The sequence below is a fragment of the Ornithinibacillus caprae genome (assembly GCF_009728145.1).
Lineage (GTDB): Bacteria > Bacillota > Bacilli > Bacillales > Amphibacillaceae > Ornithinibacillus > Ornithinibacillus caprae.
This window is the reverse complement of sequence record NZ_WOCA01000008.1, coordinates 1-57671: the sequence shown is the minus strand read 5'-3', so window position 1 is coordinate 57671 and position 57671 is coordinate 1. Positions and strand designations below refer to the sequence as shown.

Sequence of the window (57671 nt, the reverse complement as noted above, 5' to 3'; positions counted from 1 at the left end):
TGCTCTTAGTCGAGCAAAGAAATTGGGTAAAGACACGTATCAAATCTACTCCCCTTCCTTAAACATTGATTCATTTAAACAGTACTATCTAGAGCGAGATTTAAGAAAATCAATTGAAAATAATGAGCTACAAATATATTTTCAACCAAGAGTAGAAGCTTCAACAGGCAAAATTGTTTCTGCAGAGGCGTTAATTCGTTGGGAGCATCCTGTCTGGGGCATGGTTTCACCAGGGGAATTTATTCCTTTAGCAGAAGAAACTGGATTTGTAAATGAGATTGGTGATTGGGTACTTAAGGAAGTCTGTAGGTTTTTAAAAGAATGGGAAAAGGATAATCTATCTATTGTTCCAATATCCATTAATATTACAGCACAGCGATTTTTAAAGAGTAATTGGAAAGAGATGTACACTACTATTTTAGAAGACACAGGTACGGATCCTGCACTAATTGAGTTAGAAATAACGGAAACAACTATTATTCAATATGAAAAACCTGTGGAAGATGCACTTATTTATTTGAAGGAATTGGGAATCCGTATTGCACTCGATGATTTTGGAACTGGATACTCATCTCTTTCTTACATTCATAAATTTCCAATCGATACGATCAAGATTGATCAGTCATTTACAAGACAAATAACAAAATCGGATGATGTAGAAGTAATTATTAAATCTATCATCTTTATGGCCAAAGGGTTAAAGTTAAATGTTGTCGCTGAAGGAGTCGAAACTTTTGAACAGCTAGCCTTTTATAGAAACCAAGATTGTAGTGAAATTCAAGGTTATTTATATAGTAAACCTGTTCCAAAAAAGGATTTCCGTTCCTTACTAAAACGACAAATGTTAAAAATATCCTTTGACGAAAGTACTCAACTATCTAAAAATAGAAGGAAACATTTCAGGATTCCATTAACTTTTCCAATTGCTGCGTCTATGACTCTTTCTACGATGAACGGAAAAAATGTAAATATCGGGAAAAATGATGTTCTCATCGAAGATATTGGAGCAAGTGGTTTGAAATTTTTAGCGAATATCCATCTACCTGTACGGTATGATATCCTTTATGAATTTGAAACAACGATCATGAATAAAAAAATAACCTTATACGGAAAAATAGTTAGGAAGGAAGAAATAAAAGGCGTTTTCTCTTATGGGGTAGAATTTATCTTTGATGGACCAGAAAGAGATAATTTTATTAATACGTTAAACCAATTTTCAGTTCAACTACGTAAAAACCCATTCGTTCCAAACTCTAATATTATAAGGGATGATCGATTTACTTACCTAAAAAAAAGAAAAAACCAAACAGTGATTGAACAAATAATTAGCTTATAATTATTTGTTAGGTTGGGAAAGTTGTTTTATCGGAAAATTTAGTCCCTTTTTCCTATAAGATCATGTATAATTGTGTCTAAATAGTGTCTATAGAAAGAAGGGATAACGATGAGTCATCCTGAAAAAATAAATATATTACTGGTAGATGACCGACCGGAAAATTTATTATCTATTGAAGCAATTATTGAAAAAGATGAATATCATCTCGTGAAAGCTTCTTCTGGAGAAGAAGCCCTTAAATATTTATTAAAGTATAATTTTGCACTTATTTTATTAGATGTTCAGATGCCTGACATGGATGGGTTTACGACGGCAAAAATAATTAAAGCCCGGGAAAAAACGAAGGATATCCCAATTCTATTCATCACCGCAAATAATATGGAATCAGAACACATCTTTATGGGGTATTCCGTTGGGGCAATAGATTATATTTTAAAGCCTATTGATCCACTCATTTTAAAGGCAAAGGTTGAAGGTTTCGTTGATATCTATAAATTAAAACAACAGCTGATCCAAAAAACTGACAAGTTACAAGAAAAAACAGCTGAATTAGAAAAAGCAAACAATGAACTATCACAAACTACCGAACAATTACGCTTATCCGAGGGATTAGCAAACGTTATTAGTGAAACCTCGCTTGATGCAATGATTGTACTAGATGAAGATGGAATCATTAAACGTACGAATCCATCTGTAAATAAAATGCTTCAGTATCGTTATGAAGAAATCATTGGCCAACCGATATACACATTATTTAAAGAAAAAGACGCAAAGGAATTTATAGGGGCAATTTTACAAGCCATTCATGATATGGGACATATCAAAGGGTATAAAAATCAAGAAGAAATAACTATCACAAAAAAAGATGGAACAACTTTCCTTGCTGAAATCCAAATCGGATTAAAGACGATTCAATCTACTATTATGATCGCATGCACAATTCGAGACATAACAAAGCAGAAAAAAAATGAGCAAATGATTAAATATATGGCGTATCATGATATGTTAACCGATCTTCCCAATCGAAGAGCATTAAATACAAGTCTTCCCAAGTATATAAATAGAGCAAAAGAGCTTAATCAATCCCTTGGGATACTGCTATTAAACATGGACCGCTTTAAATATGTAAACGACTCTCTTGGACATGCAATCGGCGATCAAATTCTCCAAGAAATTGCTACTCGTCTTACTACAACCGTTCGAAAAGATGATGTTGTCGCAAGAGTAGGAGGAGATGAGTTCGCCATCATATTACCAAATACAGATCGGGAAAAGTCGTTAGAAATTGCCGAACAAGTTATTGCCGAGTTTCAAAAGCCCTTATTTGTAAATAATTATGAATTATATATTACAACTAGTATCGGATTAAGCGTATTCCCATACGATGGTGAAGAATATTTGGAGTTAATTAAAAATTCTCATACTGCTTTGTATCGAGCGAAAGAGCAAGGGAAAAACAATTACAATGTCTTTCATTCAGGGATGAATATGCAATCCTATCGCTCTTTCTCCATGCAAAATGATTTACGAAAAGCCATTGAAAGAGAAGAATTTGAATTATATTACCAGCCCCGAGTGAATATTGAAACCGGGAAAGTGGACAGTGCAGAAGCTTTACTAAGATGGAATCACCCTAGCTGGGGAATAGTTCCACCACTTGAATTTATTCCATTAGCAGAAGAAACCGGACAAATTGTTGAAATAGGAAAATGGGTTTTAAAAACCGTATGTGAACAAATTGCATCGTGGAAAAAAGAAGGAATCCCACCTATCCGAGTTGCGATTAATTGTTCTGCACAACAGTTCTTGCATAAGAATTTAATCTCCAAGTTAGATCAATTTATTAGTCAATCTGAAGTAAATCCTACATTACTTGAAATTGAAATTACAGAATCGGTTCTATTAAAAAATGAAGATATGACCACTAAGATGATCCATCAACTAAAAGAAATGGGAATTACCATTAGTATTGATGATTTTGGTACAGGCTACTCTTCACTACATTACCTAAGCAAGCTACCAATCAACACCTTAAAAATTGATAAATCCTTTACGCTCGGAATAGATGATAAGACAAATCAAAACCGATCTATTATTATGACCATTATCTCGCTAGCAAAGTCGTTAAATATGAATGTGATTGCAGAAGGGGTAGAAACAGAGAAACAGCTAAAATTTTTACGTACGCAACAATGTGAAGAAGTTCAAGGTTTTCTATTTAGCCCACCTATTCAACCAGACCTATTACAAGATATCCTGTTACAAGAGGATTATAAAATAGAGATATTTAAAAACAATAAACCTGCTAAAACAGTGGAAAAAGTTGCAATTCAAAATAATAATCCTATTGAGAATGAGGATATTATTCATGCAGCATTACTTCAAATCAAGGAAAAACACGCTATTTCCTCAAGAGAATTAGAAGTATTTGAACTAATACTAGAAGGCTTAAGTAATAAAGAAATATCGGAAAAATTATTTATTAGTGAACATACAGTAAAAAATCACATTTCACGTATATTCCAAAAACTAAATGTGAATGACCGTGCACAAGCTATGGCAATGGTATATCAAAATTGTATCAATTAGGGTAAGTTAGCATCTTACCCTCTTTTTTAGCAGAAAGAATGTCAAACTTTTCTTACCTGTATTAGTGCAACAAGGGCTATTGCAATCAAGGTTTGGTACGTTTTCAAAGAAGGGATGATCACCTTGAAAATCAGAACAAAATTATTGTTAGCACTCAGTACCTTACCAATTCTAATTTTAATTACAATTGGTATTGGAAGGTTTCAATTAGCTAACTTTTATGAAATTAGTAGTACGCTTCAGGATAATTATGATCTTTCCGTAGTAGCTAACACGATTAATACAGACTTAAAAGACGAAGCTATTAGTCTACGAAACATTCTTATGACAGATGATGAGAATATCATTCAACATGAGATAAGTAGTATTCAAATCGTAAGTGAACGGATTATGGATAATTTAAGCCTATTAGAATCCAAAGCATATACACCAGAACAAGAAGCTTTAGTTAATGATTTAATAGAGACTAATGAAAAGTATAATACATACCAAGACCAAATACTTCAATTAGTCACAGCTGGAGAAAACGATGCAGCAACAGCCTTAATGCAAGAAACATCACAGGATTTTCATAGTCAATTTATGGCATCCATTTCGGAAATATTAACAACCTTTGAAGCTGGTATGAATTCTACCATTGCAACTGTAGAGGAGGATTTTTCTAGAAGCATTATCCTTCAATCCGTAATCATTGCTGTATCGACCTTTTTTATTTTACTTTTACTATTTAGAACGGTTTGGTTATTATCCTCTCGATTAAATAAAGTATCAAAAGCGATGAATGATATAGCTAATGAAAATATAGATTTAGACACTAGAGTAGAAGTCTCTGCAAATGATGAGATAGGAGAAGTTGCCCAATCATTTAATCAATTAGCTGCTGCAGTAGAAGAAAAAAGGAAATCAGAAAAGGAATTAATTTGGACAAAGTCAAATATTGCTGATGTTACCTCAAGTTTAACTGGGGCAAAATCTGTTGAAACCCTTTTAGAAACATTTCTATCTAAAGTGATTCCATTAGTAAATGGTAGTCACGCTGTCTTTTATGTAAAAGAAGAATTAGACCATGAGCAAGAGCCAGTTTTCAAGCTACGTGCATCCTATGCCTTTCAAGAAAGAAAGCATATGACAAATGAAATCCATTTAGGCGAAGGATTAATAGGACAAGCAGCATTAGAAAAAACACCGATTATCTTATCTCATGTTCCATCAGACTATGTTTCTATTAAATCAGGACTTGGAGAAGCGCCTCCACTCAACCTATACGTGGTACCAATACTATTTGAAAATGATGTAAAAGCAGTTCTAGAGATTGCATCCTTTGAATCGTTTAGTGAAAGTGAACGTTCTGTAATTGAAGAACTATCCTCTGACTTAGGTATTATGCTTGAAAGCGTAATTGGTAGATATAAGCTTGCTAAAGCTTTAGAGGAAAGCCAAACATTAATGGAAGAAATTCAAGCACAATCAGAAGAACTACAAACACAACAGGATGAACTAAAAACTACGAATGAAGAATTAGAACAACAAACGATTGCACTTCGAGAATCAGAAGAGAAGCTTCAAATGCAACAGGAAGAATTGGAACAAACGAATGTTGAATTAGAAGAAAAAGCGAACGACTTAGAAGAACAAAACAAGAGATTTGAAGAGAAAAATCAAGAATTAGAACAAGCACGCATGGAGTTAGAAGAAAGAGCAAAACAGCTGGCACTAAGCTCTAAATATAAATCTGAGTTTCTAGCAAATATGTCACATGAATTACGAACACCTTTAAATAGTATGTTAATTTTGTCTAATTTACTATCGGAAAATACAGAAGGTGCACTATCCCCTAAACAAGTGGAATATGCCAACACAATCTATTCTTCCGGTAGAGATTTACTAGCATTAATTAACGATATTCTTGATCTATCTAAAATTGAATCTGGAAAAATGGATGTTCATACGAGTCATGTCCATGTACATGATTTAGCTGAATTTGTAGAAAGTAATTTTAGACCAGTTGCTGATAAAAAGAATGTGCAATTCCATATTAATTATGATAATAAGTTACCAGAAACGATTTACAGTGATGAAATTAAAATCCAACAAGTACTTAAGAATCTTTTATCCAATGCCTTTAAATTTACGAAAAAAGGGGAAGTAACCCTTGAAATTACGAAACAACAATTAATAGGCATGAAACCAACCTATGTATTCTCCGTACATGATACAGGAATTGGAATTTCAAAAGAAAATCAAGAACTTATTTTTGATGCCTTCCAGCAAGCTGATGGAACGACAAGCCGCAAATATGGTGGAACTGGACTTGGACTATCCATTAGTAAGGAAATCGCCTCCTTATTAGGAGGGAGCCTAACCGTTGACAGTGAAGAAGGAAAAGGTAGTACCTTCACGTTCTATGTAACAGATTATGATGATCAAACTGATTCTAACAATCCACTATGGCTGGAGGAATTAGCTGGAACTGTCGAGCCAGAAGCTAAACCACCTCAGCAAGAAATAAAACATGAGATCATTACGCAACCAGAACAAGCTACCAAATTAATTGTAGAAGAAAATAGTCACATTAAACGATTATTAATTGTAGATGATGATCTTGTTCAACGAAATAGCTTATTAGAATTGGTTGGTGAAATGAATGTTATCATCAAGGCTGTGTCCACAGGTAGTGAGGCGATTAAGGAACTGACACGAACCAAATTTGATTGTGTTGTGTTAGACCTAGGGCTAACAGATACAACAGGCTTTGAACTTCTGGAAGAAATGATGGAACTTGAAAAAAATGATGAATTAAAAGTAATTGTTTATACTGGCAGAGATCTCACATCGAAAGAGGAACGCTATTTAAATAAATACACGCATACGATTATTATAAAAGATCAACATTCTCCACAACGATTAAAGGAAGAATTGAAACTATTCTTAGTTGATGATCAACAGGAAACAGACCAAATGAGCCAAGTTGCTTCACAGGAAGAAATAAAATCAACCGTTTTTAGTAATATGAGGGCTTTAATTGTAGATGATGATGTTCGTAATGTCTATGCATTATCTAGCATTCTTGAAGTGCAAGGAATGGATGTTAGCTTTGCCGAAAATGGATTAGAAGGACTAGAAATGCTAAAGAGTACTCCTGGTATTGATATCGTGTTAATGGATATTATGATGCCTGAAATGGATGGATATGAAGCTATTACGAGGATTCGCGAAATACCATCGTTCAAAGAGCTGCCGATCATTGCTTTAACCGCAAAAGCAATGATAGAAGATCGAGAAAAATGCCTTGCAGCTGGTGCATCGGATTATATAGTCAAACCTATTAATCCCGAACAACTCATTTCCTTAATCAAAGTATGGTTATTTAATCAAGATGGGAAAGATAACTAACATGGAAACTACTTTCAATGACAAGGGCCAAGATGGTTCCTCCGAAGAATTAGAACGTCTACAAATCAAATTATTTTTAGACGGAATATATGAGTGGTATGGCTATGATTTTCGCGATTACGCTTATAATTCCATAAAACGAAGAATCTGGCACCGTGTATATAAGGAGAAGCTTTCGAGTATTCTCGAATTATTAGATAAGGTGCTATATGAACCAACATGTTTAGAAAATCTAATTGCAGATTTTTCTATCAACGTAACCGAAATGTTTCGTGACCCATCTTTTTTCTTCCATTTTCGAGAAAAAGTTGTCCCATTATTACGTACCTACCCATCCATCAGGATTTGGCATGCTGGATGTGCTACCGGTGAAGAAGTATATTCGATGGCAATCCTCTTACAAGAAGAAGGACTATATGAGAAAACCAAAATATATGCAACTGATATTAATGATAAAGTATTGAAAATAGCTAAAAATGGACAATTTCCACTAGAAAACATGAAAAAATATACCAATAATTATCTACAAGCTGGTGGGAAAATGGCTTTTTCAGAGTATTACACCGTTACAAATAATAATGCAAAGTTTCACCCTACCTTATCAAGAAATATCATTTTCGCACAGCATAACCTTGTTACGGATCAATCATTCAATGAATTTCATGTAATCCTTTGTAGAAATGTCTTAATATATTTTAATAAGCAACTGCAATATAAAGTACATGATCTTTTTTATAATAGTTTAAGTATGTTCGGTGTATTAGGTCTTGGAGATAAAGAAATGATCGCTAATAAAGATAAAGCGGAATGTTACGACCCATTAAGTCCAAAACAAAAATTGTATCAAAAGGTGAGATAAAGTGCATCTTCATTGGTTTCACATCGTGGAGTTGAGGTGGTGGAACTTCAACTATACGTGATAAAGTATATCAATCAATGGAAAATCCGAACTAATTAGTTTTAGTTCGGATTTTCTTTTGGGATAATTTTTGTAAGCTTTGTTGGTAATTTTACATAGAATCCGCAATAACCGGAAATGATGGTTGGTGCTTTATTACTCGCTCCGAAAATACACTTCCTTTCCGCGGGCGGCTGGTGAGCTTCCTCGTGCTGTCGCACTGCGGGATCTCACGGATGTCTTTGCTCCCGCAGGATTAGGAAAGCTACGTCAGCGTTCCATCGCACACAGAAAAAGTGGTTTGCTTTTTCAAGGAGGCCTCGTGTATTTTCTCCGCTATGATTTTGCTCTTTAATTTATAAAATAACTTGTTTTAGTCTAGTCATTGGAGCGGAGCGCAGCCGTTTCCTCAAAAATTTCAAACGATGTAAAGCTGTCGAAGTATTCTTTTAGCCTGCGATTACTTGGCCCACTGAAGACCTTTGTCCTGCGGGAACAGCACGTACCTAAATACCTCACATTGATTGCCTAAGTCTGATCGTATCACTTTGAAGCATAGTTCCTCTGCGCAAGGGAAAAGTAGTATATTTAAGATGTTTCCTGGCTGAAGCCGTGTCCGCGGCAAAGTAGACACTGTGAAAGTGAATGTAAGGAGCTTGAACAGATGTCGCCCTTGTGCTGGAAGTGAAAGCGACTGCTCGAAGCGTAAATCACGTTGCTGGTACTTGGTCCTCTCTTGCGTGTTTACTAGGCAATAAGTTACTGCGCTTTCTACATCAACTACGACTTAAGATTCAGCAGTAAAAAAATACCATCCTATACTTCTTGCCCTAAATCATTCGTCTTTGGAATGGAGTTGTTACAGTCTCGTTTTTCCTACTCTTGAGCTATATAATTAAGTGCAATAAGGATTGCACCAAATGCTTGTATCCAACTACCTATCAAAATAAAGAAACTTCCATCATCACCTACGACACGTTTGCTTATACTTTGTAGTTTCTGTTTTCCGCCAATGGCTTGCAAGGAATTACCAATTGCTTGCAATAAGTTACCGATTCTATTGAAGGATGGATTACCCAGACCACCCGTACTAACAAAAGATATGCCACCTCCTAATGCTTGGATTAATTCCCCTTTTATTGATAAGATCAGTTTTTGTTCCTCACTATTGGAAATTAATAATCCATATATAACGGTTGTATTTCCAACTGCTTGAGCTTTATTTCCGAGCGAACTTAATGTAGTTTGCCCTGATGCCTGTAATGCACTTCCCGTAGCTTGTAGTGTATTTCCTAGAACATTTAAATCATGTTGATCATTTTTATCAATAAAACCTGTTGGAGTAACGGATATTGCTGATAGAACCGTACCAATTGCTTGCAAGCCTGCACCTAAATAATATTCCCCCATCTTTCATCACCTGTTAATCATCCTATATACTTATGGTATTCATATACAAATACATCGGTTTAGACTATAAACAAGCAAGGTGGAGTATTAGATTTTAATTATGATGAATCAATAAATTTTATTTTTTTCCCTATCTTTGTATAGGAGAGAAACAAAAAAAAGTGATATAATTAGTATTAGAATCAAGTATTAGACACAAGGGAGATATGTAGATGGTTAAAGTAAGAATGAACGTTCAAACAGCATACCATGGGGAACTATTACGGGCAGGTAAAGTCTATGAAATTGATGAGAAAACAGCCAAACGATGGATTACAAGTAAAATAGCTGAAATAGTAGATGAAAAATAATGAAGATATGAATCCCGCTACCATCTGTTGTTCTGATGATAACGGGGTTTTTTAATGATGACGTTATACCATCACCAATTCTTTAAATCTTTCTAACTCGACTGGCTCCTCTACATCATCATCATGATTCCATACCGTATGCAAATATACTTCTGAAATGCTTTTTTTCCTGGAATCATTTTTGGACATTAAATCAACAGCTACTACACTTTCAAAAATAGTAGCCATGTTTTCAGCAATTTGTTTGCAATAATAGGTTTGAAGTTGAGGAGATTTTTCTTTCAATTCCTTTATCTTATGATCTAATTTGTTGGTCGTCTCTACTAGTCGACGAACCCAAACATCAATTTCTTCATCAATCCCATGTGCATTTTCCAAACGATCAAGCATTTCTTCTACAAACAAGCTCCCTACATTGTATTTCCCGATTAATCGTAATACCTCTAGTCCTAAAATATTAGCCGTACCTTCCCAAACGGTTAACACTTGGGCATCTCGTAATAGACGTGGTGTAACAAAATCCTCAATATAACCATTTCCACCGTGCATTTCAATTGCTTCATGAGCAAAATGAATAGCCTGCTCTGCAGTTTCTTTTTTCATAATCGCAACATACAAACGGAATAAGAGCTGATCTTTTTGAGATGCTTTTGTCTTCGTCTCCTTCCCCATCACTTGATCCATTAATTGTATCACTTCAAACATAGCATTCATTTCTACTTCCTGTTTTGCAACGAGCTTACTTAATGTTGCTTGAACCATGGGATAATTCGTTAATTTACTTCCAAATGCCTCTCGCTGAAGCGCATAATTTCTAGCCTCCAAATAAGCTCTTTTCATGATCCCTAATGAAGCAATCGCATTGGAAACACGAGATAAGTTTAAGGCTTCAATCATATAGTAGAATCCTTGATTTTCTTCACCAACTAAATACCCTTTAGCATTCTCAAACTCAACCTCTGCAGAAGGTACAGCACGAACACCTAGCTTATCTTTTAATCTACGAATTCGCAGTAGTCCCTCTGTGCGATTCTCTTCCCATGGTACAAGAAATAAGCTAAGTCCTTTTGTTCCATTTGGAGCCCCTTCTATTCGTGCCAGCACCATAGCTACGCCACATGTTCCTGCATTACTAGCAAAATACTTTTCACCTGAAATTCGGAATGCATCCCCATCTTTTACCGCTTTCACTTCATTCGCACCGACATCCGAACCACCCTGCCGCTCTGTTAAAAAAGTGGCACCTTCATATAACTCCACATCCCCTGTAGAGAGGACATGGGGTAAAAACTGTTCTTTTAATTTCGATGAAGCATAATGGTCAATCAAATAAGCTGTTGCTTTTGACAAGGTTACAGGACAATAGAAGCCAGCTTCAGCGTGGGATAGTAAATAAGCTTGGGCAAATGAATAGACATAGTTTCCTTTTCGACCTAATTCCGGAATTTCCTTATGAACATACCCTACAATTCCTGTATGATAGGTATCTGTAATTGTCTGTTTATACCCTTCGTTTAACCATACTTGCGACACTTCTTCTCCCATTTTGTCATACCGTATTAACCGTGGCTGTCCTTCCCGATCGGTATGAACTGCACGTTCATCAATCGGTCCTGCACATAACGCTCCAAAAGCGTCCAATTCCTCGTCTGCCCACTTAAAGAAATCCTCTGGTAGCATATGTTGAAGTATGCCTTTCAGGTTAGGATCCTGCCGATAATAGTTTGTCATTCTCCTCATCCTTCCCTAGTTTGTTATCCTTTCACGTAGCTGATTTTTTAATAATTTCCCTGTAGCATTCCTAGGAAGCGCTTCCATTTTTTCGTATAATCTCGGAATCTTATAATCAGCTAACTTATCCTGCAAATAATCCTTACAGATATCTGCTAGATTATCTACCTCTCCTTCGGTTACAACAAAAGCTTTAACCGTTTCCCCCCAATCTGGATTCGGAACACCAACTACAGCAACATCAGCAATAACCGGGTGTGTAATTAATAGATTTTCAACTTCCTTCGGGTAAATATTTACGCCCCCAGAAATGATCATGTCTTTCTTCCGGTCAATCACCCAATAGTATCCATCCTCGTCCTGCATCGCCATATCTCCGGTATATAGCCACTCTCCGCGTATAGATTTTGTAGTTTCTTCTGGGGACTTATAGTATTCCTTCATATTCCCTTCCCCACGAAGAATGATTTCACCAATTTCACCTTGCTCCACATCTTCGTCATTTTCATCTACAATTCGAATTTCACAATCTAGTGCTGCTCGTTTACCAATACTTCCTGCTTTGGTATCGTGTTCCTCAAATCCGAGTAATGTACCATTTGGCCCAGCTTCTGTTAATCCATACACACAAATTAGGCGATTGGTTTGAAATTTCTCTTGAACAAACTGAACCTCTTGCATTGATAAAGGTGCTCCCCCATAAACCCAATATTCCATGGATGATAGATCAAATTCATTAATTTTAGGGTGCTTGCTACTAGCTAAATATGCAATCGGTGCTCCGAAGAAATGGGTAGTTTTTTCTTTCGCAACGGTTTCTAGTAGTAGATCTGGTGTAAAGGTAGGAACTAATACATGTGTTGCACCGACATATGTTCCTGCCACCATAAAAAGATGTAAAGGTGCCGAGTGACTTAATGGCATCATATGAAGCACCCTACTTTCAGGTTTCATCGTCATTTCAATGCAAATCATTCTTGCTACTGTTAGGATGCTTCGGTATGTGAATACAACTCCTTTGGGGGTACCGGTTGTTCCTGAAGTATATAAGATAGAAGCCTCATCATCCTCCGTTAATGGACAAGTTATTTCAGTTTTGCTTCCTTCTGCCAGCAGATTTTCAAATGATAACCATTCACCTACTCGAGATCCTGTTTTAATGAAAATCAGATCATGTTCATCTGAGAGGTTTTCCAGTTGTGGAAAAAGCAATTCATGTGTGACAAATACCTTTGCATCACTATGTTCTAAAATATAAGTAATCTCCTGTTGGACAAGTTTTGCGTTTATCGGAACAATTAATGCACCAAGGCGTTGCACAGCAAAATAAGTGAATAAAAATTCCTTTGTATTCGGCATATGAAGTACAACCTTATCTCCTGTCTGTACGCCTAGCTCACTTAAACTATTAGCTAACTTATTGACTGCTTCATTCCATTCTAAATAGGTTAGTCGTTCCTGAGGTGTAACCAATGCTTCCTTATTTGGGTATTTCCTTGCTTGCGCTGCAAGTATATTTGGTATATTCATTACGAATCACTCTCCAACTCATCTAATTTAGTTTGAAAATCTTCCAGTAACCTTTCCATCTCTGTACGAATTCTTACTAAATCCTCTATCCGATTCGACACCTCCTCTATTTTCCCCTTTCCATATTCGATTGTTTTTTGTAGTTGTTGCTTTCCTGTTGGGTCACGATCAAATAACTGGATCATTTCTCTAATTTCCTCTAAGCTAAATCCGTATTTTTTCCCACGAAAAACAAGCTGCAGCCGGATTTGCTCTTTTCTAGTAAACACTCGTTGTCCACCAGCAGATCTCTCCGGATGTATTAATCCTAACTCTTCATAATAGCGAACCGTTCTTGTTGTTATTCCAAATTGTTTTGCTATGTCTGAAATCGAATATGTTCCTTTATCTGTCATACGCCCTCACCTTTATCCCTGATCCAACCTGCATTTATTTAGCTAATTTTCTAACAATACTAGTTTATCATTAACGTTAACGTTAAGTTCAATACTATTATAAAAGATTCATGATTTTTGGTAATGCTGAATTATGGTTCGGATGTGCTGAATTATGGTCTGGAAATACTGAATTACTCTCCGGATGTGCTGAATTATGCTCCCAATCCGCTGAATTACTCTCTCAATCCGCTGAATTACTCCCCCAATCCGCTGATTCCCCTACGATTATGCACACAACAAAAAGACCATTTCCCAACGAAATGGTCTTTTCTATATATTAACTATACTTATCTATTAGCAAAAAATGCTTCTGCCTTCTCTAAAAATACTTCTTGATCAGGCGTTAAATCATATTCCTCTTCTATTGCGCTTACAGGACATGCCGCTTTACAAGCTCCGCAATCAATACAAACATCTGGATCTATGTAAAACTGATCTGGTCCTTCTTCTATACAATCAACGGGGCATACGGTAACACATTCTGCTGCCTTCTCCGGCCCACATGGATCTAAAATAACAAAAGCCATCGATTGTAAACCTCCCTACTTAAGCTTTGAATACATTATTAATGATACATGCTTATACGAAGCAAGTAAACCATTTAATAATAGAAAACTCAGCATTTTTTGGGCATTAATAAGTGAACTTTCAATCAGTGGAGCGACTTACCGCCCGTTCGGATAAATAATTCCTCTGTTTCATACAATGGTTCAATATTTACTACTGGTAATGAAAAGTAAAACTTCGCTCCCTCTCCCTTTTTACTTTCAACCCAAATTTTTCCTTGATGGAGTTGTATAATCTCTTTCGTTATAGCGAGCCCTAATCCATTCCCCTTTTCTTTCCCCCTCCTTCTTTTCGTATAGGAACGCTCAAAGATTAGTGGTTGTTCTGCTTCTGGAATTCCTACTCCTTGGTCTTCCACAACAAAAATTGCTTCCTTTTTACTTTTTAGATCCAAACTAATACGTATATATCCCTGTTCCATATGTTGAATTGCATTAGAAACAAGATTAGCCATTACTTGTTCCATTCGTCCGACATCTACTTCTACTAAAGGGTAAACTTCTCTTTCATCATCCTCTATGTTCCACTCAAATGTCAGCCCAGAATTGTGAATTTCCCATTCTGATTGACTGCAGAGTCGTTGAAACAATCGGTCGATCGGAACTGCTTCCAAGGATAGCGTGATATCCCCTGACTCTAGTTTTGCTAAGTCAAATAAGTCTTGCACCAACCCATCTAAGGATACGATCCGTGATTTTGCTGCCTTTATATAGTGATAATGTTGTTCAGGATTTTCCAATAAACCCTCTAACATAATATCAATATATCCTTTTACAGCTGCAAGTGGAGATCTTAGATCATGGGTAATATTTGAGAGCATTCGACGTCTATTCTCTTCCGATTTTTCTAGAGATTCATTTGCTTGCTGCAAGTTTTTATTGGCTTCATATAGTAATGCCGTTCTTTCGGTTACTTTCTCCTCCAAGTTTGCATATAAGTTAGCATTTTCAATTGCAATAGCTACTTGGGATGCAATGACGGATAAGAGTTCCAAACGCCCCTCCGTAAATACATGGGTAGACTGATTATTTTCTAAATACAAGACCCCTGTTAACGTATTTTGATATAAAAGTGGTAAACAAAGGACCGATTTTACACCGCTTTGTTTAATATATTCATCCTCTATAAAATCACCTTGACTAAAAGCATTATCTAATACAACTGGCTTATGGCTTTGGTACACATAGTTTACAATCGTTTGGGATAAATAAACTTCATCAAGGGTTTTTAATTCCTCAAAAACATGTACTCCACCAATTACATCATTACTTGCAGCTGCTTGAAGCTTATGATCGCGATTTAATAGAAAACATACATATTCTGCTCCTGCGTTTGTGAGCACAATTCTCATTGCTTTTGCCAATAATTGCTCAAATCTCATTTCATCCGAAATAGCAGCAGCAGCCTGTAATGCTGCATCAATATCAAGTAATCCTTCCCCATAACCAATCCCATTTTCTTGTTTAGGAGTGTTGATGAATTCTAGGTTTTCTTGATAGAGTAAAGAAGCTTTTCGCTCTGCACCCCATTTACGATACGCTACATAGGCATTGCTAAAATATGTTGTGGCAATGATAGACATGTTTTGTTTCTTATAATAATTCCCAGCACATTCGTAAGCAATCGCTGTATCTTGTAAAAATCCGTTTTCTATAGCAGATTCGATTGAATCACTATAGATTTTCGAAGGATCATTTTTCGTACACTGTTCCCATTCGGCTTTTACCAAGAGATATTTATGTTTATAATTTACAGGTGATTGGATCGCCCATTTTTTAAGTTTAGCTAAATTCCTTTTCAACTTTTTCCTTCCGGTTGAGATATTAATATCTCCAGTTCGAATTAATCTCGTTAACCATAAAGCATGATAATAGTAATAATCTGGCGTAATGACTAGTACATGTGATTGGTCAACAAGATGGTCTATTTTTTCAATTGCTTCCATTGCTTTTTGTTTTGCATTTAATAAATAAGTCATCTGCAACCGAATTGTGTAATGCATGATGGTTGCTGGTATATCTTCTGCAAACTCTTGGTAATCCCAATTCAACTTTGAATCTTCATTAGAAAATATGTCAATCCAGTATAAGATTTCTGTCAAGAAATTATCGGTCAATGCATATTCATGTTGTTTCGCAAACGTTAATTGTCTTTCAATTCCTCTTGCAACCACTTTCAACTGATCTCCTTTAATATACAGAAGTAAGCCAATAAATGCCCCGTTTGCTCCTGCTAAATGAAGATTTCCAGATTCAATACACATTTGCTGAGAGCGTTCTAGGTGCTCCACGCTATATTTTAAATGATGTTTCCAGTGACCTACAAAGCTACCATAGACGAAATTCACCCGAGCTTTTATACTTGTGTCATGGTATTTTTCACTGTGTTCCATAGCTAACTTTCCAAAGTAGATGCTTCCATTATAATCATTAAACCCTGCACTTAATGTCAATGCATAATTATTATAAACAAGAGCTGAAATGTCCATATCTCCATATTTCAACATAAACCGAATTGCTCGAAGCATTAATACAGTCGCCAGATTTTGATTCACATGATATGCTGGACCATTGCTATTAATCAATGTACGTAAAACCTGCCGATGATCTTTTGCTTTTACAAATGGAAGATCTAACAAATCCCCAGTCTGCTTCTTAGCGAGAGCTAATTTTGTCCGTAAGAATTCAATCCCGACTGATAATTTACTAGGAGTTTTTCGAATGTTCCAGCCGAATAACTTCAAGCCATCCAAGCCAGTATCTACAGCCTTTTCCACTTCATGAATATGTGTATACAATGCAATTTTTAAGTTATAAACAGTTAATTGATCCAATCGAGATTTAGCCTGTTGTACCAATTCATTAAATATTTTCTCTGCATCCTCAAACAGATTATTTAAATAGAGTGTTTCTCCAAGTCCTAGCAAAAGATTAAATGTTAATTCATAGTGATTTTGCCAACGATCCTTCGGAAGAAGTTCATGACCAACCTTAAAGAACTCTAATGCTGCTTCTGATGCTGCACTTTTTTTCGCACGTTCTCCGGCCATCCAATTCCAGCGAATCAAGCCAAATCTCTCGTGATCACTTAACTTATCTCTACTTATATTTAAATGATTTACAATTTCAAAGATATGTTCTTCTAATTTCTCCGCTGAATAACGTTTAAGTAATTCTTTTCCAATATTCAAGTGATTTTCAATCCGTCTTTCCTCTGACATGGTCATATAAAACGCTTGTTGTACCTTATCATGGAGAAAAATATATTGAGGTGGATTGGAATCAATAAATGAGATTCTTTCATTTGGGTAAACCCATTTATAACTAGGGTCTAATGGAATGATTAAGCCTTCTTCTAGCCCTTTCCAAAGTAATTCTGCCATCTTTACATAGCTATTTCGAGTTAGGAAGGAAAGAGATTTTAAATCAAACTGGTTACCAAAACAGGAAGCATACTGAAGTACGGATATGGTCTCATGAGGTAATTTCCCAATACGCCTAATCATAAATTCAAGAATATCGTCCTTGATGGAGAATTCTTTTAACCGTGTTAAATTTGCTTGCCATTCCGCTGTACTCGCATCAAAGTAAAATACAGATTCCTCATGAAGCGTTTGAAAAAGCTGTACCATAAATAAAGGATTCCCCTGTGTTACTCGGTACATAAACGCTGCTAAAAATTCCTCATCACCTTTATCCAATGAAAGCATTTCATTAATCCATTGCTTAATATGTCCATATTTTAGTGCCGTTACGGGAATTTCCGTGATCGGAACCGATTCTTCCTCTAACTTGGCAAGCATTGCTTCAAATGGGTGTCCTACTTGTATTTCATCCTGTCTGTAAGCACCAACAACTAGAAAGTGATGAATGTCAGAACTACATAACAAGTAATCAATTAAGTCTAATGTTGCTGCATCAGCCCACTGTAAATCATCCATAAACAGGACAAGCGGATGATCCTCCCGAGCAAAAATTCCTACAAATTTTCTTATTGCTTGACGGAATCGGTTATGAACGCCCTGTGGTGGTAGCTCGGTTAGATTAGGCTGGGTACCAATAATCCATTCAATTTCTGGAATAAAGTTTGCAATCACATTAGCATTAGACCCCAACTCCTCTTCCAATACTCGTTTCCATTGTTGTATTCGATCAGATCCCTCTGTTAAAATCTGATTAACCAACTCCTGAAAAGCTTGTACAAAAGGTGCATAAGGAATTTGCTTTTTTAGTTTCATAAATTTTCCAGAAATAAAATAACCCTTATCTCGTGCCAATGGTTTGTGCAATTCATTTACTAATGCTGTTTTCCCTATTCCAGAAGGTCCAGGAACAAGTATTAATTCGTTCGATCCACGTTGAACATCGTTAAATTTATCAATCAATGTATTAATAGCTTCTTTTCTTCCATATAATTTAGTTTGCTTTTCCATTATCCCTTGTTTGCTATTTCGGTCTAAAACAAATTCGGAAATATCTCCAAATTGATTAAACTCTTTTAGACATAATTCTAAATCAGTTCGTAAACTATTTGCACTTTGATAACGGTCATCTGGATTTTTAGCAAGTAATTTTAAAATGATACGAGAAATTGTATCAGGTATTTTAGGATTTATTTCTTGTGGAGACTTCGGTTTTTTAGCTAAATGTGCATGAATCATTTCTGCTGGTCCTAATTGTTTAAAAGGTACTTCACCGATCATCATTTCATAATAAATAACCCCCAGTGCATATAGATCTGCTCGATAATCCATGCTCCGATTCATACGTCCCGTTTGCTCGGGAGACATATAGGCAACCTTCTCCTTAAATTGGTAGGGACTAACATGCGGAAAATGTCTTTCCGTAGGTAAAGTAGTTGCTTGATGAAAAGCCGTTAATGTAATGTGATTTGTTTTTGATTCTAATAGAATATTTTTGGGATGTAGTGATTTGTGGATAATATGCTTGTGATGGACTTTCTCAATAGTTCCAGCAAGTTGTATTGCCATTTTAAGAAATGTACCAATATCCATTGCCCCATATTTATTCATCCAATCCATTAAGGTATATCCATCAAAATATTCCGTAATAATAAAGGCCTTTTCACCTACTCTTTCCAACTTATTCGGGTGAAGAATATCTACATCAACTAGCTCCTTTGTTAAGTAATATTCATGAACCGTTTCTGCCGCGGCATATTCTTCAGAGAGGTCATTATTTATCTTTTTCACTCCAACGAAACGTTGATCATCCTCTGATAATGCTTTATATAAACTCCAACTTTCTCCTTCTATTTGTTGGATCATCATTTGATAACCTGGTATTTTTTCCATTTCAATCATCCTATTAAGCAAATTTTAAGTTAAATTTTATATTATTTTAAACAAAACTTTAATTCTAACTATTATGCTTAATTCTGAGAGGTTAAAGGGGGGAAATATCATGTTTAAAAAACACGATACGAAAATGATAGGCTTATCAGGGAAAAGCGAGCAATTAGACGAGGAGTGGTTAATTTTAATCATGGAAGCAAAAAAAATGGGATTAAACCCAAATGAAATTAGAGAATTCTTAAATAATCCCAACACTTATTCGGAAGTTTTATCTATAAATTTGTAACCAATTCCTCGAATGGTTTTTATATAGGTAGGATCATCTGGATTGGCTTCGATTTTTTTACGTAAATTACTAATATGTACCATTACAGTTCGGTAATCACCTAAACTATCTTCACCCCAGATTAATTCAAACAGTTTTTCGACACTATAAACACGCTCAGGATTTTGAGCTAATAGACTTAATATTTGAAATTCCTTCGCAGCTAACTTAACAACTGACCCATTTAATTTAACCGTTGTGCTTTCTAAATTAATGAATAATCCTGGATATTCCAACACAGATTGTTTCTTTGAAGTATCACGATTGTTAGGTTGGATAGGTGGAAAGGTTCGACTCCGACGTAAATGTGCTTTAATTTTAGCTACAATTACTGCAGGACTCGTCGTCTTTGAGATATAATCATCTCCACCGACTCCTAAACCTAGTATTTTATCCATATCCTCTTCCTTAGAGCTAAGGAACAAAATTGGAACCTCTGTTTTTTTTCGAATAAGATGACATACTTCAAATCCATCAAGATTAGGCATAACAACATCTAACATGATGAGATCTGGTTGGTGAATCTCAAGAGTTTCTACTGCTTCGATTCCATCCCCTGCAGTTACGACTTCATATCCGTTTTTCTTCAAGTAGACACCAAGTACCTCTATCATATCCGGATCATCATCAACCAACAAAATGACTTCACTTGCCACAGATTACCCCCCCTTCCAATAAATCAAAATATTACCAATTATCTAGATCTATTATACTATTAAAGGATAAATGTTACGAATTTAAAGGTTTAGAAAATTATGGCTGTTGGAGAATTTTACACATATTTAAAAAACATAGCTTTTGCTAAAGAGATTCATGAAAAGAGTTTTGTATATTTTAGAGCCATTATACTCTTGAGTACAAGTATTTATGACAAATGACATAGTTGTACTTACTTTGCAGAATAAGAAAGCTTACTTAACAAACAAAAGCGCAGGCGCTAGAGGTGGACATGGCTATCACTATAGTTATGCGCATCTTGACTATTTTAAAATTTCCTAGACAATGAAAAAAGAGAATCCTCATAAGATACGAGAATTCTCCAAACTTGTTTATGCCTGTTAGTCTCTAGGTGCTTCTTTTAATTCTTCACCATTTTTCCCTTCATAGCGTAATCCCCAGCCGGTTAATGCTGCAACAAGCATAACAATGACTAAGAACCATCCTTGAAATACAAATGGGAACACTTCTGTTGGTTGAACTACCGGTAACCAAGAATATGTTTTTTCTTGTAATGAACTAATGGTTGACCATCCTAATAAAACCGGAGCTCCCCATGGAAAAATATAACCTAAAGCAGATGTTACAGCATCTAGCATATTTGCTCTACGATAGCGATGAATTTTATACTTTTCGCCTAATTCTCGTACAAATGGTGCAGCTGCAATTTCAGCTGCTGTGTTGATTGTGATTGCACTATTTAACATGGCTACAATTCCCCATATAGCAAATTCGGCACGGCGAATGGAATTTTTAATCCATTTAACTAATCCTGTTGTAATTGCCTCCATCGTTCCACCTAAACGAAGTAAGTGTGCAGCAGCAACGATTAACAGAATTAATATGGCCATGTTAACATAACCGGTAATCCCATCAATTAATGCTCCTTCAACAATGGCATCCGAATCAGGATTAAACCTTATAATTTCTGAGAACGTACCTAATTTTAAAAAGACAATTAATGGAATGGCAGATATAATTCCCCATGTTAAAGACGTAATAAGATGATGGCCTGATAATGCAAGTACAAGTACTATTGCAAATGGAACAAGCATGATTAGTCCAGCAGGATTTGTTGATTCAACCATTGCATTAACTGCAGCTTGCTCAGTTTCCACGGTTTCACCCGCACCACCGAAAATTGCAAATAATAACGTAGCAGGTACCGCTGCGATAATCGAATACTTAAAACGTGATCGTACTACCCCTGGTACATCTGCATCCTGAGTTGTAGCAGATACAATAGTCGTATCCGATACCGGAGCTAAATTATCTCCAAATACAGCACCTGCCAAAATTGCTGCAAACAGCATTACAGGATCTGCCCCAACAGCAATCCCTGCTGGAAACATTAACGTACAAAATGCCACTGTTGTACCATATCCTGTTCCAACCGCAGTAGAAAACGTAGCAGCCAATAAAAAGGTAAGTGCCACAAAAAGTCCACCTTCTACACCAGTTACAGAACCAACCCAAACTAATCCTTCTACTAATCCACCAACTTGAAGAACCTGTGCAAACATCCCAGCATAAAACCAAGCAACCATGGCAATTACACCAACTGGTTGAGCTAGTCCATCAAATAATCCCTGTGCATAATCTGCCCATTTACTCTTACAAAAAAGTAATCCAAGTGTTAAACCTAGTACTGCCCCTAATACTAGTCCAATTTCAGATGACAGTTGAAGTACACTAATGGATATTGCCCACACCACAAAAAATACTAAAGGTACTGCAGCTCCAAAAGCTCCAAGCCTAAATTCTAATGATTTAACCTCTTTCTCTCCTGTAGCACGTTCTAATTCTTCATTGTTTGACATGTTCTCCTCCTCCTTAGAAAACTAGTCATTCCTCAAGTCTTTTCGCGAATGACTTCGTTTAGCATTGCAGATAAGAAAGTATCGTACTTTTTAACTGCAAAAACAAGTTACAATCCTTTTTGGTGTAAATTTGATAAAACTATACAACTATTAACTTATCATACAAAACGAAAATTTTGAATATAATGTTGTTTATAATATTTTCCACTCATTACTTTTTCAGCTTAGCTAATGCTTCTGCAAGCGCGTTATTTGTAAAACCATCATCCTGTTTTTTTAAATACTTATTTACGTCTTTTTTAGATACTTTTTGCTTTTTCTCCTGTTGTTTGCGTTTATTAAACGACGACAGCTTTTCACGATGGCCACATTTACAAATGAACATCTGCCCTTCACCTTCACCACGAAGCTCCAATCGTTTGTGGCAATTCGGACAACGAGCATTGGTTTTCTTGGCAATATTTTTCTTATGCCCACATGAACGATCCTGACAAACTAGCATACGTCCATGTTTGTTATTTACTTCAAGCATTAGTTTCCCACAATCAGGACATTTCGTTCCTGTCATATTATCATGTTTAAATTTCATATCAGTAGACTTAATTTCCTGTACAACTTCTTTTGTGTATTCTTTAATTTCCGTAATAAATTTATTTTTATTTAATTTTCCTTCTGCAATTTGGCTTAGCTTTTGTTCCCACTCAGCTGTTAAAGCTGGTGATCTTAATTCCTCTGGAACAAGCTCTAGTAATTGCTTTCCTTTGGAGGTAATAAAGATATGCTTTCCTCTCATTTCCATATAATTAATGTTGAAAAGCTTCTCAATAATATCTGCTCGTGTAGCAACTGTGCCAATTCCACCTGTTTTGGATAAGGTTCCAGCAAGATGTTTTTCTTCTGGATTCATATAACGGGCTGGATTTTCCATTGCCTGTAAGAGTGCTCCTTCCGTGAATCGCTCAGGAGGCTTCGTTTCACCACTTGTTAATATGGTACGGTTGCCAGTAATTACATCACCTTGTTTTACAATAGGAAGTTTTTGATCGTCAGTGGAATCATCATCTTCAAATCGATTATCATAAACCTCTTTCCAGCCCTGCTTTTTAACTATTTTTCCTTTAGCCGTAAATCGCTCGGAATGTATTCTTGCGTGAACTACTACTTGTTCATACTCATAAGGTTCCGACAGTACAGCCAAGAAACGTTTTACAACTAAATCATATACTTTTCGCTCTTTATCATCTAAATCCTGTAAAACAACTGGTTGTTCAGTAGGAATAATCGCATGGTGATCACTCACCTTACTATTATCAACTACTGATTTAGGTAACTTAAATTCTCTACGCAATACTTTATTAGCTATTGTTGCATATTGATCTACTCCACATGCTTTCACACGATCTTTTAAGGTAGGAACAATATCTGTTGAAATAACTCTGGAATCGGTCCGTGGATACGTTAAGACTTTATGCTGTTCATATAATTTTTGCATGATTGATAAGGTCTGTTTTCCAGAAAATCCAAAAATACGGTTCGCATCACGTTGTAGCTCGGTTAAATCATATAATTGTGGAGCATATTTCTTCTTATAATTCTTATCCACTTTTGCTACTTTCGCAGGCTCCCCTTTTACTTTTTCTAGTAATTTTTCCGCCCTGTCTTTGGAGAAGAGTCGAGAGTTATTTTTGTCATCCTGCCAAGTGAATGTAATTCCTTGATTCGTTTTAGCTTCTATACCAAAATATTTTTTAGGCTTAAATTCTTGAATTTCCTTTTCCCTCTTAGCTATCATAGCAAGGGTTGGTGTTTGCACACGCCCACTTGATAGCTGTGCATTGAATTTTGTTGTCAGTGCACGTGTTGCATTTAACCCAACATACCAATCCGCTTCAGAACGTGCTACAGCGGACGCATATAAATTTTCATACTTACTCCCTGGCTTTAATTGATTGAAACCATCGCGAATGGCTTTATCGGTTACAGATGATATCCAGAGTCGTTTTACCGGTTTCTTCACACGTGCTTTTTCAATAATCCAGCGAGCAACAAGCTCCCCCTCACGACCAGCATCTGTTGCGATTACAATATCTTTTACATCCTGACGATTTAGTTGATGTTTCACTGAACTAAATTGCTTGCCAGTTTTTTTCATCACAATTAGTTTTAAATTCGACGGGAGCATCGGCAAATCCTCTAAGCGCCATGTTTTGTATTTTTCATCATAAGCTTCTGGATCGGCTAATGTAACTAAATGGCCTAATGCCCATGTCACAATATATTTTGAACCTTCCATGAATCCATTGCCTTTTTTATTACAATTTAGAACACGGGCAATATCACGACCTACAGAAGGCTTTTCTGCTAATACTACTGTTTTACTCATTTTAATTATCCTCTCTTTATAAAGTGAATCTTCAATCAGTGGTGGGATTATTCATCCCACCACTGACTGTTAGATGAACGAATCGGTCATTTACTGGCAGTTGATCCTCCACTTAACCTCCTTGGTTTTACCTCGTAGGTTTGAAGTGGGAGGCTTACTGCCAGTTATATGCGGGATAAAACCTATAACGCTACTTTACCATATATACGTTTTTTACGCAGTTTGACTGGCACAAGCACACTTCATCCTTACCATCCATACAATATGTTAGATATAAGCTAAAGGATATGATGTTATGCTCTTCTATACTGGATTATTACTGCTAGTCATTGCTGTAAGCTTAGATGGATTTGGTGTAGGTGTTTCATACGGTATGAGAAAAATTCGTGTACCAATGACTGCATTAAGTATCATCATGCTTTGCTCTGGAATTGTTGTACTAACATCTATGCTACTAGGAAATATGATTAGTTCCTTTATTTCATCAGATATGGCCAATATAATTGGCGGTTCGATTTTAATTACCTTGGGGTTGTTTTCATTAATCAATACCATTCGTTCGCAAATCCAAAAAGAGGATGCGGTCGAGGCTTCGATAGAGGAATCTACGAATAAGTTTCATAGTCTTAAAACTGTCCTTACAACACCTGATCAAGCGGACCTAGATAAATCCGGTATCATTTCAGCAAGTGAGGCATTCCTATTAGGAACCGCTTTAGCGTTAGATGCTTTTGGAGCTGGTATAGGTGCTGCAATTATTGGGTATTCGGCAATTCTAACAGCTATACTCATTGCATTGATGAGCGGTATATTTGTCCATTATGGAATAAAAATTGGTGTGATTTTATCCCATAATAAGCGTATGCGGCGAATGTCATTTATTCCGCCAGCGCTTTTAATTGCGCTAGGGATATTAAATTTAATATAAGTAAAAATCTTCTTTGTTTAAAGCGTTTTTCTCATAGTATGTCACTATTGATGTCGAATGCGAAGTAACCGGAAATGATGGTTGGTGCTTTATTACCCGCTCCGAAAATACACTTCGCTTTCCGCGGGCGGCTGGTGAGCTTCCTCGTACTGTCGCACTGCGGGATCTCACCGATGCCTTTGCTCCCCCAGGAGTCTTCGTGTATTTTCTCCGCTATGATTTTGCTCTTTAATTTATAAAATAACTTGTTTTAGTCTAGTGATTGGAGCGCAGACGGTTCCTCAAAAATTCTTCCAACGATGTAAAGCTGTCGAAGTATTCCTTGGGCCTGCGATTACTTGGCCCACCGAAAACCTTTGTCCTGTGGGAACACCACGTGCTTGAATACCTCGCATTGATGCGCCTAAATCTGATAGTATCACTTTGAAGCATAGTTCCTCTCTGCAAGGGAAAAGAAGTATATTCAAGATGTTCTCTTGCTGAAGCCGTGTCCGCGGCAAAGTAGACACTGTGAAAGTGACTGCCCGAAGCGTAAATCACGTTGCTGTTACTTGGTCCTCTCTTGCTTGTTTACTAGGCAATAAGTTACTGCGCTTTCTACATCCAATACTCCTTAAAGTTCGTTGCATGAAAGAAGTAACAATCCTTTTACTAAACAGCCATGATTAACAAATAGGATTTTTTACAATGCCTTCACCAGGCCACCATCTACCAGAAGAGATTGTCCTGAAATATACGTATTCGCGCCACTTCCTAAAAACACTACTGCACGCGCAAATTCCTCTGGGTTTCCATATCGTTTCATAGGAATTGCCTGCTCTGCACTTCTCTTAACTTCATCCAACGACACACCTAATTTATCCGCTCTTACTTGATTTAATTCTACAATGCGATCCGTTTCAATTGTTCCAGGTCCAACCGCGTTTATTAAAATATGATCCTGCCCAAATTCTTGAGCTAGACTTTTCGTCAACCCAGCAACACCTGGACGGATAGAATTGGACAATAATAACTGATCAAGACTTTGCTTCATGGATGAGGAAGCCAAATTCACAATATGTCCACGCTTTTGTTTCTTCATAAATGGTACAACCTCACGAATTGTTCGAACAAAGCTTAGTAAATTTAATTCAAATGCACGGTACCAATCATCATCTGTCATATCAAAAAAGCTCCCAGCTGGTGGCCCACCAGCATTATTAATTAAAACATCGACAGTCCCATTCCATGATACTGCTTTAGCTACCAATTGCTTAATATCTTCTGGATTTTTCATATTACATACAATATATTCTACATTCTCATTGCCTGTTTCTTGCTTTATGTCATCTAAAGTTGTTTGTAACGACGGTTCATTTCTACTACTAATTAAAACATGTGCTCCTTCACTAGCATATGCAGTTGCCACTGCTTTTCCAAGTCCTTTACTAGCTGCGGTAACGATTACTGATTTTCCTTTTAGCTTCAGATCCATACGTTTCCTCCTTAAAGAAAAAATCTCCCTTCTATTATAGAAGGAAGACAATAATAATTAAACTTACTTATACCGCACATGTATATTATTCTTTTTATAAGTCTTCTTTTGAAATTCTATAACCTCCATCGATAGTGCTAAGTACCGGGAATTAAAAAGATCAGAAAAATGATTCTCGATTGCTTGAAAAAGTGTATCACACGAACGCTTCAGAACCTCTTCAGATCTTCCAGCACCGATTTTTAATGAAACATGGACAAAGGCATCATCTTCTCCTGTCCCATCAGCGATCACATAGTCATGTACTTCTATTGCACGAGAGCGTATTCCTCCAATCGGAAATACATCTCCTTGTTCAATTAATGTTCTGTTTATTGTTTTAAGTAGGTTAGGAATATCGCCATCATCTCTCAAATTAGCAGTATATTCGATTATGATATGTGGCATTGGCTTCAGCTCCTTATCTATTGAATACGTGATCCCCTACAATCGTATTTCTAAGTGCACCAATTCCTTCTATCTCCGTAACAACTTCATCTCCCTCACGAACATTAACTGTTCCCTTAGGAGTTCCTGTCAAAATAACATCATTTTCATGTAACGTCATAAAGCTACTTAAATACTCGATTAGATACGGTATATCAAAAACCATATCCTTTGTGGACCCCTCTTGTTTTAGTTCCCCATTTACGTATGTCCGTAAAAAAAGATTCATTGGGTTAGGAATCGATTCCTTATCTACTACATATGGCCCAATAGGTGTTAGGGTGTCACGGTTTTTCACTGCTAGATTTGGTCGATAATAGTTTTCTAAATAATCCCGAATTGCATAATCATTCGCTACCGTATATCCCGCTACATACTCATATGCTTCCGCTTGCTTAATATTACGAGCCTCCTTACCAATAATAACTGCTAACTCACATTCATAGTGCATCGTTTCCACACCACTTGGTCTGCGTGTTTGACCATTATGCCCCAGTAATGAGTTAGGTCCTTTTATAAAAACTAACGGCTCATCCGGTGCTTTAAAGCTAATTTCTGAAGCATGGTCTGCGTAATTTAACCCAAGCGCAAAAATAGTCCCCGCTTCTACTGGTGGTAGCCAGATAACCGCATCGGAATCTACTATTCTCCCATCACGAAGCTGTAATTTCCCCTCTACTTCCCATGCATCATGTATGCCACCAAAACAAGCAACACGGGCCTGCTTCATAAACGACCACCTCCAACATCAGCCACAAAAGTGTTTTCTAAGCATCCAATTTGGTCAATTTCAATACGAACCGTATCACCAGCCGTTGCTGTTGGAGGATTATGTGGAACACCTACTAGTAGCATATCCCCTTTAAATAAGGTCATAAACTCCGTAACATCTGCTAATAGTTTTGGAATTGGTCGTACAAGATCATTTAAATTTTGCACTTGTACTAACTCATCATTTATAAATGTCCAAACCATTAACTGTTCTGGGTTGGGAACTTCTCTTTTTTCCATGATCCATGGACCAACTGGACAAAAGCCATCACGAACTTTATTTTTTATATTTGGTCGATAAAAATTATCATGAGGGACAGTCACATCGTTTACAACGGTATATCCTTCTACATAATTAAGTGCTTCTTGTTCGGAAATATTGGTTGCATTTCTCCCGATCACGATTCCAAGTGTTGCATTGATTTGTACTTCTTTCACATCAGAAGGCAACTGAACTTCATGAAGGTGTGCATTGATTGTGTTTCTCGGCTTCACATACAATATTGGCCTATTTGGCTCAGCTTGATATGGCTCTTGTTTGAATTTGCTATTCATTGCATCTAGTTGTTCTTTAAAATTAAAAATAGTTCCATAAACCGTTCCTGTAACAGGTGATTGCCATGATATCTCATCATCTTTGTATCGTTTTCCGTTCCAAATAATTTGTGAATCATTCATACGAATGTTTTCTGTATTAGATGACCCACAAACTCTTGCTTTTCCTTGATACATAAATGTTTTCACCTCTACTCTCAAGTCAATTCCAACATAAGCCTATTTGGGTTTTCAATTAACTCATTGAATCGATTTGTAAATCGAACTGCATAAGCTCCATCAGCAACACGGTGATCAAAGGACAAGGACATGGTCATGATAGAACGTACAGCTATTTGATTATCTTCTATAACTACAGGGGTCTTTTTGGTCTTATGAAAGGCGATAATACCCGTTTGTGGATGATTGATAATCGGTGTTGCAGCTGTCCCTCCTAACGGGCCAACATTACTAATCGTAAACGTTCCACCTCTTATTTCTTGTACTGTAAGCTTTCCTTCCTGTGCTTTCTTTGTTAATTCCTTCATTTCGCTATGAATCTCACGAAGGTTTTTTCGATCGACATCACGAAGTACCGGAACGAGTAACCCATTAGTTGTGTCTGTCGCTAGTCCAATATGGTAGTTCTTATGTAGTCTAATCACATCATTTTCTTCATCTAATTGTGCATTAAATATTGGAAAATCCTTTAATGTTATAGCTATTGCTTTTAAGAAAAAGGCTACAATAGATATATTCTCCCCCGTATCTTTTAACTCCCGTCGAAGCTTCATTAAGTTCGTTACATCCGCTTCATCAAAATGAGTTACATGTGGAATAGTGGATAGGGATGTAGTCATCTTTTGAGCGATTTGTTTACGAATTCCAGTAAAAGGAATGGTATCTGTTTCGCTTATTTCTATAGAATCATTTACTTGTGAAGCTACCGATTGAGCTTTTTCTTCTGTTTTCGTAGATTGTGATTGTTGCTTGCGAATATAATTAAAAATATCTTCATCTAATACTCTTCCTGCTGGCCCAGAACCTTGTACTTTTTCAATATCCACATCATTCTCCCGTGCAATCCTTCTTGTGTGTGGTGCTGCAATAATTCGTTTCGGGGGTTTTTTTGCTTCCTGTTGCTTGTGTGCTTGGAAAACTTCAGGTTTTTCTGGGGTCGAGATTGCAGCTGAAACCTCTTTTTCAGAGCTGGCATTCATTTCTTTTCCATCATCAATCTCCAAAATTGGTGTACCAATCGTTACCGTTGTACCTACCTCGTGATGAATTGCCTTTACCGTACCAGTTGCTGGTGATGGGATTTCGGCAACCATTTTATCCGTTTGCATTTCAACAAGAGGTTGATCGACTGAGACTCGATCCCCTACACTCACAAAATAATTAATGATTTCCCCTTCATTCATCCCTTCACCAATATCATGGAATTTTACTTCAACCATGCCTTCACCTCACTACTCCTTGATTTGCCATTTTGGACTTCTCGTGCGAGTAAAGAAATTATTCCGTTTTAGTTGTTGCTCTAATCGGTTTTGACATTTACGATTCGCTGCCTCTAACGTTGTTATCACATCTAGATTGGCTTGTTCATAGATTTCTAGTAATGACTGATAAATTGCCTTCGTTTTCAGTAGGACTCTTTCTTTATTTGGTCCGTACAATTCATCCGCTACTTGAATTAGTCCACCAGCATTTACGATATAATCTGGAGCATACAGGATTCCCCTATCATGTAATTCTTTTGCATGAAGATTGTCTTTTAGTTGATTATTTGCTGAACCTACTACAGCTTTAACCTGTAACCTTGGAATTGTTTGATCATTTACGATTCCCCCCATTGCACAAGGAACAAAAATATCTGCCTCTACTTTATAAATCTCATCACTATTTACTACTGTAACCGTCGTACCCAATTCAGATGCCTTGGTTTGAATCGATTGAATCACTTCTTCATAAATATCTGTCACAATTACTTTTGCCCCTGCCTGTAGTAATTGCTCAGCAACTTTATAACCAACCTTTCCAAGTCCCTGGATGGCATAGGTTCTCCCATGTAAATGATCACTTCCAAACAAAAACTTATTCGTTGCCATTAATCCATATATCACACCTTGTGCAGTTGGTACCGATGAGTCTCCACTTCCACCATATTCCTCTGGAATTCCATTAATAAAATTGGTTTCCTTTGATGCTTGCACGAAGTCATCCATCGTTGTCCCCATATCTGTCCCTGTATAAAATCTCCCATTCAATGAATCTACAAATTGACCAAATGCGCGGAACAATGCAGCTGATTTATCCTTTTTAGGATCTCCAATAATGACTGCTTTTCCACCGCCAAAATCAATATCAGCAGCAGCACATTTGTGAGTCATTCCTTCAGATAAGCGCAACACATCATCCAATGCATCATCTACGGAAGCGTACGGATACATTCTAGTTCCACCAAGAGCAGGTCCTAAGGTTGTATTGTGAATGGCGATAATTGCTTGTAAACCAGTTGCAGGATCATTACAAAAAACAACCTGTTCGTGTCCCACAATCTTTTGAAACATATCTTGTTCGACTTGTGAATTGTTTACCAGCTGTTGGTTCACGGTGAAATCCCTCCATTTCATTATCTAGCAGACAGTGCGCTAGAACTCCAAGTATGGTACTCTAGCGCAATGTTCAATCAGCTAATCTATTAAACTACCCCGTTAAGGTCACTCATTTGACGGTACTTACCTTCATAAAATGCTAACGGTTCACCTTCTGTAACAGAAATATCCGTTACCTCGCCAATATATAGTGTATGGTCACCAGCAGTTACCGAATCATATACTTCACAGGTTAAATTTGCTAGTGAATCCTTTATTGTTGGCATATCATTAAACCAATTAAATTCAACATCTCTTGCTTCTTTATCTTGCCCAGCAAAATAGGCTGAAACATCTTTTTGGTCTTCGCTAAGAATACTTACCGCAAACTTATTTGACTTATTGATAAAATTAATCATCGTTGCTTTTTCATCAATCGAGATCAACACGAGCTTTGGATTTAATGAAACAGACATAAACGCATTAGCAGTCATCCCGTGTATATCCTCACCGTGCTTTGTTGTTACAACAGTGACCCCTGTGGCAAACTTTCCCATTGCCGTTCGAAATGTTTGATCATTCATGTAGTAAACCTCCTCCGTTATATCTATATGACAAAAGTTGGCTTATGCTGCTTTAATTTACCAGGTTTTTGACCTACTTCCTCCCCCGTAAACACATCTAATACAGCTGATGCCTCGTTGAACCAGCTATCAGGTGCTGCATGGCCCCAAAATGTTTGTCGCATTGGATCATTGATATCCCAACGAATTGGTTTAAAATCTGGATCACTCGTTAAATAATCTCCACTATATAGCTCGATACGGTGTCCATCCGGATCACGTAAATAGAGGAAGAAAGCATTGGATAAACCATGTCTTCCTGGCCCACGTTCAATTGCTTCTCCATATCCCATTGATGCGAGCACATCGCATGTATGAATTAAGGAAAGTTGGTCTGGTAGCCAAAAACCGATATGATGAAGTCTTGGCCCAAGCCCATTCATAAAAGCAACATCATGCACATTTTGTTTTCGATGCAACCAAGCAGCCCATATATTTCCTTCGGGTGTGTCTGTGTATTCCGAGCAAGTAAAACCGAAATTCTTCTGATAAAAATTATACGCTTCCTCCACATCAGGAACGCCACAGTTGAAGTGGTCAATCCGCTGCATCCTTGACCCTTTATAGAGGTCATAGCGTTGTAACAAGCGTTCCATTGGTTCCATTTCCGCAAAAAACTCAAGTGGTAACCCGGAATTATCCTGTACTCTTAACGTTCTACCGACAGCATGTTGTTCACCCTTTTCCAACCACTTTGTTGGATAGCCCTTTTCTTCTAACATTTTTGATAACGCTTCCAAATCTGCTTCGGATGAAACTTTGTATCCCAAGGCTTCTACTGCAGGTTCGTCAGCTTTTTTTAAGACAAGGCTATGATGCGTATGCTCTTCTAGACCACGGAGATAGATATGATCATCATCTGACTCTGTTTCAATGAACCCAAGTGCGTCAACATAAAACTTACGCGATGCATCTAAGTCACGAACATGCAGAATTGCTCTTGCACATCGAATAATATTAAAGTCCATGATTCCTCCCCCTTTGATTAATAGATTAGGTAAATGTGATTGTTCACCTTTTAGGTTGGATCGCTCAACTTTTCGGTTGGATCGCTCAACTTTTTGGTCGGGTCGATCGACTTTTTGGTTGAGTTGCTCAACTTTTCGGTTGGGTCGCTCAACTTTTTGGTCGGGTCGATCGACTTTTCGGTTAAGTTGTTCGACTTCCTTAAACACGTACTCCGTTAGACTTCTTCAAAAAGTTATCTACATAATCCTTATAAACGTCTTTATCATAATTATCAAAGTAAGTCATTCCCATTTTTATTGGGTCGCCAAAGAAGTAATATTCATAATGCGTTTGGCGACTACCAAAGGCACTCATCGTCATATCCCATGCTAGACGGAATAATTGTACACGCTCATACCCTTCTAGATTTTTACCTTGTAATCCACGATGGATTATTGGTCCGATCTCATCATGATTGAAATCATCTTGAGTTGGTATTCCCATTAAACCAGATGCACCAATAATACGAACAATTTCTGTTAGTCTAGGATAAATACGTGGATACCAGTTACGAGCAGCGTCTAGTGCTTCATATTCAGGTGTCATTGTCCCAGAATTATCGAGTTTTGCATTATGCTCGGCGCGATATAGATGAGAACGCATCGCCTCCAACGTAAGCATAATTTCAGTGCCCTTGTCTTTTACATGTTGGAATTGGTCAATACCGATAGCATCCATAATCTGAAGTGCAACACCAAGGACGAATTCCGTTTTTACGATGTTCTTAGCTACAACTTGATGTGCCATGTGTACGACGGCATTTGTTTCACGGAAGGTTCGATTACAAACGGATGAGTTACCACAAACAAAAACTCGTTCCCAGGGTACAAACACATTTTCAAATGAAACGATAGCATCCCCTTCTTCAAATCGTGCACTTAATGGATGATCCCAATCATTTTTTCCGTAATCAAATGATTCACGACTAATATATTTTAGTCCTGGCGTATTATTCGGAATAGCAAATGCTAGCGAATACGGATCATCTAGCTCACCAGCCTTTTTCACGGTTGATGGGAAAACAAGGATTTCATCGGTAATTCCACCTTGTGTTGCAAGCAAACGAATACCATCCACAATAATTCCATCTTCACGTTCCTCAACTAAGTGCAAAGCAACATTGGCATCTTTTTGCTGATGCTGCATTTTCGCACGGTTAACTTGCGGATGGATTAACGTATGGGTTAAGCTGATATCATTTTCCCGAGCATATTCATAATAATTACGTGCATTTTCAGCGAACCTTGGATCACCTTCTGCAAATAAACTATTATTCATCCCCATCGCCATCACTTCTGCATTTAAATAGTCTGGGGAGCGTCCCATCATACCGCCAGAAGTTCTAGCCCATTCTGTAATAGCCTCTCTACGAGCAATCAAATCCTCTATTGATTTGGGTTGTAAAAATGTCATCCCCACTTTATTTCCAGTAGTAGGAGAAGTATATAGCATTTTATCTTGCTTTTCGTATTGTAGATCATATAAATGTGCCATGGATCGTATCACATTTTTAAAAGCAGAATGTTCGGTGACATCCTCCACCCTTTCTCCGTGAATATAAACATTATTGTTCGCTTCTTTTAATCGTTCGATATACTGTTTACCTGTTTTTGCTGGCATGATATTTTCCCTCCTTAATTTTTCTTCTTTCCAAATTGTGGTATGTGATGATCGCCTATGGCTACATGGATTGCCTTTGGTTCGGTATAAAATTCAAAGATCGCAAAATGTCCACCTTCGCGTCCGATACCACTTGCTTTCATCCCACCAAATGGAATCCGCAAATCTCGAACATTTTGAGAGTTAACCCATAACATACCGGAATCAATTGCCTGTGCTACACGGTGTCCCCGCTTGATATCATTTGTCCAAACATATCCTGCAAGACCATAGTCCACATCATTGGCCATTTCGATTACTTCTGCTTCTGTCTCAAACTCAATAACAGCCATGACTGGTCCAAAAATTTCTTCCTGGCAAACCTTCATATCATTTTTGGCATTTAATAAAAGTGTTGGTGGAACGAAATTTCCTGCCTCTAAATCATCCGGTACCGTACCTTGGATGACTTCGCAGCCTTCTTCTTTCGCTAACTCTATATAACTAGTAACCTTTTGAAAATGACCTTGATCAATTAACGGACCGAGCTCAGTTGAATTATTCATTGGATCTCCAATTTGGATGTTCTGAACGCGTTCCTTTAAAGCAGAAACAAATTTTTCTTTTACGTTTTTATGCAAAAACACACGGGAATTTGCCGTACAACGCTCACCATTAAAGGAGAATATGCCCCAAACTGCTGCATCTAATGCTTCTTCAATATTGGCATCATCAAAAACAATTAATGGCGACTTCCCACCAAGTTCCATTGATGTCTTCTTTAACGAATCAGCGCTATTTTTTAAGATCCGCTTACCAGTAGTTGTTTCCCCAGTGAAGGAAATAGCCTTTACCTTATCATGTTTAACAAGTGCTTCACCGGCTGTTTCTCCAAATCCGTGAACTACGTTAAATACACCTTTTGGTAATTCCGCTTTATGAATAATAGTTGCTAATACATTCGCGGATAATGGTGACAATTCAGCCGGCTTTAAAATAACCGTATTTCCCGTTGCTAATGCTGGTGCCACTTTCCAGGTTAATAACATAAATGGGGCATTCCATGGTGTAATTAGCCCAACTGCACCTAAAGGCTGATAAACGGTATAGTTCATAAATTCATCATCTACTTGGTAGGTATCACCATGCATTCTTGCTTGCACCATTCTAGAATAAAAGCGAAAATTTTCTGCTCCACGGGCAGCCATTTTCCTCGTTTGACTAATAGGTAAACCTGAATCTAGTGACTCTAAATAAGCAATTTCTTCTGCTTCCTCCTCAATCAGGTCAGCAATTTTTTCGATATACTTCATTCGCTCCTTAAGCTTCATCGATCCCCAAGAGCCATTTCGAAAAGCTTCATCTGCTGCGACTACTGCTTTTTCAATATCATTCTTATCGCCTTTAGCTACCAGATTCGTAACTTGATTTGTAAAAGGATTTTTGTTCTCAAATTGTTCTCCGCTAGTTGCATTCAAAAATTCCCCATTTATGTAGAGCTGTACATTCTCTACCTGTTTATGTTCCATATAATCACCCTCTTATAAGAAATCTTAGTTTGCGCTAATATCCTCTTTAATTAATTGATAGGATGTTAATGTTTCGCGAATTTCAGCCTGTATTTCCTCTGACGGAACATCCAGTGGTTTTCTTAATATTGGTTTCACTTTCCCCATCATTCCTAACGCAGCTTTTGCAGGTGCTGGGTTTGTATCCCGGAATAAGACATCATTTAACGGCATCATTTCATAATGCAAAGCTTGCGCACCCTTTACATCGCCTGCTTCCCATTTGTTATAGATTTCAGCCACTTCTCTTGGGGCGATATTAGCTGTGGCGCTTATATGCCCTGCACCTCCAATTGCAAGCATTGGATAACAAAGTACTTCAATACCTGAATATAGATTAAAATTACGACCACAATGTAAGAGGACTTTATTTACATGTTCAAAATCTTTGTTGGATTCCTTTACACCGATTATATTCGGACAATCCTCTGCTAACCTAGAGATTGTAATCGCTTCCAAATTTATTGCAGTTCGTCCAGGAATGTTATATAAAATGATTGGAATGTCTACAGAATCAGCAATTGCTTTGAAATGTTTGTATAAGGCGTGTTGGTTTGGTTTATTGTAGTATGGGACAATGACCATTGCACCGTCAGCTCCCATTTCTTGTGCAGCTTTCGTCATACGGAGTGTTTCTTGGTGGTTAGTAGAACCAGTACCTGGAAGAAAAGGAACTCTCCCATTAACGGTTTTACATGCAGTTTCCATTACTTCAATTCTCTCATCAATAGACATGGAACTGGGTTCCCCTGATGTTCCAGTTACAGATATTCCATGACTCCCACTATGAATTTGCCAATTAATTAGTTCCTTAAATTTCTCAAAATCGATACTTTCATCCTCATTAAATGGAGTGATTACCGGAGCGATCGATCCTCTAAATCGCTGCTTCGCCTCTTCATATGCCATTTTTTCCCCTCCAACTAATTTAATTACTATAAATTTTCTGAACAATTAAATCATATATGATTTCACATACAATGTCAACGGGGAAAAATTCCTATATTTAGAACTACAGCGCAAGCGCCCCAGATATAGAAGTACAGTCTGGACCTGCGCTCACTCGTCATTCTCTAGATTCAGCATTATCTTTGATTATTCAGCATTTCGAGGAATAATTCAGCATTTCAAGCAGTTAATTCAGTATTTCCGAGATTTATTCAGCACATCTAGTCAATAATTCAGTATTTCGTATCTAGCTACCTTTTGATTGACGTGACTGTTTTTAAAAATTTGACATTCGCAAAGTCTTTATGGTGACTGCCCGTTACATTGATGCAGCATATGAAACCTATCAGTAAAAAAGAGAACCAGTTCTAGTTCTCTCTTAGGATGAAATATTTGTTTCTAGTTGATTTTTACGACGCTGTTCAAAGTTTTCGGCTGTTCTAATTTTATGCTCTCTCGCTAATATTTCCAGTTCTTTTATACTTCCTGTTTCTAGATAGGAAATTATTTGGTCATGTTCTTGAATGGATTCTTTTACTCGTAAAGAATAAAGCATGGAACCTGCACCACGGATAGCATCAAGTCTATTCCACGTGTTTCTGATTGACTCTAACAAATAAGCATTCGGACATTCTTCACAAATCATCTTATGGAAATCTGCATTTAATTTGCTGAACCGAATGATATCAAAATCCTCTAATGCCTCCTCCATTCGTTTGTTCTGTTCTTTAAGCTGGTTGATCTTTTCTGGAGTAATAGACTCTGCAGTTAATGCTGTAGCATATCCCTCTAATACCGCTAAGACACGTAACGTATCCGAGTAATCCGATTCATTTACTTCAGCTACTACTGGACCAACATTACGTTTGTAAAAAATCAACCGCTCTGCCTCAAGCTGTCGTATCGCTTCTCGAACTGGGATGGAACTTGTTTGCATCTCCTTTGCGATTTGGTCAATGACAATTCGTTGTCCTGGTACATATTCACGTTCTATAATTCTACCCTTTAAAACTCGATATACTTTTTGTTGTTTGTTTTCATTTTTCATAATAAATTTATCATATATAAAATAATATATGATGTCAATATTATCTGAAAATTTATTGAGTTAAGTAATTACGTTCAATAACAAGGTTACGGAAATGATGCTGAATAAGGTAGTTACTAATGTAATACTAGAGACCAAGTCAGGCTCTGTATCAAATTCAATGGCATACATAGTCGTTGTAGCTGCACTAGGCATTGCTGCTACAATCAGTATTACTGCACCAATTACCGGATCTACATGTAACAGTTGAATAAAACCAAAAGCTAGTAGTGGTGAAATAATCATTCGAATAGATAGTCCAGATATAATTACTTGCCAATTGAATTTAATCGATGTAATCGAGGCAAGTTGCATTCCTAACATAACCATCATAATTGGTATTGCTGCTCCACCTAGCATGGAAAGGGTCGAATAGACAGATTCTGGTATTTCCCAGGCAATGTTTTGTAGAATAAAGGCGAAAACCACAGCATATGTTGCTGGTAATTTCAAGATAGTTATTAGTGCCCGCTTATACCCACTCTTGTCCCTCGAAGCATAATAGACTCCAAATGCATTCATAAATATGGTTTGAATTACCATAAAAAAGACTGCGTAAGGAAGTGCTTCATCCCCTATTGCAAATAGAATAACTGGTACACCATAATTTCCTGCATTCATAAATGCTGATGTGAGTATAGAAGCACTTTCCACCGACTGTGACCATTTAAAGATATGTCTTAGTATCTTGTTTAATAAGATCATCATTATGAGCAAGAAGAAAGCAAAAACTAGCAATATTGTATAACTCTTATCAAATGTTGCTTCGTATAATTGTGTAAAAACCAATGCCGGTAGAAAAATGTATATAGACATTGATGCTATCGACTTTACATCTAATAAGCGTATTCGTTGTAATATATATCCAGCACCAAACACAGCTATAATTGGTAAAATCACATTTAAAAATATCCCCATGATGACATCTCCAATATTTTAATAATATATATTAGTCTATCATAATGCCTTTTATTTCTTCGAGAGAGTGGCTTAGCACTTATGTATTTTTCCCCTTAGCCTATATTGTATTACGTCCACAATTTTCTAAACATCCCCTTGACATCTATATGTATATATTGTATATAATGTATATATACAATTATTAGATAAGGGGTTACGAAATGAATATTCTTATTTCAAGTAGTGGCAAAGAGCCTCTTTTCCAACAGATCAAGGAGCAAATTAAACAACAAATTTTTTCTGGAGAATTAAAGGAAGGTGATGCCCTCCCGTCCATGCGTTTGTTAGCAAAAGAACTCAAAGTGAGTGTCATAACTACCAAACGTGCATATGAAGATCTAGAGAAAGAGGGGTATTTGGTTTCAGCAGTTGGAAAGGGAACATTTATAGCCGGTCAGCAGCCTCATGTATTAAAAGAGTGGCAAATAAGAGAGCTTGAAAATGATTTAGAAAAGGTCGTTTTAGAAGCGAAACGGCTTGGTTTATCCAAGGCCGAGTTAACGGAGTTGCTAGATATTTATTTTGAAGGGGATGTATAGAATGAATACAGTTGAGTTTCTAAATGTTACAAAGCGAAGAAAAGATTTTGCAATAGAAGATTTAAACCTTACCATTCCACAAGGTTATGTCACAGGTTTTATAGGACCAAATGGTAGTGGAAAGACAACTACTATTCAAATGATGATGAATATTTTACAAGTAGATGAAGGTGATATAAAGCTGTTTGGAACCTCTCATAAGGATCATAAAGTTAAGCAAAAAATTGGTTTTGTATATGATGAGCTTTTTATGTACGAGGATTTTACGGTTAATAATATGAAGTCCTTTATTGCACCACTTTATAATACTTGGAATGAGGAGTTATTCCAGAAATACGTTCAGAAATTTGATCTCCCCTTAAGAAAAAAGATCAAGAAATTATCTAAGGGGATGAAAATGAAAGTTTCCTTATTGTTCGCGTTGGCACATGAGCCAGAATTCATTGTTATGGATGAACCTACTTCTGGACTAGATCCTTTGTTCCGTAGAGAGCTTTTAGATATATTGCAAGAAATGATGCTAAAAGAAAACCAAACAATCTTTCTATCGACACATATCACAACTGATCTTGACAGAATTGCGGATCATATTATTTTCATCCATAAAGGGAAGATTCTTTTCCAAAAGAGTATGGATGATGTAAAAGAAAATTATTATGTTATTAAAGGCCGGCTAGATATTATTGACATGGATACAAAAGAACTATTCATTGGGGTTGATGAAACCGATGTTGGATTTACAGCTTTATTTGAGGGCGATCCAACTATTTTTGAACCCTTTGGCAATGATATTGTCATTGAAAAAGCAACATTGGAAGATATTATGTTTTACATGACAAGGAAGGAGAATTCAAATTATGGCTCACCTATTACGGAAGGAACTACAATTAACTAAGCTCTATATCTTATTTTTTATACTTCTAATTCCATTTACATATGGGATGAATGTACAAATAACCGGTATAACTATTTGGATTATGATCGGTTTTATGATAATGATGTTTTATTCTGATAGTTTAAATGAGGTTTACCGTTACATTGTAAGTGTACCTATTAAGCGAGATCAAATCGTATGTACTAGATATATATTTTTATTAATTCTCAGTGGAGGATTTTCACTCTACCTTTGGTTAATAGACTATGTTGCACATATTGGATTACCCTTTCTCGAAAAGGAATCACTATCGGGAATCAATATCTTTAGTCTATTTACGTTAATTTCCATTATTTTTTCAGCTTCCATTCCATTGTTTTATTATATAAAAAGCTTTCATAGGGCCATGACAGTATATATGGTTCTTGTAATTATCGTTGCATTTTTTACAGCGATAATAACCTTTAATCCATTAATTACTTTTGATAATGCGATCATACATTTCGTTCATTCGATTATAGAAATCCAACCTTTTATCATTTTAGGATCGTTCTCCATGTTATGTTTATTTGTATCGTATAAGTTTTCAGCTTGGATTTTTATAAGAAGAGATATTATATAGGTGGTGAGAAAACATGATTAGTTTAATCAAACGAGATATTTTAATATCTAAAGCGGCGCTTACGACAGCAGTTTTTTTAATACCTATAGCATATTTTATAACAATTCCACCCATCTACACTAGTGTCGGATTGATATTGCCCGTATTAATAGTTGGAATCTTTTTTTTAGATCATCGTGCTCAAATGAACAAATTTATAAAAAGTTTACCAGTGTTGGAGAAACAAATTGTGCAAAGCAGATTTTTAGGGATATTTTTGTTATGGGTTTCAGTCGTTTTTTATCAATTCTTAGTTGGTAATATTATCGGTGCAATATCTTCTACTCCAAGATATATTTATGACTGGATCGATATTCTAACAGTAATTTGCCTAGGGTTAATGATGAAAGCTTTGTTTATACCTATCTATTACTTTTTTAAATCTTTCACAACTGCATCTACCCTTATATTTATCTTGTATATGGGAATTCTCTATAGCTCTTTCAGCCCATTAATAGATATTTTGGGAATGGATGACTATATTCTTTTTAATGATTTAGATCAAGGAATTGTGCCATTAGTGGAAACATATATACCAACTTACCCCTTTTTTGTATTAGCATTAGGTTCAATAAGTATTTATTTCCTATCTATGAAATTATCTCAACGTATCTTTGTAAATAAAGATTATTAAGATCAATTAGGAGCTGAAAATGAAGGGGATTCATTATCATTATGCTGCTAGTTCATCTGTTGAAATACTAAATATGATACTACTTACACAATTTCCAAAACAATCCTTGATAACAAGTAATAGGATGAAGTCGTATTGGAAGGAAAAGTACGTAACTAGCCATATTTGACAAATTTTAGTATTCATGAGATTATAGTAAAGTTACTAAAGTAACATATAAGTGTTCTGGCATTCTACAATGTTTTTGTTGATGCTTATTCACACTGGCGCGACTACAGGGTCGCAAGGACGTAAGAGCAGGTAGGGCTTACGTTGCTTAAGTTAGAGAACATCCGGTGGAACATGTACCGCGGTTAGATAGTGAAATTCTAAAAGCTCGGCCAGCGTTAACCGAGTATAAAAAGATTAGATAACAGTTACCCAGCTTTCAAGAAGCTGCAATTTAGGGAATTTCCAATCCTGATTTATTCAGGACTTAATAATATTAAAACTTACGTGTTACTTTATAAACAAAAGGGGTACTCTTTTAGTAAGGGGTGCCCCTTTTCCAATACATAAATAAAGGAAGGATAATTATGCAAGCATTACCAATTGGAACGATTCAAACGATGGTCGTTGACCGAAAAATCGATACAGGATATGTATTAAAAAAAGACATGCATGAGGTTCTATTACATCATAATGAGACAGAACATGAATTGGAAGTCGATCAGGCGATAGAGGCATTTTTGTACCAAGATAAAAAAGGAAACACGATCGCAACAACAAAACTACCGTCGATTGTCCTGGATGAATATGGTTGGGCTGATGTTGTAGAAGTCATTCCTAACCTAGGAGCATTTGTCGATATAGGGACAACGAAACAAATCCTAGTATCCAAAGATGATCTTCCACTTCTTGAAAAGGTTTGGCCACAGGATGGTGATAAGCTTTACGTAACATTAGGAAAAGACCGTAAAGGCCGATTACTTGCTATTCCAGCAACAGACGGCGTAATAGGTAGGATTTATGAGGTTGCCCCTAGTGAAATGCTTAATAATCAAATTAGTGGACGCATTTATCATACGAGTAAAGAGGGTTCAGCCTTTATTACTGAGGAAAACTATCGAGGGTTTATCCACCATACAGAGCGTAAAGAAGAACCACGACTTGGGGAGCTTGTTCATGGGCGAGTAATTGAAGTTAAAGAAGATGGTACATTAAATGTATCCCTTCGACCACTAAAGCAGCACGGAATGGTTGAAGATGCAGAACAAATTCTAAATCACTTAAAAGAAAATGGTGGCATGATTCCATTTCATGATAAAAGTGATCCCGATGATATTCGTGGTACATTTAATATAAGTAAGGCAGCTTTTAAACGTGCACTTGGAAAGTTAATGAAAGAAGGAAAGATTGAACAACGGGACGGGAAAACATATCTAAAGGAATAAAAAGAGCAGAAAATCGCTCTTTTTATTCCTCTTCCCGTGCATACACATCATTTACCGTTGTAACAAAAAATCCGAATAAGGAAGCAAATAAACAAGCTATTCCCCATCCTCCTAATCCTGCACCCATGATTTCTACTTTTCCCATTGCTAATGCAGCAAGTAAAAATACCAATCCACTCACAAATAAGACAAGACAAGGAAAATAATAAGCATACGCCGCGTTTCGAAACATCTTGATTAGTAAAAAGCCACAAACGATTGCTAATGCCGCTAACACTGCGCTAATCGTGATAACAGATTGCACCAAATCCACTATCTCACCCCATTCTAAAGATTTTTAATATTACAATTAAATACAGTCTACAAGTCGAACATCATGAAGTCAATGGAACATCACGTATTAATATCCTATTATTTTTGTAAAAAAATCTTGACTCAAATAATATATTTGTAATTATTAGAATATTAATATTAACAATAAAGGGAAGTTAATAACTCTTTCCACCTCTTAAATGAAAGCGTTTTAATTTCCTTTTAAATAATATTATTTGAAAGGAGAATTACATGAAGAAAAGTTTTATTTATCAAATTGTTGGTGCATTTATATTAGCCGTAGCTGTTGGGTTAATCTTTGGTGACTCAGCAAGCCATGTTGCACCGCTTGGGGATCTATTTTTACGTCTTATTATGTTTATCATTGTACCATTGGTCCTCTCTACCATTATCGTTGGAGTAACCAGTGCAGGGGACGTAAAAAAACTCGGTCGTTTAGGTGGAAAAACAATATCGTATTATTTAGTAACTAGTTTCATAGCCATCTCCATTGGACTAATTGCTGGCTATGTATTTCAACCAGGATCTGGGGTTGATGTAACACTAAATGAAGAAGCTGTCCCTTCCGCTGAAACCCAAGGTGTTGTAGAAACGTTATTGAATATTATTCCCACCAATCCAATTGAAGCATTAACTACAGGTAGCATGCTGCAGATTATCTTCTTTGCTCTCTTCTTAGGAATTGGTATTAAGTTAGTTGGTGAAAAAGCAAATCCTGTTCAACGATTCTTCGAAGGTTTAGCTGAAATCATGTACAAAATTACTGGCATCATTATGAAGCTAGTTCCAATCGGTATCTTTGGTTTACTTGCACCTATTGTTGGTGAGTACGGAGCAGCCGTCTTATTACCACTCATAAAATTGATATTAGCATTACTTGTCGCGTGTATTGTTCATGTAGCAATTGTTTACGGAACTGCAGTTAAAACACTTGGAAAAATTAATCCGATCCAGTTTTTTAAAGGAATCTTCCCTGCAGCTACTGTTGCGTTTAGTACATGTAGTAGCTCTGGAACATTACCTGTAACAATGAAAAACACCCAGGAAAATCTTGGAGTTTCCAAGGAAACAAGTAGCTTTGTCCTGCCTTTAGGAGCAACCATTAATATGGATGGAACAGCACTGTACCAAGGTATTGCTGTTGTATTTATTGCGCAATACTTCGGTGAGTCACTGTCGTTTGCTCAAATTTTAACTGTTGCTTTAATTGCTACACTTGCTTCCATTGGTGCAGCAGGAGTGCCTGGTGCAGGTATGGTTATGTTAATCATGGTTCTAACTGCTGTTATTTTACCTTTAGAAGGCATTGCATTGATTGCAGGTGTCGATCGCATTCTCGATATGATGCGCACCTCTGTCAATGTTATGGGTGACGCTACAGCTAGCGCGGTTGTAGACGCCTCGGAGAAAAAACGACAATCTGCTGCATAAAGTGATTCTTAAATCAGTGGGCTCATACTGTCCGTTATTTGTAGGATAAACGAAGAAGCTTAGATAAAAGTGTATCATCAATGGAAAATCAGAACTAATTAGTTCTGATTTTCTTCTGAGATATGCTCGTAAGCTTCTTGATCCACACTCCATGGAAATAGGTGTGAGTCGAAACGAAAACCACTTATGCTGCACCTCCCTATCACTATTGACCCAATACAATTATAGTGCTTTGTGGAAATTTCCCAATATTTTTGATACTTAGGATCCATTTACGAACCTACCTTTTTTCTACTATGTTTAATATATAAGTTTGAAAACGTTTTAATAGATTTGGAATCTTAAAGTAGGAGGAGAAATAATGTATCGAAAAACATCGTATATTACATTATCAGCACTACTATCAACATCATTACTTTTCACAACATCACCTGGTATGACTACAGAAGCACAAGAAGAACAGAACCCCACAGTTGAAAATCGGAACTTTAAAAAATCACAAGAAAATCCTCACCCCGTTTTCTCATGGGACGCACCCGGCCCATCTTCACCTGTTTTACACCCTGGTTCTGTAAAAGGTGCTGGAATGGTTGAAGAGCCATTAATGGGCATCGACTCTGTAATGGAAGAAATGATTGGCAATGGGACAATGCCTGGAGCTGTTACATTCGTTGCTAGAAGAGGTCATATCGTACAGCATGAAGCTTATGGGCACGCGGTACTTTATCAAGATGACAGTGGCACGGAGATTGACGAACCTATTGAAATGAGTAAAGATACTATATTCGATGTCGCTTCACTCAGCAAAATTTTTACTACTACTGCTGCAATGAAGCTTTATGAAGAAGGATATATTGAGCTTGATGATCCTGTAGCGGACTATATTCCGGAATTTGCTCAAAATGGAAAAGAGGATGTTACGATTCGTCATTTAATGACGCATACTTCAGGATTCGTAGCTTGGGTTCCATTGTATACAATTGGTGATAGTCGGGAAGAAAGACTGCAATATGTTTTCGAATATCCATTAGATAACCCTCCTGGATCTACGTATACCTATAGTGATCTAAATATGATTACATTAGCATCAATTATCGAGCGTTTATCAGGTAAACGTCTTGATCAATTTGTGAATGAAAACCTCACAGAACCACTGGAAATGAACGACACAATGTATAACCCTCCAGAAAATTTAAAATCAAGGATTGCTGCTACAGAATTTCAGCCATGGACGAACAGAGATCTTGTCTGGGGAGAAGTTCATGATGAAAACGCTTGGTCTCTTGATGGTGTTGCGGGCCATGCTGGTATTTTCTCCACGGCAAATGATATTGCTAAATTAGCTCATATGTATATTAATGAAGGGCGCTATGGAGGTAAACAAATACTCCAGCCTGAAACAATTGAACTTTTAGTAGAAAATCAAATACCTGAATTCCCTGGAAATGATCATGGGTTAGGGTGGGAACTTGGACAAAACTGGTATATGGATGCCTTATCTGAAGGATCAACAATTGGACATACTGGCTACACAGGCACGTCGATTGTTGTTAACCAAAGTAATGATACCATTGCAATTTTATTAACAAATCGTGTTCATCCAACTCGTGATACTGTTTCCACCAACCCGGCACGACGCGAATTCGCCCGCCAAGTTGCGGATGCTATTCCAGTATCTATGCCAAACAAAGAAGAAGCATGGTTTGCAGGCTACGGAAATCATGTAGATCGATCACTCACTGCTGAAGTAAGTATCGAAGAGGACACAACTCTATCCTTTGAGACTTGGTACCGAATCGAACATGGCTATGACTTTGGATATGTGGAAGTCTCAAGTGACGGGGAGATCTGGAATACGGTTACTGATTCCTTTACAGGTAACAGTGTTGATTGGCAATCTAAAGAAGTACAAATTCCAGCAGGTACAACACATATCCGCTTCCGCTACGACACAGATACGTACACAAATGGTCGTGGCTGGTATGTGACAAATATTCAGCTTCAAGGACATGAGCTAGAACTTTCAAGTGATGAATGGGTACAACGTAATTACTAGGAATGGAAAACTTGGGCCAATCGTCAAGCCTTAGTTGCACGTATGCAGTAGGAATATTTTACACTTCCCTATCTGCGATTAAAGGAGGAGAAACATGCAAGCTATTCGAAAAAACAAAAAACTATTTATGCTAGTTGCAATTTTCACTTTGATCATGAGTACGCTTAACTTCACGAATAACACATCTGAAGCGACTGAAGAGGATGAGCATGTAGATGATCTAATCCTGTTTCAAAATGTTCCACAGGCAAATACAGCAATAGATGCTAATCAAGTAAATTTAAACGCATTACATGTTTACAACGATGGACACTTTAAAACCGTTTCGGAAAATATCACATGGGACTCGACAAACAAAAATGTCGCTACAGTTGATAACAATGGTCTCGTAACATTTACAGAGCAAAATGGCCGTTCCTTTATCACTGTTACAGACGGAACTTTTACAGATCGAATTGCGGTGCACAACAAACCGCATTCAAACCCGACCATCGTAAAGCAACAGGATGATCGCTACAACGTCATTAACAATGCTATCGAAGGAATGACTCTAAACGAAAAAATCGGACAAATGCTAATGCCAGACTTCAGAAACTGGGATGGTGAAAATGTCACGGAAATGCTGCCTGAGATTGAACAACTAATACAAGACTACCATCTTGGTGGTGTCATATTATTCCGTGAAAATGTTGTTACAACCGAACAAACTGCTAGATTAGTAGCTGCCTATCAGGAAGCAGCTGATAAATATGGTCTTCTAATGACAATTGACCAGGAAGGTGGTATCGTTACACGACTGCAATCAGGAACAGACATGCCAGGTAATATGGCACTTGGAGCAACTCGCTCTACAGAAATTGCCCATGATGTAGGTGAAGCGATTGGTCAAGAGCTAAACGCACTTGGTATCAACATGAACTTGGGACCTGTTTTAGATGTGAATAACAATCCGGATAATCCGGTAATTGGAGTCCGCTCATTTGGAGAATCACCTGAATTAGTTGCTGATTTAGGAATTGCGTATACACAAGGATTGCAAAGTACTGGTGTAGCCGCAACAGCAAAACACTTCCCTGGCCATGGAGATACAGCAGTTGATTCACATCTCGGATTACCAGAAGTACCTCATGATAAGGAACGCTTACTGGAGGTTGAACTATATCCATTCCAACAAGTGATGGATGAAAACATTGATGCGATTATGACAGCACACGTAACATTTCCAAAAATTGATGATACTAAAGTGATTTCGAAAAAAGATGGCTCAGAAATTTCATTACCAGCAACCCTTTCTCATAAAGTATTGACAGGTTTAATGCGTGAAGAAATGGGTTATGACGGTGTAATTATCACAGATGCACTGAATATGAACGCAATAACCGACCATTTTGGAGCTGTTGATGCTGTCATCCGTTCTGTAAAAGCAGGAACAGATATCATCCTAATGCCAGTAGGATTGGAAGAAGTTGCAGATGGTCTACGTGAGGCAGTGGAAACGGAAGAAATAAGTGAAAACCGCATTGAAGAATCAGTTGAACGAATTTTAACATTAAAAATCGAGCGTGGGATTGTCAAATCAGAATCGCAACTCCCTATTGATGAAATTGTAGATAATGCTAAGCAAGTAGTTGGAGCAGAAGCACATAAACAAGTAGAAGAAGAAGCAGCTAATCAATCCATTACCCTTATTCAAAATAAGGATGCACTTCCATTCAACTTTAGTAACGAAGACAAACTAGCTGTTGTAGGTAATACCTACATCGACAGCTTATATAATTCCGTTAGTTCCTATCATGAAAATACAGACCTCATAAGAGCTTCCGGTCCACTAAGTGATGATCAGCTAGAACAGCTACAGGATGCGAGCGCAGTAATAGTTGGAACGTATACCTATAACGTAAATGGACGTTCTGAAACCAATCCACAAATGCAAATGGTTAACCAGCTTATTGAACAATTAGATGTACCTGTGGTTGGAGTAGGGATTCGTAATCCTTATGATATTATGGCATTCCCTGAAATTGATGGATATTTAACTCAATACGGGTTTAGAGATGCCAGCTTTAAAGCTACAGCAGCAACACTGTTTGGAGAGAATAATCCATCGGGACTTTTACCTGTCACAATACCTGATGCTGATGGTGAAAATGTTTTATTTGAATATGGTCATGGTCTATCCTATTAACTACTATAAAGGAGTGAACGAATCATGAAAAAATCACTGATGATGTTTTTGACAGGCTTATTAGTACTCAGTTCCCTAACAGCAGTATTCGCAGATAATAGCAGCAACGGAAAAGCAAAAGGTAAAAATAAGGATTTTCAGTTAGGCGTGGAAGTTTTACTCGATGAACAAAAGGAATTAATTGAAGGGCAGCGTGTTGGTCTAATTACTAATCCGACTGGAGTGGACAAAGAATTAAATAGTATTGTTGACCGCCTGCACAATGATCCAGATGTCGAGTTAACAGCATTATACGGACCCGAGCATGGTGTCCGTGGTGATGCACAGGCCGGTGAATATGTGGAATATTACATTGATGAAACAACTGGATTACCAGTTTACAGCTTATATGGACAAACAAGAAAGCCAACACCTGAAATGCTGGAAAATGTAGATGTGCTTTTATTTGATATTCAAGATGTGGGTACGAGATTTTACACGTACATTTACACGATGGCATATGCGATGGAAGCAGCACAGGAAAACGGTATTGAATTCATCGTTCTTGACCGTCCTAATCCTTTAGGAGGTGCTAAAGTAGAAGGTCCGGTACTTGATCCAGATTATGCATCCTTTGTAGGCAACTACCCTATTCCGCTTCGTCACGGTATGACGGTTGGTGAATTGGCAAAATTATTTAACGAGGAATTTGGAGTTGGAGCAGACTTAACGGTAGTAGAAATGAATGGCTGGAAACGTAACATGTATTATGATGATACCCCATTAGAATTTGTGATGCCATCACCTAACATGCCAACACTTGATACGGCAATGGTTTATCCAGGTGCTGCATTAATTGAAGGAACAAATCTTTCAGAAGGACGTGGAACAACTAAACCGTTTGAATTAATTGGAGCACCATTCGTAAATAGCACTGAATTTGCAGCAGCAATGAACGACTTAAATCTTCCTGGAGTATCATTCCGAGCAGCATCATTTACACCATCATTTTCAAAACACAGTGGTACATTGAGTCATGGTGTGCAACTTCATGTAACACACAAACAGTCCTTCCACCCAGTGGAGACTGGCCTTCATATCGTAAAAACACTTCATGATATGTACCCAGAAGACTTCGCATTCCGTGCTGAAAACAGTTCAGGCATTTCCTTTTTCGATAATTTAATCGGAAACGGCTGGATCCGAGAAGCAATTGAAAACGGCGAATCAGTAGAAAGCATGAAAGAACAATGGGAAGGCGATTTAGAAGATTTTAAAGAAGTACGTGAGAATTATTTAGTATATTAAATAATCACAAGGGGCGTTTCAAATTCGGAACACCCCTTTCTTATGAAATTTGGCTTTCTATTATCACTATCTATCAATTAACCCTTTATCGCTCCCTCCGCCATTCCCTTAGAAATACGCTGCTGGAAGATCGCATAAAGGATAATAACAGGCACAATCGCAATTACTAGGCTCGCAAATAAAGTTCCCCAAGCATTGGTGTATTGTGCTTCACTACTTATAAAATCAATTGCCAGGGCAAGCGTATAATTATCTTTACTCTGTAAAAAGATCAATGCCATGAAATATTCATTCCAAAACTGAATGGCATTCATGATTGTTACTGTTATAATTCCTGACATACTTAGCGGTGTAATAATCTTTAACAAAACACCATAAGGTGACATTCCATCCATTGCCGCCGATTCTTCTAACGACTTCGGAATTGTGCTCATGAAGCTTGTCAGAACAAATATGCTGAATGGTAATTGGCTTACTGCATAAACAATCGCTAATCCGAAAATATTATCGAGTAGATTTAGATCAGCTAGTAGGAAAAATAACGGAATCCAACCTAGAACCATAGGAATCATCATCGCGGATACATATAACATAAATAACAAATTGCTGCCACGAAATTTAATTCGTTCAATCGCATATGCAGTTGGAATTGCAAGCACCAATGTTAACAGTGCACCAACTATCGTAACGATAAAGCTATTAAAAACACTAGTATCTATATTATAATTCGACCATGCAGTGGCAAAATTTTGAAAGTTGAATGATTCTGGAAACCCCCATGGATTAGCATAAATCTCTGCATTCGATTTAAACGATCCAATGAACATCCAGATGATTGGGTATAATACTGCAATCGACCATAGGATGAGGGTAATACGTATTCCAGTTCGCCCCAGAATCTCACCTACACTTCGTTTCACGTTAATTTCCTCCTTCTATTTTTCATTAATACTCCACCTTATCTCTACGCATAAAGAACTGTAAGACTAACACGGTGATTAATGAAATAATTAAAATCATTACACCAATTGTGGCTCCATACCCAAAGTTATACTGAACAAACGCCTGCTGATAGAGATAGGAACCCATAACATGTGTGGAGTTATTTGGTCCTCCCCCTGTCATAACTTGGACAATAATAAAGGAACCATTTAATGTAGTAATAACGATATAAAGGACGGAAATTTTTATTTGTGGCCATACAAGTGGTAAGGTAACCTTCCAAAACTGCTGCCATTCATTTGCCCCGTCAATCTCAGCTGCTTCATAATAACTTTTCGAAACGTTTGCTATACCACCCATTAGCATGAGCATGAATAAACCAATACCAGCCCATATAGATGGTAAAACCAGACTTGGTAATGCCCAGTTTTCATCTCCAAGCCAAGGTCTCGTCCAGCTTTCCAAACCTAGAAATTCCAATCCTGAATTAATCAATCCTAAACTTGGATTATAGATAAACGTCCATAGAATCCCGATAACAACGACAGACATAATATTAGGGAAGAAAAAAACAATACGGTAAAATGGTGCTTCTTTTATTCGTAATTGTGTTAAGGCAACAGCAAAGAACATTGCTAGAATCATAATACCAATAACTTTTGTTACAACAAGGAAATAATCATGGATAATTGTTCTGGGAATAATCTCATCACTAATTAATTTTATGTAGTTACTAAGCCCAACGAACTCTTTATTCTGTGATGATCCGGACCAATCAAAAAAGGAATAGTACAAACCACTAAACAATGGATAAAGGGTAAAAATAGCAAACATTATAAAGGTTGGAATTAAACAAAAGGCCAGAAACATATATTTTTGTTTTTTAGACTGTACCATCCAATCACTCTTTCTTTTCTTTAAATAAAGTGAACCTTTATAATCAGTGGGGGGCTTCTTCATCCCCCATTGATTGTTAGATGAACGAATCGGACAATTACGGACAGTTGCTCCCCACTTAACCTCCTTGATTTCGACTCGTAGGTTTGAAGTTGGGGTCATACTGCCCGTTATATGCGGGATAAATTGTATGGAACATAAAGGAGGCGTAAAACACCTTTACATTCCATACCTACATTTAATATTCTTTATTACTCTCCACGATATTGGGCTGCAGCTTTTTCTGCTTCTTCAACAAATTCTTCAGCAGTCATGTTACCAAGCATTAAGGAAATTAACGCATCACTAATTGGTGTTTCTAAATCAGCACTCATCGGATGTGGTTTTTCATAAATTTGTACCTGTTCTGGATCATTAATCATTGCATTTGCTTCTGTTAAATATCCAGGAACATTATCATTTTCAGTTAAATCCACACCAGTGATGTTCATTATTGCTCCTGTGTGCTCAGAGAAAGACATTGCATATTCTCTAGTGAATGCAAATTCAACAAATGCTTTTGCCGCTTCAGGATTTTCAGCCTCTTCAGCAATTGCTAATGGACGTAAATCTGGAACGATAGCATATGGTTCACCTTCTGCTTGCATAGGAGATGGAATGAAACCAAACTCGAAATCTTCAGGAATATCATTTGCCATTTCATTAGGTAACCAGAAACCTACCGGAATAAATGCATTATCACCTAATAGGAAGTTCATTTGTGATTGCGTATGGTTTAATGCACCAACACCAGAATCAATCATACCTTCTTTCTGCATTCTTTCTACTCGCTTCATAATGTCAAGAACTGTATCACTAGTCCAAGCTCCTTCTTGTCCTGTAATTAAATCAGCAAGTAACTCATTGCCACCAGCTGCTCCAAATGCAGGATAAAGCATTCCACGAAGGAAATAGTATGGATGTTGACCAGTGGTTACAAATGGATCAATACCTTCTCCATCTTTGATTGCTTCCATTGAACTCATAAAGCTTTCAAAATCTGTAGGTACCTCATAGCCACCATCGCCTACTAGATTTTTGTTATACCAAGTTCCCCACGTATCAAATACTAATGGTAGTGAAAAAATTTCCCCATCAAATTTACCAGGTTCAACGATGAAGCTGTCTACTAATTTATCACCATTATCTAGTTCAATACCTTCAACCCACTCAGTCAGGTTCATTAGCTGTCCATCTTCTACCATTTGTGTTTCACTTGATCCAGCGCCATCAATGTATACTACATCAGGTGGATCATTGGAGACCCAACGAGAACGCATTTCTTCGTTAATATTTGGACCAGCATGTTCAATAATATTTACATCAGGATATTCCTCCTGGAAATCTGCAATTACTTCTTTCCACCAAGAATCACCATATCCACCTACGAAATATTGAATTTCAAGATCACCTGAAATTTCACCATCACTGCTTCCGCTGTCGTTTGAAGCTTTATCATCTGAATTATCGTCATCTGATGAACAAGCTACAACTAATGCTAGCATTAACATAGCCACGGTCAAAAACAGTAAACGACTTTTAAATAAATTCTTCAACCTATTTTCCCCCTTTGTATTTTAATTAATATATATGAAACCCGTTAATAGTTCATGTTAATATCTTTTATAAATTAAACTATAAATCTATTAAAGCGGTACATACATCCTGAAGGTAAGGAGAATAGCATGCTAATGGAGTTATGAACGTAGTTACGGAAAAACGAAACGAAAATAGTATGAACGTGGATAAAATGTCTAATATGGAAATTATTACAATTAACGAAGAAGACCGAAAAGTGGCATACAGCAGTAGAAAAAGTGTTGCCTAAAGTAGACATTGCAATAGAGCACATTTATCAAGCATTGAAGAATGGTGGAAGACTTTTCTACGTTGGAACTGGTACCAAGTGAAAGATTTGATGCTTCCAAATGCCCACCAAATACAGACTGCTATGGCAGGTGGAAATGGTGGAATTTTAATGCTGTTGAAGGTTCTGAGGAAAACATTGAACAAGGTCAGGAATTGATACTATCTTAAAAGTATATATGTTTCAACATCAGCTATCTTAAAATTAATATATCAAGGATATAAAGTGCTTTTAATGGTTTCCAATGATTATTTTTTCGAAAAATTATATTGCTTACACCACTGATTAATATAGGTTTTAATATACCCTTGATTAAATAAATAGATTTACAGGAGGTGAATGCGTATGTATCCTATTTGCGACGATCCGAATCACATACATACTTTTTACTTTTGTGATTCTAGTTTTTTTGTAGACAGATTGGAGAAGATAATAATGGTCAGATACAAAAGGAATGTAGATGACTCTGGATATGTTTATGAAGACAACCTTTATGATTGTAACTGTTATGGTTAAACCACAAACCACCCGAAAAGGTGGTTTGCTTGTTTATGTCTGTTCTTAAAGTTTATTGCTCTTCCTTTCCAAAAATTCTCTTAAAAAACCCACTCATACTCCTATACTCCTCCCCCTCTTTATTATTTTATTTAATTTGCTTTACCCTTCCAACCTGTCCATTTTCCAATCGGACTTTAATTCCATGTGGATGAAACGCTGAATTAGTCAGCAAATCTTTTACAACACCAGATGTTGTTTGACCTGTTCTTTGGTCTTTTTTTAGTACGATGTCTACTTCTAATCCTGGTTGAATGTTTTTACGATATCTGCCGTCCATGTTTGTGACTCCTCTTGGTTATTTTTGTATTTCAAATAAATCGTCGAGCTTTTGTGATATGTATTGATGACTATCTTCTACACCTTGATTGTAAAAAATTGGTGCTAGTTTTTCCATGAAAAACTCCAATAGTAACATTGCTGCTAAATTACCAATTTCCTCGTTTCGTTCTTCCAGATAATATACTTGTATCATTTGAACCATTTCATCTTTTTGCTCTTTTGTAAATTCAAACCTTGGCTTCATTCATACCATCCTTTTTCATTGTTAATCTTATTATAACAAGATTATTCAATCTATAATTGAAAATAATTTAATCTTTCAAACAGGAATTTGGCAAAAAATGTCGTATACTTAGATTATAGAAGGAGGGTACATATGCTCAAATTTGAAGATTATAAATATGAACGACCAGATTTAGAAAATGAAAAACAAACATTCCGTGGCTTACTAACGGCTTTTTCTGAAGCGACTACAGAAGAAGACCAAAATAAAGCCATTGAAAAAATCAATGCATTTCGTAATCGCCTGTCAACATTATTTAATCTAGTCTATGTACGAGCGTCTATTAATACGAATGATGATTTTTATCAAAAGGAACGCGACTTTTGGGATGAAAAAAGCCCTGAGTTACAAGAGCTTTACACGGAATTCTATAAGGAATTAGTTAAAACACCTTTCCGTGATCAATTAGAGAAAAAATGGGGATCTCAATTATTTAGTCTAGCAGACTATCAAATTAAAGCTTTTTCTCCAGAAGTAATCAGCTTACTACAAAAAGAAAATAAACTTACATCTGAATACTCTAAGCTTGTAGCTTCTGCAGAGGTAGAGTTCAAAGGAAAAACGTACACGCTAGCTCAACTTGGACCATTCACCCAAGACAAAGATCGCAACGTTCGTAAACAAGCTATTCAAAAAAGTTCAGGATTTTTTGAGGAAAATGCGGATAAATTTGATGATATTTACGATCAATTAGTTAAGGTACGCCATGAAATTGCTACAAAACTAGGTTACAAAAACTTTGTTGAATTAGGATATGTACGTATGCTACGTATCGATTATAATGCAGAAATGGTTAATGTATTCCGCAAGCAAGTTCGTGATTACATTGTACCACTTGTTTCGAAACTATATGAGAAACAGGCAAAGCGTATTGGTGTTGATTCATTAAAATTCTATGATGAAAATTTCGAATTTAAAAGTGGTAACCCAACACCAAAAGGTAGCCCAGAGTGGATTATCGACAATGGGAAGAAAATGTATGAAGAACTTTCCGATGAAACGAATGAATTCTTCCATTTCATGCTTGACCGTAACTTAATGGATCTAGAAGCCAAAAAAGGAAAAGAAGCAGGTGGTTATTGTACATTTATTGAGGATTATGAATCACCATTTATCTTCGCTAACTTTAATGGAACATCAGATGATGTTGATGTTTTAACACATGAAGCTGGCCATGCATTCCAAGCTTATTCTAGTCGTAATATCGGAATTCCTGAATATGTTTTCCCTACACACGAGTCAGCTGAAATACACTCTATGAGTATGGAATTCTTTACTTGGCCATGGATGGAATTATTCTTTAAAGAAGATACGGACAAATATAAATACTCCCACTTAGCAAGTGGATTAAGCTTCTTGCCTTATGGTGTTGCAGTTGATGAATTCCAACACTTGGTGTACGAAAATCCGGATTGGTCACCTGAGGAACGTAAAGAAGCATGGCAGAAACTAGAGGAAACGTATTTACCGCATCGTGATTATGAAGACATTCCTTACTGGCAATCAGGTGCAGTTTGGCAACGCCAAGGACATATTTATGAAGTACCATTCTATTATATCGATTACACATTAGCACAAATTTGTGCCTTCCAATTTTGGAAAAGATCACGTGAAGATCGTGAAAAAGCATGGAATGATTACTTAAACCTATGCAAATTAGGTGGTTCTAAACCGTTCTTAGGACTAGTAGAGGCAGCAAACTTACGCTCTCCTTTTGAAGAAGGGACAGTGGAATCTGTTGTTGATGAAATAGAAAAATGGCTTGATTCCGTTGATGACCAAGCACTATAAATGTTAAGCAACCGCACAATGTAATGTGCGGTTGTCAGCTTGTAGAGAAAGTAGGTGTTTTTTCTCTACAAGCTTTTTTAATTCTGTCATAACTATTTCATTAAGTAAGAAATTTTTAATGAAAATAAACTCCCACACACCTAGCCTAGCTTTGCTAGGTGTGTGGCAATCTTCTTCATGTTCTGGCACGCTGCTGTGA

The 57671-nt window shown here is 36.9% G+C and carries 48 protein-coding genes (1 of these 48 running past the window's edge); 19 read left to right on the top strand and 29 right to left on the bottom strand.

Annotated features, from left to right (window positions below; genetic code table 11):
• The 4 genes from GMD78_RS11585 to GMD78_RS11570 all read left to right on the top strand — a co-directional run.
• Positions 1 to 1336, top strand: partial view of an EAL domain-containing protein gene (locus GMD78_RS11585; protein WP_155668975.1) — the 3' portion only. Its footprint begins 1304 nt before the window's first position; 1336 of the gene's 2640 nt are visible here — the last part of the coding sequence; its start codon lies off the left edge, out of view; the stop codon is at positions 1334 to 1336.
• A gap of 108 nt (positions 1337 to 1444) precedes the next feature.
• On the top strand, positions 1445 to 3925 hold the full coding sequence (locus GMD78_RS11580; protein ID WP_155668974.1) for an EAL domain-containing protein: 2481 nt from the start codon (positions 1445 to 1447) through the stop codon (positions 3923 to 3925).
• A gap of 123 nt (positions 3926 to 4048) precedes the next feature.
• Entirely contained in the window at positions 4049 to 7318 is a 3270-nt protein-coding gene (locus GMD78_RS11575) for a response regulator (RefSeq protein WP_196493790.1), read from the top strand.
• Between the two features lies 1 nt (position 7319).
• Entirely contained in the window at positions 7320 to 8177 is an 858-nt protein-coding gene (locus tag GMD78_RS11570) for a CheR family methyltransferase (RefSeq protein ID WP_155668972.1), read from the top strand.
• 915 nt (positions 8178 to 9092) lie between these two features.
• Here GMD78_RS11570 and GMD78_RS11565 read toward each other — a convergent pair.
• Positions 9093 to 9626 carry a DUF6944 family repetitive protein gene (locus GMD78_RS11565; protein ID WP_155668971.1) on the bottom strand — a complete coding sequence of 178 codons (534 nt, stop codon included), beginning with the start codon at positions 9624 to 9626 and terminating at the stop codon, positions 9093 to 9095.
• A gap of 212 nt (positions 9627 to 9838) precedes the next feature.
• On the opposite strand from GMD78_RS11565, the gene GMD78_RS21360 reads away from it, so the two are divergent.
• On the top strand, positions 9839 to 9976 hold the full coding sequence (locus GMD78_RS21360; RefSeq protein WP_196493789.1) for a hypothetical protein: 138 nt from the start codon (positions 9839 to 9841) through the stop codon (positions 9974 to 9976).
• A 63-nt stretch (positions 9977 to 10039) separates the two neighbouring features.
• On the opposite strand, the gene GMD78_RS11560 is transcribed toward GMD78_RS21360, so the two are convergent.
• From GMD78_RS11560 to GMD78_RS11540, 5 genes are all read right to left on the bottom strand, one after another.
• The gene (locus tag GMD78_RS11560) at positions 10040 to 11716 is read right to left on the bottom strand and encodes an acyl-CoA dehydrogenase family protein (protein WP_155668970.1); all 1677 of its coding nucleotides are present in this window, start codon (positions 11714 to 11716) and stop codon (positions 10040 to 10042) included.
• Between the two features lie 6 nt (positions 11717 to 11722).
• Positions 11723 to 13237, bottom strand: a complete 1515-nt coding sequence (locus GMD78_RS11555) for a class I adenylate-forming enzyme family protein (RefSeq protein WP_155668969.1) — start codon at positions 13235 to 13237, stop codon at positions 11723 to 11725.
• Entirely contained in the window at positions 13237 to 13632 is a 396-nt protein-coding gene (locus tag GMD78_RS11550; protein WP_155668968.1) for a MerR family transcriptional regulator, read from the bottom strand. The genes GMD78_RS11555 and GMD78_RS11550 overlap by 1 nt, the downstream gene beginning before the upstream one ends.
• Before the next feature lie 329 nt (positions 13633 to 13961).
• Entirely contained in the window at positions 13962 to 14201 is a 240-nt protein-coding gene (locus tag GMD78_RS11545) for a ferredoxin family protein (RefSeq protein WP_155668967.1), read from the bottom strand.
• Positions 14202 to 14326: 125 nt separating this feature from the next.
• Positions 14327 to 19555, bottom strand: a complete 5229-nt coding sequence (locus GMD78_RS11540) for an ATP-binding sensor histidine kinase (RefSeq protein ID WP_196493788.1) — start codon at positions 19553 to 19555, stop codon at positions 14327 to 14329.
• Positions 19556 to 19664: 109 nt separating this feature from the next.
• Between GMD78_RS11540 and GMD78_RS11535 the strand changes: the two genes are divergently transcribed.
• On the top strand, positions 19665 to 19841 hold the full coding sequence (locus GMD78_RS11535) for an anti-repressor SinI family protein (protein WP_343042269.1): 177 nt from the start codon (positions 19665 to 19667) through the stop codon (positions 19839 to 19841).
• On the opposite strand, the gene GMD78_RS11530 is transcribed toward GMD78_RS11535, so the two are convergent.
• The 3 genes from GMD78_RS11530 to GMD78_RS11520 all read right to left on the bottom strand — a co-directional run bounded on the left by GMD78_RS11530 (position 19811) and on the right by GMD78_RS11520 (position 24800).
• Positions 19811 to 20536 carry a response regulator transcription factor gene (locus GMD78_RS11530; RefSeq protein WP_343042268.1) on the bottom strand — a complete coding sequence of 242 codons (726 nt, stop codon included), beginning with the start codon at positions 20534 to 20536 and terminating at the stop codon, positions 19811 to 19813. The two genes, GMD78_RS11535 and GMD78_RS11530, sit on opposite strands and share 31 nt — an antisense overlap.
• A 402-nt stretch (positions 20537 to 20938) precedes the next feature.
• The gene (locus GMD78_RS11525; protein ID WP_155668965.1) at positions 20939 to 22417 is read right to left on the bottom strand and encodes a Na+/H+ antiporter NhaC family protein; all 1479 of its coding nucleotides are present in this window, start codon (positions 22415 to 22417) and stop codon (positions 20939 to 20941) included.
• A gap of 211 nt (positions 22418 to 22628) precedes the next feature.
• On the bottom strand, positions 22629 to 24800 hold the full coding sequence (locus GMD78_RS11520; RefSeq protein WP_155668964.1) for a DNA topoisomerase III: 2172 nt from the start codon (positions 24798 to 24800) through the stop codon (positions 22629 to 22631).
• A gap of 295 nt (positions 24801 to 25095) precedes the next feature.
• Here GMD78_RS11520 and ytaF point away from each other — a divergent pair, with 295 nt between their 5' ends.
• Positions 25096 to 25728 (top strand): sporulation membrane protein YtaF, encoded by a 633-nt coding sequence (gene ytaF, locus GMD78_RS11515; protein WP_155668963.1) that lies wholly within the window; start codon positions 25096 to 25098, stop codon positions 25726 to 25728.
• A gap of 682 nt (positions 25729 to 26410) precedes the next feature.
• Here the strand turns inward: ytaF and GMD78_RS11510 are convergent.
• From GMD78_RS11510 to GMD78_RS11450, 13 genes are all read right to left on the bottom strand, one after another.
• Entirely contained in the window at positions 26411 to 27202 is a 792-nt protein-coding gene (locus GMD78_RS11510) for an SDR family oxidoreductase (RefSeq protein ID WP_155668962.1), read from the bottom strand.
• A gap of 63 nt (positions 27203 to 27265) precedes the next feature.
• Positions 27266 to 27649, bottom strand: coding sequence for a 5-carboxymethyl-2-hydroxymuconate Delta-isomerase (locus GMD78_RS11505; protein ID WP_155668961.1), 384 nt, complete (start codon positions 27647 to 27649; stop codon positions 27266 to 27268).
• A 13-nt stretch (positions 27650 to 27662) separates the two neighbouring features.
• Positions 27663 to 28418 (bottom strand): fumarylacetoacetate hydrolase family protein, encoded by a 756-nt coding sequence (locus tag GMD78_RS11500; RefSeq protein ID WP_155668960.1) that lies wholly within the window; start codon positions 28416 to 28418, stop codon positions 27663 to 27665.
• Positions 28415 to 29191: a fumarylacetoacetate hydrolase family protein gene (locus GMD78_RS11495; protein WP_155668959.1), complete on the bottom strand. Its 777-nt coding sequence runs from the start codon at positions 29189 to 29191 to the stop codon at positions 28415 to 28417. The genes GMD78_RS11500 and GMD78_RS11495 overlap by 4 nt, the downstream gene beginning before the upstream one ends.
• A gap of 20 nt (positions 29192 to 29211) precedes the next feature.
• Positions 29212 to 30453 carry a dihydrolipoamide acetyltransferase family protein gene (locus GMD78_RS11490; protein ID WP_155668958.1) on the bottom strand — a complete coding sequence of 414 codons (1242 nt, stop codon included), beginning with the start codon at positions 30451 to 30453 and terminating at the stop codon, positions 29212 to 29214.
• A gap of 12 nt (positions 30454 to 30465) precedes the next feature.
• Positions 30466 to 31566: a Leu/Phe/Val dehydrogenase gene (locus GMD78_RS11485; protein ID WP_246187645.1), complete on the bottom strand. Its 1101-nt coding sequence runs from the start codon at positions 31564 to 31566 to the stop codon at positions 30466 to 30468.
• Between the two features lie 131 nt (positions 31567 to 31697).
• The gene (locus GMD78_RS11480) at positions 31698 to 32174 is read right to left on the bottom strand and encodes a flavin reductase family protein (RefSeq protein ID WP_155668956.1); all 477 of its coding nucleotides are present in this window, start codon (positions 32172 to 32174) and stop codon (positions 31698 to 31700) included.
• A 23-nt stretch (positions 32175 to 32197) separates the two neighbouring features.
• A complete protein-coding gene (hpaD, locus tag GMD78_RS11475) occupies positions 32198 to 33181 on the bottom strand; it encodes a 3,4-dihydroxyphenylacetate 2,3-dioxygenase (protein WP_155669044.1) in 984 nt (327 codons plus the stop codon).
• A 199-nt stretch (positions 33182 to 33380) separates the two neighbouring features.
• A complete protein-coding gene (gene hpaB / locus GMD78_RS11470; RefSeq protein WP_155668955.1) occupies positions 33381 to 34841 on the bottom strand; it encodes a 4-hydroxyphenylacetate 3-monooxygenase, oxygenase component in 1461 nt (486 codons plus the stop codon).
• Positions 34842 to 34855: 14 nt separating this feature from the next.
• Positions 34856 to 36349 (bottom strand): 5-carboxymethyl-2-hydroxymuconate semialdehyde dehydrogenase, encoded by a 1494-nt coding sequence (gene hpaE / locus GMD78_RS11465; RefSeq protein WP_155668954.1) that lies wholly within the window; start codon positions 36347 to 36349, stop codon positions 34856 to 34858.
• A gap of 24 nt (positions 36350 to 36373) precedes the next feature.
• Complete coding sequence (gene hpaI / locus GMD78_RS11460; RefSeq protein ID WP_155668953.1) at positions 36374 to 37297, bottom strand: 2,4-dihydroxyhept-2-ene-1,7-dioic acid aldolase; 924 nt, start codon at positions 37295 to 37297, stop codon at positions 36374 to 36376.
• Positions 37298 to 37715: 418 nt separating this feature from the next.
• A complete protein-coding gene (locus GMD78_RS11455) occupies positions 37716 to 38384 on the bottom strand; it encodes a GntR family transcriptional regulator (protein ID WP_155668952.1) in 669 nt (222 codons plus the stop codon).
• Positions 38385 to 38444: 60 nt separating this feature from the next.
• A complete protein-coding gene (locus tag GMD78_RS11450) occupies positions 38445 to 39341 on the bottom strand; it encodes an AEC family transporter (RefSeq protein ID WP_155668951.1) in 897 nt (298 codons plus the stop codon).
• Between the two features lie 203 nt (positions 39342 to 39544).
• Between GMD78_RS11450 and GMD78_RS11445 the strand changes: the two genes are divergently transcribed.
• The 5 genes from GMD78_RS11445 (at position 39545) to GMD78_RS11425 (ending at position 43524) form a co-directional block, all read left to right on the top strand.
• Complete coding sequence (locus tag GMD78_RS11445) at positions 39545 to 39922, top strand: GntR family transcriptional regulator (RefSeq protein WP_155668950.1); 378 nt, start codon at positions 39545 to 39547, stop codon at positions 39920 to 39922.
• Between the two features lies 1 nt (position 39923).
• The gene (locus GMD78_RS11440) at positions 39924 to 40817 is read left to right on the top strand and encodes an ABC transporter ATP-binding protein (protein WP_155668949.1); all 894 of its coding nucleotides are present in this window, start codon (positions 39924 to 39926) and stop codon (positions 40815 to 40817) included.
• Positions 40780 to 41418 (top strand): ABC-2 transporter permease, encoded by a 639-nt coding sequence (locus tag GMD78_RS11435; RefSeq protein ID WP_155668948.1) that lies wholly within the window; start codon positions 40780 to 40782, stop codon positions 41416 to 41418. Before GMD78_RS11440 ends, GMD78_RS11435 begins: the two co-directional genes overlap by 38 nt.
• Positions 41419 to 41431: 13 nt before the next feature.
• Positions 41432 to 42091, top strand: a complete 660-nt coding sequence (locus GMD78_RS11430) for an ABC-2 transporter permease (RefSeq protein ID WP_155668947.1) — start codon at positions 41432 to 41434, stop codon at positions 42089 to 42091.
• A gap of 575 nt (positions 42092 to 42666) precedes the next feature.
• Complete coding sequence (locus tag GMD78_RS11425) at positions 42667 to 43524, top strand: CvfB family protein (RefSeq protein WP_155668946.1); 858 nt, start codon at positions 42667 to 42669, stop codon at positions 43522 to 43524.
• A 22-nt stretch (positions 43525 to 43546) separates the two neighbouring features.
• On the opposite strand, the gene GMD78_RS11420 is transcribed toward GMD78_RS11425, so the two are convergent.
• Positions 43547 to 43837: a hypothetical protein gene (locus GMD78_RS11420; RefSeq protein WP_155668945.1), complete on the bottom strand. Its 291-nt coding sequence runs from the start codon at positions 43835 to 43837 to the stop codon at positions 43547 to 43549.
• 251 nt (positions 43838 to 44088) lie between these two features.
• Here GMD78_RS11420 and GMD78_RS11415 point away from each other — a divergent pair, with 251 nt between their 5' ends.
• The 4 genes from GMD78_RS11415 to GMD78_RS11400 all read left to right on the top strand — a co-directional run bounded on the left by GMD78_RS11415 (position 44089) and on the right by GMD78_RS11400 (position 50816).
• The gene (locus GMD78_RS11415; protein ID WP_155668944.1) at positions 44089 to 45288 is read left to right on the top strand and encodes a dicarboxylate/amino acid:cation symporter; all 1200 of its coding nucleotides are present in this window, start codon (positions 44089 to 44091) and stop codon (positions 45286 to 45288) included.
• 361 nt (positions 45289 to 45649) lie between these two features.
• Positions 45650 to 47344, top strand: a complete 1695-nt coding sequence (locus GMD78_RS11410; RefSeq protein ID WP_155668943.1) for a serine hydrolase domain-containing protein — start codon at positions 45650 to 45652, stop codon at positions 47342 to 47344.
• A 94-nt stretch (positions 47345 to 47438) separates the two neighbouring features.
• Positions 47439 to 49529: a glycoside hydrolase family 3 protein gene (locus GMD78_RS11405; RefSeq protein WP_155668942.1), complete on the top strand. Its 2091-nt coding sequence runs from the start codon at positions 47439 to 47441 to the stop codon at positions 49527 to 49529.
• A gap of 24 nt (positions 49530 to 49553) precedes the next feature.
• Positions 49554 to 50816 (top strand): exo-beta-N-acetylmuramidase NamZ family protein, encoded by a 1263-nt coding sequence (locus GMD78_RS11400; protein WP_155668941.1) that lies wholly within the window; start codon positions 49554 to 49556, stop codon positions 50814 to 50816.
• Between the two features lie 77 nt (positions 50817 to 50893).
• Here GMD78_RS11400 and GMD78_RS11395 read toward each other — a convergent pair whose 3' ends face one another.
• From GMD78_RS11395 to GMD78_RS11385, 3 genes are all read right to left on the bottom strand, one after another.
• On the bottom strand, positions 50894 to 51736 hold the full coding sequence (locus GMD78_RS11395; RefSeq protein ID WP_343042267.1) for a carbohydrate ABC transporter permease: 843 nt from the start codon (positions 51734 to 51736) through the stop codon (positions 50894 to 50896).
• A gap of 25 nt (positions 51737 to 51761) precedes the next feature.
• Positions 51762 to 52655 carry a carbohydrate ABC transporter permease gene (locus tag GMD78_RS11390; protein ID WP_155669042.1) on the bottom strand — a complete coding sequence of 298 codons (894 nt, stop codon included), beginning with the start codon at positions 52653 to 52655 and terminating at the stop codon, positions 51762 to 51764.
• Between the two features lie 251 nt (positions 52656 to 52906).
• Positions 52907 to 54205: an ABC transporter substrate-binding protein gene (locus GMD78_RS11385; RefSeq protein ID WP_155669041.1), complete on the bottom strand. Its 1299-nt coding sequence runs from the start codon at positions 54203 to 54205 to the stop codon at positions 52907 to 52909.
• A gap of 188 nt (positions 54206 to 54393) precedes the next feature.
• Between GMD78_RS11385 and GMD78_RS21745 the strand changes: the two genes are divergently transcribed.
• The gene (locus GMD78_RS21745; RefSeq protein ID WP_281349701.1) at positions 54394 to 54522 is read left to right on the top strand and encodes a hypothetical protein; all 129 of its coding nucleotides are present in this window, start codon (positions 54394 to 54396) and stop codon (positions 54520 to 54522) included.
• A 62-nt stretch (positions 54523 to 54584) separates the two neighbouring features.
• Entirely contained in the window at positions 54585 to 54731 is a 147-nt protein-coding gene (locus tag GMD78_RS11380) for a hypothetical protein (protein ID WP_196493787.1), read from the top strand.
• Between the two features lie 473 nt (positions 54732 to 55204).
• Here GMD78_RS11380 and GMD78_RS11375 read toward each other — a convergent pair whose 3' ends face one another.
• Positions 55205 to 55396, bottom strand: a complete 192-nt coding sequence (locus GMD78_RS11375; RefSeq protein ID WP_155668939.1) for a YwbE family protein — start codon at positions 55394 to 55396, stop codon at positions 55205 to 55207.
• A gap of 18 nt (positions 55397 to 55414) precedes the next feature.
• Positions 55415 to 55642 (bottom strand): DUF2164 domain-containing protein, encoded by a 228-nt coding sequence (locus tag GMD78_RS11370; protein ID WP_155668938.1) that lies wholly within the window; start codon positions 55640 to 55642, stop codon positions 55415 to 55417.
• A 132-nt stretch (positions 55643 to 55774) separates the two neighbouring features.
• Between GMD78_RS11370 and GMD78_RS11365 the strand changes: the two genes are divergently transcribed.
• Complete coding sequence (locus tag GMD78_RS11365; RefSeq protein WP_155668937.1) at positions 55775 to 57472, top strand: M3 family oligoendopeptidase; 1698 nt, start codon at positions 55775 to 55777, stop codon at positions 57470 to 57472.
• Positions 57473 to 57475: 3 nt separating this feature from the next.
• Here GMD78_RS11365 and GMD78_RS21480 read toward each other — a convergent pair.
• On the bottom strand, positions 57476 to 57671 hold a 196-nt coding region (locus GMD78_RS21480), incomplete at its 5' end, for a hypothetical protein (RefSeq protein WP_215907223.1).

What these genes read in the sequence shown, in the direction of transcription:
- GMD78_RS11435 (WP_155668948.1), top strand. Translation starts at nt 40,780, where the DNA reads ATGGCTCACCTATTACGGAAGGAACTACAATTAACTAAGCTCTATATC.
- GMD78_RS11555 (WP_155668969.1), bottom strand. Translation starts at nt 13,237, where the DNA reads ATGAATATACCAAATATACTTGCAGCGCAAGCAAGGAAATACCCAAAT.
- GMD78_RS11560 (WP_155668970.1), bottom strand. Translation starts at nt 11,716, where the DNA reads ATGAGGAGAATGACAAACTATTATCGGCAGGATCCTAACCTGAAAGGC.
- GMD78_RS11495 (WP_155668959.1), bottom strand. Translation starts at nt 29,191, where the DNA reads ATGTATCAAGGAAAAGCAAGAGTTTGTGGGTCATCTAATACAGAAAAC.
- GMD78_RS11450 (WP_155668951.1), bottom strand. Translation starts at nt 39,341, where the DNA reads ATGGGGATATTTTTAAATGTGATTTTACCAATTATAGCTGTGTTTGGT.
- GMD78_RS11550 (WP_155668968.1), bottom strand. Translation starts at nt 13,632, where the DNA reads ATGACAGATAAAGGAACATATTCGATTTCAGACATAGCAAAACAATTT.
- hpaE (WP_155668954.1), bottom strand. Translation starts at nt 36,349, where the DNA reads ATGGAACATAAACAGGTAGAGAATGTACAGCTCTACATAAATGGGGAA.
- hpaB (WP_155668955.1), bottom strand. Translation starts at nt 34,841, where the DNA reads ATGCCAGCAAAAACAGGTAAACAGTATATCGAACGATTAAAAGAAGCG.
- GMD78_RS11500 (WP_155668960.1), bottom strand. Translation starts at nt 28,418, where the DNA reads ATGAAGCAGGCCCGTGTTGCTTGTTTTGGTGGCATACATGATGCATGG.
- GMD78_RS11425 (WP_155668946.1), top strand. Translation starts at nt 42,667, where the DNA reads ATGCAAGCATTACCAATTGGAACGATTCAAACGATGGTCGTTGACCGA.
- GMD78_RS11490 (WP_155668958.1), bottom strand. Translation starts at nt 30,453, where the DNA reads ATGGTTGAAGTAAAATTCCATGATATTGGTGAAGGGATGAATGAAGGG.
- GMD78_RS11390 (WP_155669042.1), bottom strand. Translation starts at nt 52,655, where the DNA reads ATGGTACAGTCTAAAAAACAAAAATATATGTTTCTGGCCTTTTGTTTA.
- GMD78_RS11440 (WP_155668949.1), top strand. Translation starts at nt 39,924, where the DNA reads ATGAATACAGTTGAGTTTCTAAATGTTACAAAGCGAAGAAAAGATTTT.
- GMD78_RS21360 (WP_196493789.1), top strand. Translation starts at nt 9,839, where the DNA reads ATGGTTAAAGTAAGAATGAACGTTCAAACAGCATACCATGGGGAACTA.
- GMD78_RS11520 (WP_155668964.1), bottom strand. Translation starts at nt 24,800, where the DNA reads ATGAGTAAAACAGTAGTATTAGCAGAAAAGCCTTCTGTAGGTCGTGAT.
- GMD78_RS11365 (WP_155668937.1), top strand. Translation starts at nt 55,775, where the DNA reads ATGCTCAAATTTGAAGATTATAAATATGAACGACCAGATTTAGAAAAT.
- GMD78_RS11525 (WP_155668965.1), bottom strand. Translation starts at nt 22,417, where the DNA reads ATGTCAAACAATGAAGAATTAGAACGTGCTACAGGAGAGAAAGAGGTT.
- GMD78_RS21745 (WP_281349701.1), top strand. Translation starts at nt 54,394, where the DNA reads ATGAACGTAGTTACGGAAAAACGAAACGAAAATAGTATGAACGTGGAT.
- GMD78_RS11385 (WP_155669041.1), bottom strand. Translation starts at nt 54,205, where the DNA reads ATGTTAATGCTAGCATTAGTTGTAGCTTGTTCATCAGATGACGATAAT.
- GMD78_RS11570 (WP_155668972.1), top strand. Translation starts at nt 7,320, where the DNA reads ATGGAAACTACTTTCAATGACAAGGGCCAAGATGGTTCCTCCGAAGAA.
- hpaD (WP_155669044.1), bottom strand. Translation starts at nt 33,181, where the DNA reads ATGGACTTTAATATTATTCGATGTGCAAGAGCAATTCTGCATGTTCGT.
- GMD78_RS11415 (WP_155668944.1), top strand. Translation starts at nt 44,089, where the DNA reads ATGAAGAAAAGTTTTATTTATCAAATTGTTGGTGCATTTATATTAGCC.
- GMD78_RS11455 (WP_155668952.1), bottom strand. Translation starts at nt 38,384, where the DNA reads ATGAAAAATGAAAACAAACAACAAAAAGTATATCGAGTTTTAAAGGGT.
- GMD78_RS11400 (WP_155668941.1), top strand. Translation starts at nt 49,554, where the DNA reads ATGAAAAAATCACTGATGATGTTTTTGACAGGCTTATTAGTACTCAGT.
- ytaF (WP_155668963.1), top strand. Translation starts at nt 25,096, where the DNA reads ATGCTCTTCTATACTGGATTATTACTGCTAGTCATTGCTGTAAGCTTA.
- GMD78_RS11410 (WP_155668943.1), top strand. Translation starts at nt 45,650, where the DNA reads ATGTATCGAAAAACATCGTATATTACATTATCAGCACTACTATCAACA.
- GMD78_RS11445 (WP_155668950.1), top strand. Translation starts at nt 39,545, where the DNA reads ATGAATATTCTTATTTCAAGTAGTGGCAAAGAGCCTCTTTTCCAACAG.
- hpaI (WP_155668953.1), bottom strand. Translation starts at nt 37,297, where the DNA reads ATGGCATATGAAGAGGCGAAGCAGCGATTTAGAGGATCGATCGCTCCG.
- GMD78_RS11375 (WP_155668939.1), bottom strand. Translation starts at nt 55,396, where the DNA reads ATGGACGGCAGATATCGTAAAAACATTCAACCAGGATTAGAAGTAGAC.
- GMD78_RS11535 (WP_343042269.1), top strand. Translation starts at nt 19,665, where the DNA reads ATGTTTAAAAAACACGATACGAAAATGATAGGCTTATCAGGGAAAAGC.
- GMD78_RS11405 (WP_155668942.1), top strand. Translation starts at nt 47,439, where the DNA reads ATGCAAGCTATTCGAAAAAACAAAAAACTATTTATGCTAGTTGCAATT.
- GMD78_RS11480 (WP_155668956.1), bottom strand. Translation starts at nt 32,174, where the DNA reads ATGAATGATCAAACATTTCGAACGGCAATGGGAAAGTTTGCCACAGGG.
- GMD78_RS11580 (WP_155668974.1), top strand. Translation starts at nt 1,445, where the DNA reads ATGAGTCATCCTGAAAAAATAAATATATTACTGGTAGATGACCGACCG.
- GMD78_RS11430 (WP_155668947.1), top strand. Translation starts at nt 41,432, where the DNA reads ATGATTAGTTTAATCAAACGAGATATTTTAATATCTAAAGCGGCGCTT.
- GMD78_RS11510 (WP_155668962.1), bottom strand. Translation starts at nt 27,202, where the DNA reads ATGGATCTGAAGCTAAAAGGAAAATCAGTAATCGTTACCGCAGCTAGT.
- GMD78_RS11485 (WP_246187645.1), bottom strand. Translation starts at nt 31,566, where the DNA reads ATGTTTCAAAAGATTGTGGGACACGAACAGGTTGTTTTTTGTAATGAT.
- GMD78_RS11370 (WP_155668938.1), bottom strand. Translation starts at nt 55,642, where the DNA reads ATGAAGCCAAGGTTTGAATTTACAAAAGAGCAAAAAGATGAAATGGTT.
- GMD78_RS11540 (WP_196493788.1), bottom strand. Translation starts at nt 19,555, where the DNA reads ATGGAAAAAATACCAGGTTATCAAATGATGATCCAACAAATAGAAGGA.
- GMD78_RS11565 (WP_155668971.1), bottom strand. Translation starts at nt 9,626, where the DNA reads ATGGGGGAATATTATTTAGGTGCAGGCTTGCAAGCAATTGGTACGGTT.
- GMD78_RS11545 (WP_155668967.1), bottom strand. Translation starts at nt 14,201, where the DNA reads ATGGCTTTTGTTATTTTAGATCCATGTGGGCCGGAGAAGGCAGCAGAA.
- GMD78_RS11505 (WP_155668961.1), bottom strand. Translation starts at nt 27,649, where the DNA reads ATGCCACATATCATAATCGAATATACTGCTAATTTGAGAGATGATGGC.